Source organism: Streptomyces melanogenes (genome assembly GCF_014649795.1).
Lineage (GTDB): Bacteria > Actinomycetota > Actinomycetes > Streptomycetales > Streptomycetaceae > Streptomyces > Streptomyces noboritoensis.
Window position 1 is genome coordinate 737,912 of sequence record NZ_BMTS01000001.1, and the last position, 55,845, is coordinate 793,756.

The 55,845-nt window shown below is 71.1% G+C and carries 56 protein-coding genes (1 of these 56 running past the window's edge); 35 read left to right on the forward strand and 21 right to left on the reverse strand.

Translation table 11 applies throughout. The annotated features are described in order from the left end of the window. Nucleotides 1–17: 17 nt before the first annotated feature. Nucleotides 18–845: a dienelactone hydrolase family protein gene (locus IE252_RS03375; RefSeq protein ID WP_190087692.1), complete on the forward strand. Its 828-nt coding sequence runs from the start codon at nt 18–20 to the stop codon at nt 843–845. Between the two features lie 22 nt (nt 846–867). On the opposite strand, the gene IE252_RS03380 is transcribed toward IE252_RS03375, so the two are convergent. The 4 genes from IE252_RS03380 to IE252_RS03395 all read right to left on the reverse strand — a co-directional run bounded on the left by IE252_RS03380 (nt 868) and on the right by IE252_RS03395 (nt 2,784). Further along, entirely contained in the window at nt 868–1,200 is a 333-nt protein-coding gene (locus tag IE252_RS03380; protein WP_190087693.1) for a hypothetical protein, read from the reverse strand. Further along, nucleotides 1,197–1,811, reverse strand: a complete 615-nt coding sequence (locus IE252_RS03385; protein ID WP_190087694.1) for a SigE family RNA polymerase sigma factor — start codon at nt 1,809–1,811, stop codon at nt 1,197–1,199. Before IE252_RS03385 ends, IE252_RS03380 begins: the two co-directional genes overlap by 4 nt. A 71-nt stretch (nt 1,812–1,882) precedes the next feature. Continuing rightward, on the reverse strand, nt 1,883–2,185 hold the full coding sequence (locus IE252_RS03390; RefSeq protein ID WP_190087695.1) for a hypothetical protein: 303 nt from the start codon (nt 2,183–2,185) through the stop codon (nt 1,883–1,885). A 110-nt stretch (nt 2,186–2,295) separates the two neighbouring features. Continuing rightward, nucleotides 2,296–2,784: a winged helix DNA-binding protein gene (locus IE252_RS03395; protein WP_190087696.1), complete on the reverse strand. Its 489-nt coding sequence runs from the start codon at nt 2,782–2,784 to the stop codon at nt 2,296–2,298. 490 nt (nt 2,785–3,274) lie between these two features. Here IE252_RS03395 and IE252_RS03400 point away from each other — a divergent pair, with 490 nt between their 5' ends. From IE252_RS03400 to IE252_RS03410, 3 genes are all read left to right on the forward strand, one after another. Further along, on the forward strand, nt 3,275–4,351 hold the full coding sequence (locus tag IE252_RS03400; protein ID WP_190087697.1) for a DUF11 domain-containing protein: 1,077 nt from the start codon (nt 3,275–3,277) through the stop codon (nt 4,349–4,351). After that, entirely contained in the window at nt 4,348–6,456 is a 2,109-nt protein-coding gene (locus tag IE252_RS03405; RefSeq protein ID WP_190087698.1) for a DUF11 domain-containing protein, read from the forward strand. Before IE252_RS03400 ends, IE252_RS03405 begins: the two co-directional genes overlap by 4 nt. Before the next feature lie 81 nt (nt 6,457–6,537). Beyond that, a complete protein-coding gene (locus IE252_RS03410; RefSeq protein ID WP_190087699.1) occupies nt 6,538–8,589 on the forward strand; it encodes a DUF11 domain-containing protein in 2,052 nt (683 codons plus the stop codon). Nucleotides 8,590–8,667: 78 nt separating this feature from the next. On the opposite strand, the gene IE252_RS03415 is transcribed toward IE252_RS03410, so the two are convergent. Next, nucleotides 8,668–10,230 carry a S8 family peptidase gene (locus IE252_RS03415; RefSeq protein ID WP_190087700.1) on the reverse strand — a complete coding sequence of 521 codons (1,563 nt, stop codon included), beginning with the start codon at nt 10,228–10,230 and terminating at the stop codon, nt 8,668–8,670. Between the two features lie 375 nt (nt 10,231–10,605). Here IE252_RS03415 and IE252_RS03420 point away from each other — a divergent pair, with 375 nt between their 5' ends. From IE252_RS03420 to IE252_RS03430, 3 genes are all read left to right on the forward strand, one after another. Further along, nucleotides 10,606–10,989, forward strand: coding sequence for a hypothetical protein (locus IE252_RS03420; protein ID WP_190087701.1), 384 nt, complete (start codon nt 10,606–10,608; stop codon nt 10,987–10,989). Nucleotides 10,990–11,307: 318 nt separating this feature from the next. Then, the gene (locus IE252_RS03425) at nt 11,308–12,051 is read left to right on the forward strand and encodes an SOS response-associated peptidase (protein WP_190087702.1); all 744 of its coding nucleotides are present in this window, start codon (nt 11,308–11,310) and stop codon (nt 12,049–12,051) included. A gap of 245 nt (nt 12,052–12,296) precedes the next feature. Then, nucleotides 12,297–13,856 (forward strand): alpha/beta hydrolase, encoded by a 1,560-nt coding sequence (locus IE252_RS03430; protein ID WP_190087703.1) that lies wholly within the window; start codon nt 12,297–12,299, stop codon nt 13,854–13,856. 25 nt (nt 13,857–13,881) lie between these two features. Here IE252_RS03430 and IE252_RS03435 read toward each other — a convergent pair whose 3' ends face one another. Next, on the reverse strand, nt 13,882–14,679 hold the full coding sequence (locus tag IE252_RS03435; protein WP_190087704.1) for an alpha/beta fold hydrolase: 798 nt from the start codon (nt 14,677–14,679) through the stop codon (nt 13,882–13,884). 160 nt (nt 14,680–14,839) lie between these two features. Between IE252_RS03435 and IE252_RS43895 the strand changes: the two genes are divergently transcribed. The 4 genes from IE252_RS43895 (at nt 14,840) to IE252_RS03455 (ending at nt 17,001) form a co-directional block, all read left to right on the forward strand. Further along, on the forward strand, nt 14,840–15,460 hold the full coding sequence (locus IE252_RS43895; RefSeq protein ID WP_190087705.1) for a LysR family transcriptional regulator: 621 nt from the start codon (nt 14,840–14,842) through the stop codon (nt 15,458–15,460). Further along, on the forward strand, nt 15,385–15,723 hold the full coding sequence (locus IE252_RS43900; RefSeq protein ID WP_268248384.1) for a type 2 periplasmic-binding domain-containing protein: 339 nt from the start codon (nt 15,385–15,387) through the stop codon (nt 15,721–15,723). Before IE252_RS43895 ends, IE252_RS43900 begins: the two co-directional genes overlap by 76 nt. A 74-nt stretch (nt 15,724–15,797) precedes the next feature. Next, nucleotides 15,798–16,367: an EF-Tu/IF-2/RF-3 family GTPase gene (locus tag IE252_RS03450; protein ID WP_190087707.1), complete on the forward strand. Its 570-nt coding sequence runs from the start codon at nt 15,798–15,800 to the stop codon at nt 16,365–16,367. Nucleotides 16,368–16,683: 316 nt separating this feature from the next. Then, nucleotides 16,684–17,001, forward strand: coding sequence for a hypothetical protein (locus IE252_RS03455; protein ID WP_190087708.1), 318 nt, complete (start codon nt 16,684–16,686; stop codon nt 16,999–17,001). 46 nt (nt 17,002–17,047) lie between these two features. On the opposite strand, the gene IE252_RS03460 is transcribed toward IE252_RS03455, so the two are convergent. Next, on the reverse strand, nt 17,048–18,079 hold the full coding sequence (locus IE252_RS03460) for a medium chain dehydrogenase/reductase family protein (protein ID WP_190087709.1): 1,032 nt from the start codon (nt 18,077–18,079) through the stop codon (nt 17,048–17,050). A 145-nt stretch (nt 18,080–18,224) separates the two neighbouring features. Here IE252_RS03460 and IE252_RS03465 point away from each other — a divergent pair, with 145 nt between their 5' ends. After that, nucleotides 18,225–18,875 (forward strand): TetR/AcrR family transcriptional regulator, encoded by a 651-nt coding sequence (locus IE252_RS03465; protein ID WP_190087710.1) that lies wholly within the window; start codon nt 18,225–18,227, stop codon nt 18,873–18,875. Nucleotides 18,876–18,882: 7 nt separating this feature from the next. Here IE252_RS03465 and IE252_RS03470 read toward each other — a convergent pair whose 3' ends face one another. Further along, complete coding sequence (locus IE252_RS03470; RefSeq protein WP_190087711.1) at nt 18,883–19,920, reverse strand: saccharopine dehydrogenase family protein; 1,038 nt, start codon at nt 19,918–19,920, stop codon at nt 18,883–18,885. A gap of 123 nt (nt 19,921–20,043) precedes the next feature. Here IE252_RS03470 and IE252_RS03475 point away from each other — a divergent pair, with 123 nt between their 5' ends. Continuing rightward, nucleotides 20,044–21,105, forward strand: coding sequence for a helix-turn-helix domain-containing protein (locus tag IE252_RS03475; RefSeq protein WP_190087712.1), 1,062 nt, complete (start codon nt 20,044–20,046; stop codon nt 21,103–21,105). Here the strand turns inward: IE252_RS03475 and IE252_RS03480 are convergent. Further along, a complete protein-coding gene (locus IE252_RS03480) occupies nt 20,999–21,982 on the reverse strand; it encodes a LuxR family transcriptional regulator (RefSeq protein ID WP_190087713.1) in 984 nt (327 codons plus the stop codon). The genes IE252_RS03475 and IE252_RS03480 overlap by 107 nt on opposite strands. 168 nt (nt 21,983–22,150) lie before the next feature. Between IE252_RS03480 and IE252_RS03485 the strand changes: the two genes are divergently transcribed. Next, nucleotides 22,151–23,560, forward strand: a complete 1,410-nt coding sequence (locus tag IE252_RS03485; protein ID WP_190087714.1) for an aminopeptidase P family protein — start codon at nt 22,151–22,153, stop codon at nt 23,558–23,560. A gap of 61 nt (nt 23,561–23,621) precedes the next feature. Here IE252_RS03485 and thpR read toward each other — a convergent pair whose 3' ends face one another. After that, on the reverse strand, nt 23,622–24,209 hold the full coding sequence (gene thpR / locus IE252_RS03490; RefSeq protein WP_190087715.1) for an RNA 2',3'-cyclic phosphodiesterase: 588 nt from the start codon (nt 24,207–24,209) through the stop codon (nt 23,622–23,624). Between the two features lie 161 nt (nt 24,210–24,370). On the opposite strand from thpR, the gene IE252_RS03495 reads away from it, so the two are divergent. The 4 genes from IE252_RS03495 (at nt 24,371) to IE252_RS03510 (ending at nt 29,652) form a co-directional block, all read left to right on the forward strand. Next, entirely contained in the window at nt 24,371–24,802 is a 432-nt protein-coding gene (locus tag IE252_RS03495) for a hypothetical protein (protein WP_190087716.1), read from the forward strand. Nucleotides 24,803–25,001: 199 nt separating this feature from the next. Further along, complete coding sequence (locus tag IE252_RS03500) at nt 25,002–25,709, forward strand: M24 family metallopeptidase (protein WP_190087717.1); 708 nt, start codon at nt 25,002–25,004, stop codon at nt 25,707–25,709. Nucleotides 25,710–26,023: 314 nt separating this feature from the next. Then, nucleotides 26,024–26,848: an FAD binding domain-containing protein gene (locus tag IE252_RS03505; RefSeq protein ID WP_190087718.1), complete on the forward strand. Its 825-nt coding sequence runs from the start codon at nt 26,024–26,026 to the stop codon at nt 26,846–26,848. After that, a complete protein-coding gene (locus IE252_RS03510) occupies nt 26,845–29,652 on the forward strand; it encodes a molybdopterin-dependent oxidoreductase (RefSeq protein ID WP_190087719.1) in 2,808 nt (935 codons plus the stop codon). Before IE252_RS03505 ends, IE252_RS03510 begins: the two co-directional genes overlap by 4 nt. Before the next feature lie 7 nt (nt 29,653–29,659). On the opposite strand, the gene IE252_RS03515 is transcribed toward IE252_RS03510, so the two are convergent. Beyond that, on the reverse strand, nt 29,660–30,454 hold the full coding sequence (locus IE252_RS03515; RefSeq protein ID WP_190087857.1) for a VOC family protein: 795 nt from the start codon (nt 30,452–30,454) through the stop codon (nt 29,660–29,662). Nucleotides 30,455–30,651: 197 nt separating this feature from the next. On the opposite strand from IE252_RS03515, the gene IE252_RS03520 reads away from it, so the two are divergent. Continuing rightward, nucleotides 30,652–31,029: a universal stress protein gene (locus IE252_RS03520; protein ID WP_190087720.1), complete on the forward strand. Its 378-nt coding sequence runs from the start codon at nt 30,652–30,654 to the stop codon at nt 31,027–31,029. Between the two features lie 323 nt (nt 31,030–31,352). Here the strand turns inward: IE252_RS03520 and IE252_RS03525 are convergent, their stop codons facing one another. Further along, nucleotides 31,353–31,724 (reverse strand): winged helix-turn-helix transcriptional regulator, encoded by a 372-nt coding sequence (locus IE252_RS03525; RefSeq protein ID WP_268248385.1) that lies wholly within the window; start codon nt 31,722–31,724, stop codon nt 31,353–31,355. A gap of 185 nt (nt 31,725–31,909) precedes the next feature. Between IE252_RS03525 and IE252_RS03530 the strand changes: the two genes are divergently transcribed. Then, nucleotides 31,910–32,431: a carboxymuconolactone decarboxylase family protein gene (locus IE252_RS03530; RefSeq protein ID WP_229847918.1), complete on the forward strand. Its 522-nt coding sequence runs from the start codon at nt 31,910–31,912 to the stop codon at nt 32,429–32,431. Here IE252_RS03530 and IE252_RS03535 read toward each other — a convergent pair. Next, nucleotides 32,426–33,874 carry an MFS transporter gene (locus IE252_RS03535; protein ID WP_190087722.1) on the reverse strand — a complete coding sequence of 483 codons (1,449 nt, stop codon included), beginning with the start codon at nt 33,872–33,874 and terminating at the stop codon, nt 32,426–32,428. The two genes, IE252_RS03530 and IE252_RS03535, sit on opposite strands and share 6 nt — an antisense overlap. Before the next feature lie 57 nt (nt 33,875–33,931). Here IE252_RS03535 and IE252_RS03540 point away from each other — a divergent pair, with 57 nt between their 5' ends. After that, the gene (locus tag IE252_RS03540; protein WP_190087723.1) at nt 33,932–34,600 is read left to right on the forward strand and encodes a TetR/AcrR family transcriptional regulator; all 669 of its coding nucleotides are present in this window, start codon (nt 33,932–33,934) and stop codon (nt 34,598–34,600) included. 23 nt (nt 34,601–34,623) lie between these two features. Here the strand turns inward: IE252_RS03540 and IE252_RS03545 are convergent, their stop codons facing one another. Next, entirely contained in the window at nt 34,624–34,989 is a 366-nt protein-coding gene (locus IE252_RS03545; RefSeq protein WP_190087724.1) for a nuclear transport factor 2 family protein, read from the reverse strand. A 200-nt stretch (nt 34,990–35,189) separates the two neighbouring features. Between IE252_RS03545 and IE252_RS03550 the strand changes: the two genes are divergently transcribed. Together IE252_RS03550 and IE252_RS03555 are read left to right on the forward strand one after the other, a co-directional pair. Continuing rightward, nucleotides 35,190–35,744 (forward strand): LemA family protein, encoded by a 555-nt coding sequence (locus IE252_RS03550; protein ID WP_229847920.1) that lies wholly within the window; start codon nt 35,190–35,192, stop codon nt 35,742–35,744. After that, the gene (locus IE252_RS03555; RefSeq protein WP_190087726.1) at nt 35,741–37,258 is read left to right on the forward strand and encodes a DUF2207 family protein; all 1,518 of its coding nucleotides are present in this window, start codon (nt 35,741–35,743) and stop codon (nt 37,256–37,258) included. Before IE252_RS03550 ends, IE252_RS03555 begins: the two co-directional genes overlap by 4 nt. Nucleotides 37,259–37,307: 49 nt before the next feature. On the opposite strand, the gene proP is transcribed toward IE252_RS03555, so the two are convergent. After that, on the reverse strand, nt 37,308–38,825 hold the full coding sequence (gene proP / locus IE252_RS03560; protein ID WP_190087727.1) for a glycine betaine/L-proline transporter ProP: 1,518 nt from the start codon (nt 38,823–38,825) through the stop codon (nt 37,308–37,310). Between the two features lie 216 nt (nt 38,826–39,041). Continuing rightward, a complete protein-coding gene (locus IE252_RS03565) occupies nt 39,042–39,461 on the reverse strand; it encodes a DUF4190 domain-containing protein (protein ID WP_229847922.1) in 420 nt (139 codons plus the stop codon). Between the two features lie 137 nt (nt 39,462–39,598). On the opposite strand from IE252_RS03565, the gene IE252_RS03570 reads away from it, so the two are divergent. The 6 genes from IE252_RS03570 (at nt 39,599) to IE252_RS03595 (ending at nt 46,333) form a co-directional block, all read left to right on the forward strand. After that, nucleotides 39,599–40,876, forward strand: a complete 1,278-nt coding sequence (locus IE252_RS03570; RefSeq protein ID WP_190087728.1) for a sensor histidine kinase — start codon at nt 39,599–39,601, stop codon at nt 40,874–40,876. Further along, the gene (locus IE252_RS03575) at nt 40,873–41,598 is read left to right on the forward strand and encodes a response regulator transcription factor (RefSeq protein ID WP_229847924.1); all 726 of its coding nucleotides are present in this window, start codon (nt 40,873–40,875) and stop codon (nt 41,596–41,598) included. The genes IE252_RS03570 and IE252_RS03575 overlap by 4 nt, the downstream gene beginning before the upstream one ends. Before the next feature lie 71 nt (nt 41,599–41,669). Next, entirely contained in the window at nt 41,670–43,844 is a 2,175-nt protein-coding gene (locus IE252_RS03580) for a TerD family protein (RefSeq protein WP_190087729.1), read from the forward strand. A 357-nt stretch (nt 43,845–44,201) separates the two neighbouring features. Beyond that, nucleotides 44,202–44,519: a hypothetical protein gene (locus tag IE252_RS03585; protein ID WP_190087730.1), complete on the forward strand. Its 318-nt coding sequence runs from the start codon at nt 44,202–44,204 to the stop codon at nt 44,517–44,519. Between the two features lie 253 nt (nt 44,520–44,772). Next, nucleotides 44,773–45,186, forward strand: coding sequence for a YciI family protein (locus IE252_RS03590; RefSeq protein WP_190087731.1), 414 nt, complete (start codon nt 44,773–44,775; stop codon nt 45,184–45,186). Nucleotide 45,187: 1 nt separating this feature from the next. Further along, entirely contained in the window at nt 45,188–46,333 is a 1,146-nt protein-coding gene (locus IE252_RS03595) for an RNA polymerase sigma factor (protein ID WP_190087732.1), read from the forward strand. Between the two features lie 77 nt (nt 46,334–46,410). Here the strand turns inward: IE252_RS03595 and IE252_RS03600 are convergent, their stop codons facing one another. Next, nucleotides 46,411–47,391, reverse strand: a complete 981-nt coding sequence (locus IE252_RS03600; RefSeq protein WP_190087733.1) for an NADPH:quinone reductase — start codon at nt 47,389–47,391, stop codon at nt 46,411–46,413. A 109-nt stretch (nt 47,392–47,500) separates the two neighbouring features. Between IE252_RS03600 and IE252_RS03605 the strand changes: the two genes are divergently transcribed. Then, nucleotides 47,501–48,124, forward strand: a complete 624-nt coding sequence (locus IE252_RS03605; protein WP_229847927.1) for a DUF4291 domain-containing protein — start codon at nt 47,501–47,503, stop codon at nt 48,122–48,124. 31 nt (nt 48,125–48,155) lie between these two features. Here IE252_RS03605 and IE252_RS03610 read toward each other — a convergent pair whose 3' ends face one another. Beyond that, nucleotides 48,156–48,878 carry a DinB family protein gene (locus IE252_RS03610; RefSeq protein ID WP_190087735.1) on the reverse strand — a complete coding sequence of 241 codons (723 nt, stop codon included), beginning with the start codon at nt 48,876–48,878 and terminating at the stop codon, nt 48,156–48,158. A gap of 251 nt (nt 48,879–49,129) precedes the next feature. Here IE252_RS03610 and IE252_RS03615 point away from each other — a divergent pair, with 251 nt between their 5' ends. Both IE252_RS03615 and IE252_RS03620 read left to right on the forward strand, forming a co-directional pair. Next, nucleotides 49,130–49,774 carry a LysE family translocator gene (locus IE252_RS03615; protein ID WP_190087736.1) on the forward strand — a complete coding sequence of 215 codons (645 nt, stop codon included), beginning with the start codon at nt 49,130–49,132 and terminating at the stop codon, nt 49,772–49,774. 150 nt (nt 49,775–49,924) lie between these two features. Continuing rightward, nucleotides 49,925–50,830, forward strand: coding sequence for a LysR family transcriptional regulator (locus tag IE252_RS03620; RefSeq protein ID WP_190087737.1), 906 nt, complete (start codon nt 49,925–49,927; stop codon nt 50,828–50,830). A 9-nt stretch (nt 50,831–50,839) separates the two neighbouring features. Here IE252_RS03620 and IE252_RS03625 read toward each other — a convergent pair whose 3' ends face one another. Continuing rightward, on the reverse strand, nt 50,840–51,655 hold the full coding sequence (locus IE252_RS03625) for an alpha/beta fold hydrolase (RefSeq protein ID WP_190087738.1): 816 nt from the start codon (nt 51,653–51,655) through the stop codon (nt 50,840–50,842). A gap of 129 nt (nt 51,656–51,784) precedes the next feature. Further along, nucleotides 51,785–52,048, reverse strand: a complete 264-nt coding sequence (locus tag IE252_RS03630; RefSeq protein WP_190087739.1) for a GlsB/YeaQ/YmgE family stress response membrane protein — start codon at nt 52,046–52,048, stop codon at nt 51,785–51,787. Between the two features lie 154 nt (nt 52,049–52,202). Here IE252_RS03630 and IE252_RS03635 point away from each other — a divergent pair, with 154 nt between their 5' ends. Next, entirely contained in the window at nt 52,203–52,634 is a 432-nt protein-coding gene (locus IE252_RS03635) for a GNAT family N-acetyltransferase (protein WP_190087740.1), read from the forward strand. A 21-nt stretch (nt 52,635–52,655) separates the two neighbouring features. Here the strand turns inward: IE252_RS03635 and IE252_RS03640 are convergent, their stop codons facing one another. Further along, nucleotides 52,656–53,888, reverse strand: a complete 1,233-nt coding sequence (locus IE252_RS03640; RefSeq protein ID WP_190087741.1) for a glycosyltransferase — start codon at nt 53,886–53,888, stop codon at nt 52,656–52,658. A 278-nt stretch (nt 53,889–54,166) separates the two neighbouring features. On the opposite strand from IE252_RS03640, the gene IE252_RS03645 reads away from it, so the two are divergent. Both IE252_RS03645 and IE252_RS03650 read left to right on the forward strand, forming a co-directional pair. After that, nucleotides 54,167–55,033 (forward strand): AraC family transcriptional regulator, encoded by an 867-nt coding sequence (locus IE252_RS03645; protein WP_190087742.1) that lies wholly within the window; start codon nt 54,167–54,169, stop codon nt 55,031–55,033. Between the two features lie 205 nt (nt 55,034–55,238). Further along, a protein-coding gene (locus IE252_RS03650; RefSeq protein WP_190087743.1) for an Orn/Lys/Arg family decarboxylase crosses the window boundary here: on the forward strand, nt 55,239–55,845 show its 5' portion. The gene runs 1,793 nt beyond the window's last position; only the first 607 of its 2,400 coding nucleotides appear in the window; its start codon is at nt 55,239–55,241; the stop codon falls past the right edge of the window.

Below are 55,845 nucleotides of genomic sequence, written 5' to 3' on the forward strand. Positions count from 1 at the left end.
GACGACACGCTGACACCATGAGTGCTGCCAACGGACGTCGTGACGACGCAATCACGGATTTCTCCCACCGCCTCGTGGACGTCGACGGGACGGTCAAGAAGGTGTACGTCGCGGGCAACGGGCCCGCCGTCGTGCTGATGCCGGAGATGCCCGGCATCAGCCCCGACGTCCTGCGGCTGGCACGGTGGGTGCGGGACGCGGGCTTCACCGTCCACGTCCCGTCGCTGTTCGGGACCGACGGCGCCTACCCCACGGCCGAGGAAGGCCGCGAGGTGGTCCGCCGGGCGTGCGTCAGCGCCGAGTTCCGCGCGTTCGCCGGGGGCGGCACCAGCCCCGTCACCGCGTGGCTGCGCGGGCTCGCGCGCCGGGCCCACGCCGAGTGCGGAGGCCCGGGCGTCGGCGCGATCGGGCTGTGCTTCACCGGCAACTTCGCCCTCACCATGGCGCTCGAACCCGCCGTCATCGCGCCCGTGGTCAACCACCCGTCCCTGCCGCTGGACGATCCCGCCGGACTCGAACTCGGCGACGAGGACGCGCGCGCCGTCCGCGACCGCATCGCACGCGACGGGCTGAAGGTGCTCGCGTACCGCTTCGACGACGACCGCTGGTGCACCGGCCAGCGCTTCGCCGCCTACCGCAGACTCCTCGGCGACGCCTTCGACGGCCGTGTCCTCACGGGCAGTCGTGCCAACACCGACCCGCCGCCGTTCTTCGCCGACGTGGTCGGATCCCCGCACAGCGTGGTCACCGCCCACCTCGTGGACGAGGAGGGACACCCCACCGTGCGGGCCAGGGACGAGATCCTCGCTTTCCTGACCGACCGACTGGGCCGACACACCTCCTGAGGGCCGAAGACACCGTCGTACGTCACGGCTCGGTGATCACCCGGGGGTCCGCGCCGGACGGGTCCACCGGGTCCGTAGGTGTGGACGGTTCAGTGATGCCCGGGGTACCGGCGGGCGGCGCCTGGGCGGGGGCCGGGCCGCCGGGCAGCACCAGCAGGCACACGGTCACCGCGGCGGCGGCAACCCCGAGAGCCGCGAAGGCGACCCTGCGCACGCGGCGTACGCCCCAACTACGCCCCTGCGGGGGTGCCTCGTGGCTCAGGTCGCGGTGGGTGACGAGCGCGGCGCGGGCGGCCAGCGCGGCGCGCACCCGGTCCTCGGTCGCGGACCGGCCGTCTTCGGCAAGCGGCTTCATCGGGCCGCCTCCAGCTTCTTCTCCAGGACGTCCAGCGCGCGGCTCGCGGTGGACTTGACCGTGCCCCGCGACAGACCGAGGGTGTGGGCGATTTGCGCCTCGGTCAGCTCCGACCAGTACCGCAGCACCAGCACCTCACGCTGACGCTGTGTCAACTGCGCGATTGCGTCGAGGACTTGACGATGCTCCTCGGCCAGCAGCAGCCCCTCGTCGACGGGCGGCCCGTACCCCTGGTGGGGCGGGGTGTAGCCGCGGGCGGTGCGGCGTCTGCGCAGCACGGAACGGGCCGCGTTGAGCACGGCGGTGTGCAGATAGGACGCGGGGTCCTTGAGTCCGTCCAGCGACGTGCCGTATCTGCGGCACACGGCGGCGAAGGCGTCCTGGACGACGTCCTCGGCGGTGTGCAGATCGTCCACCAGGAAGAGCGCGAGCCGCACCATGTCGAGCCGCCGCGCCCGGTACAGCTCGGTGAGCGTGGGCGGCGGCTCGTCCTCGTACGGTGTGCCGACCGACCGCAGACCGCGCCGGCGTACGGGCACGTCCTCGGTCCGGGACATCCGGGCGAGCAGCCGGGACCACCAGGGCAGCGCTGCGGGTATGGCGTACTGCATGAGCCTCGATCCGTTACGGAGGAGCGGGCCGGCCTGGGAAAAGGCCGGCCCGCTTCGTGGTGCCGTCGCTGCTACTTCTGGGCTCCGCTGCCCGGCTTGATGACCCGGGGAGCGTTCTCGGCCGGGGCGGACCCGGTGCCGGGCTTGGCGGCCGACTTGTCCGCCGTGGTGACCTTCGGCGTACCGGTGGACTTCGAGGCGGCGGGCTGCGACGCGGCCTGCGGGGCGGCGTCCCCGGTCGTGGTGACCTTCGGCGTGCCGGAGTCGGCGACGGCCTGCGCGGCGAAGCCGCCGCCGAGCAGCAGTGCGACACCGGTGACGGCACCCAGGACCCGGGGGCTGGGACGGAGGTTCCGCTTGGCGTGCGAGGACATGGCAATCTCCCGAGGAAGTGGTGAACACGGTCTGGTGCATCAGCTGAAGGGCGCCTTCACCCCACCAGACGTGCGACACCGCCCGGGGTTGCGACCACATCCGAGAAACTTCAGTGCTGCCCGTCCGTCGACGCACCGCGGTACTCGGGAAGGTCGCCGTCGCCGCCGAGGTTGGCGACGATACGGCGCAGGGCGTCGATCGTCGCCGCGTAGGCGGCATCGTCGATGCCCACCCGCATCCGCGCGTGCACCTCGGCGTTGCGGTCGCGGGCGCGCAGCCGCCCCGCCTCGCCCTCCTCGGTCAACGTCAGGGTGGCGTCGGTCTCCGCGATCCAGCCACGGGAGGCGAGGTCGGCGTAGACGGCGTCGAAATCGGTGTCCTGGTCGTCGTAGGGCGTCAGCTTCTCGGTGAGGGTGGCCCGGGTCCAGTGCCCCGGTGCCCCGGCTATGTGGTTGAGGCTCCACCAGTGCGGCTGGGTGAGGTCCTCCTCGGCCAGGGCGGTACGCAGACCGCCGATGACCAGGTCCGCGGCCTCTCTGCTCCAGAAGCCGATGGGCTGGGCGGCGAGCTTGTGCTGCGGGTATTCCTTGATCGTCATGCTGTTGACCGTAGAACCTCAAGGTGGCTTGAGGTCAAACGATCTCCATGTACGTCCGATCGCACAGGCACAGGTCGCGAAGGTCGCGCGTAGAGGCACCCCTCACTCATTCGCATGCGCTGATCCATACATAGCCGGATAAACCAGATAAAAAGATCTTGTTCCCATGCGGGGACGGTGCTGGTTCGCAGCGCGCAAGGCGAAGGGCAGTTCCCGGATGAGACGCTTCCTCAGACGTCGTGCACGAGCCAGGCGTTGGCCGTGCCGGGCGGTGACCCTCCCGCTGGGTTGCGCCGTGGCCGTCAGCACGGCCCTGCTCGGGCAGCCGCCTGCGGCCGCGTCGGCCCGCCCGTCACCCGCCGCCCCGCCGCCTTCTGCCACCCCATCAGCTTCTGTCACCCCGTCACCTTCCGCTCCGGCTCCATCGACGGCTCCACCGGCGGCCACCACCCCGCCTTCGGCGACCACCTCGGCATCGGCGACCCCTTCGGTGTCCGCCTTCCCGTCCGCCCCGGCATCCAGACCCGCGCCGTCCTCGCCCGCGGGCGCACGCGGCGCCGGTGCCCAGGCCGATCTGGAGGCCCGGTCCTCCATCGTGGGCGGGGACGAGGACGGGCCCGAGGCGCGGTCCGCCGCCGGAGTCGAGCGGGAGCCGGACGGCGTGTACGACTACGTCATCACCGCCGTCAACCACGGCCCCTCGCAGGCCGTCTCCGTGACCGTCACGGACGAGCTGCCCGCCTCGCTCGTCTTCGTCTCGTCCCGCGACGGCTGCACGGCGAGCGGCCGCACCGTCCGCTGCGGACCGCTGCCCCGGCTCGCCGTCGGCGAGTCCCACTCCTGGGTGGTGACCGTGCGGCTGGCGGACGACTACGAGGGCGACGGCCAGGACATCGTGAACTCCGCGTCCGTCTCGTCCCCGACCTCCGACCCGCACCCGGAGAACAACACGACCTCGGTGACGGGCCTGCCCGTGCACCCGGACTGGGGGCGTGCGGACCTGGCCCTGGCCAAGACGGCGGTCCTGGCCAAGGGGCAGCGCTGGGTCAGGCCCGGCGAGACGTTCGCCTACCGGATCACGGTGGACAACCGGGGTCCCGGTGCCGCCCGCCAGGTGCGGGTGAGCGATCCACTTCCGGGCGAGCTGAGCTTCGTCGAGTCGGCGGACGGATGCGCCCCGGACGGGGACGGCGGACGGACGGTCGTCTGCCCCGCCCTGGACCGGCTGGAGCCGGGCGCGTCGGTCTCGTACGAGATCACCGTGAAGGTCGCCAAGTCGCTGCCCCGGCACCTGCGGCAGATCGACAACATCGCGTCGGTCACCTCCGCGACCAGGGACCCCGACGAGAGCAACAACCAGAACGCCGAGAACACCACCGGCCCCGACGGCGGCCCGCTCCACGTCAAGCCGTGGCCGGATCCCGATCACACGGACGGCGAGCTGCCCGACACCGGCAGCGACATGCCGGACGGGCTTGGCTGGCTGGCCGGTTCGGCGGTCGCCGCCGGAGCCGTCCTGGTGGCAGCGGCACGCCGCCGCGTGACGTGCCGGGGACGGAAGCGGTGACGGCCCGGCGATATGCCCTCGTACCCCGCCGGGCCCGGCGCACGGGTACCGTCCTGCTGGCCCTGGCGGTCGTCCTGGGCCTGGGGGCCCTGTTCCAGCCCGCGACGGCCGTCGACCACGCCCGGGCTCCCAGGGCCCTGAGCTTCCCCGTCCATGAGGCCTTCGACAACGGCAACGACCTGGGCACCGCCACGGGAAGCGCCGCCTACCAGAGCGGCTGGCTGCGGCTGACGTCCGCCTCCAACAACCAGGCCGGATCCTGGCAGATGAAGGACTCGTTCCCCACCAGTCTCGGGATCGTCGCGGAATTCACCTACGCCACCTACGGCGGCAAGACGTTCGACGGCAAACGCGGCGACGGGATGGCGTTCTTCCTCGCCGACGGCAGCGCCGCCTCCGGGACGGGCGCGGGCGGCGGGGCCCTGGGCTACGCCTGTGCCGGCTTGTCCGTGCGCTGCACGTCCAACGGTGTGCCCGGCGGCTTCCTGGGGATCGGCCTGGACGAGTTCGGCAACTTCTCGGCCAACTCCACCGGAGCCAGCGGCCCGGGCACCCAGGCCAACAAGATCGTGCTGCGCGGCGGGGGCAACGGCACCACCGGCTACCGCTTCGGCACCTCGGCCGACGGCCCCGGCTCCACCGTGGAGACCGGCAGCCGGACCTCCTACCGCACCGTGCGGATCTCCGTGCAGCCCACCAACGGCAAGCTGCTGGTGTCGGTGTGGTCGGACTCCGGCCCGGGCACCGCGTCGACCAAGATCATCAGCGACTTCGACGTCTCCACCATCACCAACCAGCCGTCGCTCCCGTCCACCCTGCGGGTGGGCTTCTCCGGCGGTACGGGCGGCGCGACCAACATCCACGAGGTCGGCGACCTGACCATCAACGTGCCGGCCAACCTCACCGTCGCCAAGTCGGGCAGACCCGCCACGGTCGCGGCGGGGACGGGCCCGGTCACGTACACCGTCAAGGTCACCAACAGCGACGCCAACGACGTGACGGGAGCGATCGTCAAGGACCCGGTGCCCGGCCTCACCCAGGTGACCTGGAGGTGCACGGCCAGCACCGGCAGCGCCTGCGGCAGAGCCTCCGGCAGCGGCGACCTCGACACCACGGCGGACCTCCAGCGCAACGGCACCGTCACGTACACCATCACCGGCACCGCTCCCGCCCAGCCGACCACACTGCGCAACACGGCGACGGTGACCGCCCCGGACAACCGCACCGACACCGACACCAGCGACAACTCCGCCACGGCAGAGACCACCGTGACCGCACGTGCCGACGCGGAGGTGACCAAGGAAGGCATCGGAACGGGCCCGGTGCGCCCCGGTGAGGAGTTCGACTACCGGATCACCGCGCGCGACAACGGGCCGTCCGACACGCGCAACGTGAAGGCCACCGACACCCTGCCCGTCGGGCTGACCTTCGTCTCGTCCCCCGACGGCTGCACCGCCGTGGGGTTCTCCGTGACCTGTCCCACCGCCACCACGCTGAAGGCGGGCTCCGCCGTGTCCTGGACCATCCGGGTCAAACTCGGCGCCGCCTACCAGGGTGACGGCAGCGACCTGGGCAACGTCGCGAAGATCACCCACGATGTCACCGACCCGGACACCGCCAACAACACGAGCGACGCGGCGTTTCCGCCGGGCGGGATCACCCCTCCGGCGGCCGACCTGGTGACGGTGAAGAAGACGGCGACCACCGCCCGGGTGGCGCCGGGCGAGACCTACGCGTACACCGTGACGGTCACCAACCGCGGCCCGTCCGTGGCCCGCGCGGTCCGGATCCAGGACCCCCTGCCGACCCCCTTGACGTTCCTCTCCTCCGCCCACGCCTGCGCGGCGACCGACCGCACGGTCACCTGCGGGCCCGTCGCCGTGCTCACCCCCGGTTCCTCCGTGTCCTGGACGTTCACCGTCCGTCTGGACGCCGCCTACAGCGGCGACGGCACCGACGTGCACAACACCGCGACGGCCAGTGCCGACACGGCCGACCCCGACACAACCAACAACAGCGGCACCGCGGCCGTTCCGGGCGGCCGGCTCAAGCCGCCGACCGCCGACCTGGAATTCGCCAAGAAGGCCGACAGCACCCCTGCCTGACGCGGCCACCACCCGCCCGGCACCCCCACGCGTCCGTACAGCGGTGTACGGCAACCGGAGCACGAACGGAATCGATGCGAGATGAGAACGACACGACGTCGTCGGCGCCCCTGGGCGGGAGCGGCGTTCGCCGCACTGCTCTGCGCGCTGCCGCAGTGGGCCGGGCAGAGCCCGGCCGCCGCGGCCGACACTCCGCCCGGCGGCCTGATCACGTACACCCTCACGGCGAAGAACAACGGGCCGTCCGTGGCCCGCAATGCCACGGCGACCGACACCCTGCCCGACGGTATTTCCTTCGTTTCCTCGGCGGACGGCTGCTCGGCCGTCGGACAGACCGTCACCTGCGGCCCCGAGGGGCAGCTGGGCGTGGGGCAGACCAAGAAGTGGACCTTCCTCGCCCGGCTCAGTGCCTCGTACGAGGGTGACGGCTCGGACCTGGGCAACGCCGCGGTCGGCAAGTCGGACTCCACCGACCCCGACCCGGACAACAACAAGCCCAAGCCGGTGAAGCCACCGGGCCCCTTCACCCCGCAGTCCGACATCTCCGTGGTCAAGACGGCACTGGGCAGCGGACCGACGATTCCTGGTCAGGAGTACGAGTACGAGATCGACGCCTCCAACGCCGGACCGTCGGACGCCCGCAACGTCACGGCCACCGACACTCTCCCGGAGGGCATCACCTTCGTGTCGTCGGGCGACCCCTGCACGGCGTCCGGGCAGAAGGTGACCTGCGGTCCGCAGGCCAAGCTGGTCCCCGAGGCGACGGCCAAGTGGACGTTCAAGGTGAAGCTCAGCGCCGCCTACCAGGGTGACGGCGCGGACCTGCACAACACCGCCACCGCCACCTCGGACTCCAAGGATCCCGACACCACCAACAACACCAGCACCGCGGTCCTGCCGCCCGGCGGGGTCACCACACCGCAGGCCGACCTGTGGGCGGCGAAGCAGCCCGCGACCACCACCCCCATCGCACCGGGCGAGACCTTCGAGTACGCGGTCACCGTCCACAACGACGGCCCCTCGCGCGCCCTGAACGCAAAGGCGACCGACACCCTGCCCGCGCGGCTGACGTTCGTCGACTCGGCCGACGCCTGCACCGCCACCGGCCAGACCGTCAGCTGCGGTCCGCAGGCCGTCCTGGAGCCGGGCGCGTCCAGGACCTGGAAGTTCCGCGTCAGGCTCGACTCCGAGTACACCGGCGACGGCAGTGACATCCGCAACACCGCCACCGTCTCGTCCGACACCAAGGACCCCGTGTCGACCAACAACACCAGCTCCCCGGCCGGTCTGCCCGGCAGCACGGTCAACAGGCCCACGGCCGACCTGGCGGTGACCAAGACCGCCGTGGGGGACACCCCGCCCGCCCCCGGCACCACCTTCGACTACAAGATCACGGTGAAGAACAACGGCCCGTCGGCCGACGCGTACAACGTGAAACTCACCGACGACCTCCCCGAGGGCCTGTCGTACGTGTCGTCCTCCCCGGCGGGTTGCACGGTCGCCGGGCACGCGGTCTCGTGCAAGCGCACAGATCCGCTCAAGGTGGGCGAGAGCGTCGACTACGTACTCACCGTGAAGGTCGACCCCGCCTACCACGGGGACGGCAGCGACCTGAAGAACACTGCCAGGGTCACCGCCGACAACATCGACCCGAGCAGCGAGAACGACAGCGACACCGCCTCGCCCCCGGGTGGCACGGTCGCCGCGCCCTCCGCCGACCTGGCGATCGTCAAGAAGCCGGTCACGGACACGCCCGTTGCCCCCGGCGAGAGCTTCGAGTACTCGGTGACCGTCACCAACAAGGGCCCCTCCCAGGCGGAACAGGTCCAGGTCACCGACACTCTCCCCACCGCCCTGAGCTTCGTCTCCTCCGACGACACCTGCGCCTCGGGCCGAGCCGTCACCTGCGGCCCGCTGGCCGTACTGGCGCCCGGTGCGTCGGTGACCTGGGTGTTCAAGGTGAAGCTCGCCGCCACGTACACCGGTGACGGCTCCGACATCCACAACACGGCCACGGTGTCGTCGGCGACCAAGGACCCAGTCACCGGCAACAACTCCAGCACCACGGGCCCGCCCGGCAACAAGGTCAACAAGCCGACGGCCGACCTGGAGGTGTCGAAGCAGACACCCTGACCGGACATGGTGTACGGGGGCGGGCCGCACGACGGCCCGCCCCCGTACCGGTGGAGCGGGGGTGTCGATGACTCGCGTTCAGAAGCGCAGCGCCCACGAGTCGACGTAGCCGGTGTTCCCGGCGCGGGCGTCGAACACCCGCAGCCTCCACACCCCGTTGGCGGTCTCCGAGGAGGCGTCGATCGCGTAGACCACGGTGAAGTCCGTGACGATCCAGCCCTCCCATTCGTCCTTGATGGGATATGCGGTGCCGTCCGGGGCGATCACGTCGATCCGCAGGTCACCGGAGTCGGGGTGCTTGATGTCGATCTCGACGTCGAGGTCCGCCGGGGCGCGGCCGGACACGCCGCTCACGGTGACGGGGGAGTCGACGGTCGCCAGGTCGTCCAAAGGGTAGTCCGTGGTGTTCGCGAAGCGGCTGCCGGGCGGCCGTTGCGGTGAACTGCCCACGTACAGAAGCCGGTTGGGCGATCCGGTGCCCGGGTCGATGACGGATCCGGTCGTCGTCGAGGCGGTGAGTGCCGCGCCGACCTGGGCCGGGGTGGCCGTGCGGTGGTCGGCGAGGTAGAGCGCGGCCGCACCGGTGACGTGCGGTGTGGCCATCGAGGTGCCGGACATGGTCGTGTACCAGTCGTCGGACCAGTACGCGGCCGAGGTGATGGAGTCGCCCGGAGCGAACAGGTCCACCAGCGGCCCGTAGTTGGAGTACTCGGCGCGGTGGTCGTAGTCGCCGACCGCCCCGACCGTCAGCGCGGTCTGGACGCGGGCGGGGGAGTGGCCCGACGCGTCGATCGCCTGGTTGCCCGCGGCGACGGCGTACGTGATGCCGGAGGCGACGGAGTTGCGGACGGCGGCGTCCAGGACGTCGTCGGGGTCACCGCCCAGGCTCATGTTCGCCACGGCCGGTTTCACCGCGTTGCGGGTCACCCAGTCGATGCCCGCCACCACCTGCTCGGTGGTGCCCTCGCCCGTGTAGTCGAGCACCCGCACCGCGACGACCTTCGCCTTCTTCGCCACCCCGGAAGTGGTGCCCGCGACCGTACCGGCGACGTGCGTGCCGTGGCCGTGGTCGTCCTGCGCGGTCATGTCGTCATCGATGGCGTCATAGCCGTAGGAGGCGCGGCCGCCGAAGTCCTCATGGGTGATGTTGACACCGGTGTCGATGACGTACGCGGTCACCCCCTGCCCGGCCGAATCCGGGTAGGTGTAGCCCCCGGTCATCGGCAGCCGGCGCTGGTCGATACGGGCCAGGCCCCAGGAGGGAGGATTCGGCTGGGTGGCGTCGAGCCGGAGCGTCCGGTTCTGCGCCACCTCGGCGACCGCCGGGTCGGCGGCGAGGCGGCGGGCCTGACGCGCCGACAGATGGGCCGAGAAGCCGTTGAGTGCGGCGTCGTAGGTGCGGCGGACCTCGCCCCCGTACCGCTCGACGACGGCCCGGCCGCTCGCCGTACGCGAGGCGGCGCGGGCGGGGTTGAGGACGACGAGGTAGCTTCCGGCGACGGACCCCGGAGCACCGGCGTACTGAACGACGCCTTCCGGTGGTCCTGCGGCCGATGCCTGTGTGGTGCCGCCGAGCGTGAGCGCCGCGGCGAGCGCGATCACGGCGCCGCAGCGCCGTCTTAAGCGCGGTGTGATGGCCATCCGGCCAGGGTGACCGGTGCGGGTTGCGCGGACAAGGGTGGGCGGCAGTACTTGGGGGCCTTGGTGTGAATGAGGGGTGAGTGCAGTGGCGTGGGCCGCCGCTGGTGCTTCAGCCCCGCGCGGAGTGGGGTAAGGTTGCTCTCAAGCCGGTCGGCGGAACTTCCGCAACACGGCCGTGCGTTGGTGGTCCAAGGAAAGACATCCCGCTTCCTGCGGGGAGATGCAGGTGCAAGGCCTGCCCAGCGCTCCGATCCGATCCCCACTCCGCTTCCTGCGGGGTGGGGATCGCGCGTTTCGGCCGAACCGACTGCCAAGCGCGCCCAGTTTGCCCCCCGCTGTCGCGGCATGCCGGGCGTACGCAGATGGCGCCGCCGCATGGAACCGACGGAAATTCCGGGCAACCAGCCTCCCCTCCCGTATGTCTGTGCTCATATGCGAGCGCGTACCGAAGAACACCGTGACGTCGACTTCGCCGTTGCCTCCGTCGCGGCGCTGTTGGACCTGCTGCTCATCGGCTTCTTCCTCATGGTGGGATGTGACGGGATCTGGACGGCTGACTGGATGGGCTCTCCCGGCCCCGTGGACTCGACCGGCGCTTCGTATCAGGGGGACGTTGTGCGCTTCGCCGGGTGGGCATGTGCGGCAACGACTCTGTTCGGGTTGGTGTCGCGGTGCTGGGTCACCGCTGCGACCCAGCTCGTTCTGCTCGGCGGCGGCGCCCTGTTCCTCGCTTCACTGCCGACGTATTGGAACCCTTGACGCGCTGGAGTGGGGCACCGGTCCGGTGCTGAAGGATCAGGGGCTTCCCAGCAGGCGCGGCGGGTCGCCGCGGCCGCATGCCGCCGCAGTGACGTCGGTGACGCCGGGGACTGATCTACCTCCCCGCCGGATCACGCGTGGTCGGCAACTGCCACACGTACTCGAACGAGGCATGAATCATCTTGAAACCGTGTGCCCCCGAGCGGAAGAGGATCATCGGCAAGCCCACCGGGGCCTTGGGGGCGAGGAGGTTGGGGGAGTAGTAGCAGACGTGCGGGAAGATGTTTCCCCCGGTGCCACCGGTGGCACAGTGGTTCCATGTGTGGCCGTTACGTATCCACCCGTAGCCCCGAGGACCTGGTCCAGCTCTTCCAGGTCACCGACTGGCGTGCCGAGGAGGTGCTGGCGCCGAGCTGGAACGTCGCGCCGACCGACGAGGTGTGGGCCGTTCTGGAGCGCGCCGCGCGTGGGCACGACGGTGGCGCGCCGCGTGGCAGGCAGTTGCGGCCGCTGCGCTGGGGGCTGGTGCCGTCGTGGGCTGAGGACGTGAAGGTGGGGGCCCGGATGATCAATGCTCGGGTGGAGACCGTGCACGAGAAGCCCGCCTTCCGCCGTGCCTTCCTCAAGCACCGCTGCCTGCTGCCCGCCGACGGCTTCTACGAGTGGGAGCAGGTCAAGGACCACGGCACCGGCAAGGTCCGCAAGCAGCCGTACTTCATCCATCCCGAGGACGACCGGGTGATGGCGCTGGCGGGGCTGTACGCGTACTGGCGCGACCGGTCGGTCAAGCAGGACGACGATCCCGCCGCCTGGCTGGTGACCTGCACGATCATCACCACCGAAGCCACGGACGCGGCCGGCCGGGTGCACCCGCGCATGCCCCTGGCGCTCACCGAGGACCACTACGACGCCTGGCTCGACCCCCACCACCAGGACCCCGACGAGCTGCGCGCCCTGCTGACCCAGCCCGCGGGCGGCCACCTGGACGCCCGGCCGGTCGTCCCGGCCGTGAACAACGTACGCAACAACGGCCCCGAACTCCTGGAGGAGTCCGCGCCGTAGGCCGCTCCGGTGTGGGGGCCGTTGGTAGGGGTGGCCCCATCGATGCTCGGGGGACAGCCGTAGTGAGTGAGGTGGCTGTTCCGCCTAGCGTCTGACGGTATGAGACATATGCGGAACAGGGTGACGAGATCCCCTTTTGGTGGGCGTCAACGAACCGTGGCCGAGTGGGTGTTGGTGGCGCCAGTCGTCTCGGCGTCCATCACGCGCACTCCCAGCCTCAACCCCCTGCACCCCAAGGAGACTTCGTGACCCACCCCAGCCCCGCCCTTCGCCGTGCCTCGGCCGTGGGCCTCGCCCTCGCCGCCTGTCTCGGTACCACCGTCACCGCCTCGGCGGCCGCGCCCACCGCGTCGAAGTCCGGGGCCTCGCTCGACCGTTACTACGATCAGCGTCTGGGCTGGGGCAGCTGCGCCAAGGGCCCGGACGACACCATGGGCCGCGATCTCGACAAGGCCGGTGTGCAGTGCGCGGACGTCACCGTGCCGCTCGACTACACCGACCCTCGCGGCCGTACGATCACCGTCGCGATATCCCGGCTCAAGGCCACCGACACCCGCCACCGCATCGGCTCGATCCTGCTCAACAACGGTGGGCCGGGCGGCACCGCCCTGGAGTCACCGCCGGAGTTCCACGCGTGGATGAAGAAGGCCGGCCCGCGTTACGACATCGTCGGCTTCGACCCGCGTTTCGTCGGCCGCAGCACCCCGCTGGACTGCGGCTGGCCCGTCGGCACCAACCTCTTCTCGGCCGGTCTCGGCCGGGCGAGTTTCGAGCGCCAGGTCGCCCTCCAGAAGGACCTGGCCGCCAAGTGCCGTACCAGCAACGCCTCCGTACTGCCGCACGTCAGCACCCGTAACACGGCACGCGACATGGACGTCATCCGTGGCACGCTCGGTGAGAAGAAGATCTCCTACTTCGGTTACTCGTACGGCACCTACCTGGGCACCGTCTACACCCAGATGTTCCCCGGCCGCACCGACCGCATGGTCCTGGACGGCGCCATCGATCCGCGCGAGTTCGGTCCCCGGCTGCTCCAGCAGGCCGTCGGGGAGAACGAGAAAGCGCTGGCCGACTGGGCCATCTGGGCGGCCGCCCGCAACGACACCTACGGCCTCGGCCGCACCGGCGCCCAGGTCCTGGCCACCATCGACCGTGTCATCAAGACCTCCGCGCGCGGCCCGCTGACCGTCGGTACGGCCCCCGACACCTTCCAACTCGACGACACCCAGATCCCGTTCATCCTGCTGGCCGGGGTCGACAGCGACACCGACACGTCCCGGGCGTCCCTCGCCGAGCAGGTGTCCGTGCTGAACAAGGCCGCGGCCGGGCAGCCGACCCGGCTGTCGCCGGTCTTCGCCGCGACCCTGCGGCTCGCGATGACCGGCGAGCAGTCGCACCACGGCAGTGTGCAGTCGGCGATCATCTGCGGGGACAAGGCGGCCCCGCGCGACCCCGAGGTCTACTGGCGGGACATCGAGCGCACCCGTGCCGCATACCCGCGCTTCGGCGCGCTGGCCAACAACATCGGCCCGTGCGCCTTCTGGGACCAACCCCGTGAGAAGCCCACTCAGGTGAAGCACGACGCCGAGCTGCTGATCGTGTCCGCCACCGGCGACCCGCGCACCTCGCACAAGGGCGCCGTCGCCCTGCACGGCCTGCTGCCGAGCTCCAAGCTGATCACCGTCAAGGGCGCCAACCGGCACGCGGTCTACGGTCTGTACGGCAACGCCTGCGTCGACAACAAGGTCAACCACTACCTGGCCACGGGCAGGCTGCCCGCGGATGACCAGACCTGCGCCAAGTAGGCCGGTCAGCGGTGATCGGGGCAGGTCAGGACCGGTGGAGCGCATCGGTCGCGAGGGAGTCCAGTGCCACGCGGATGAGTGAGTTGACCGCGGCGGGCTGCTCCTGGTGGGCCATGTGCCCAGCCTGCTCGATGGTATGGAAGGTTCCGTACGGGGTCAGCGCGGCCAGCGTACGGGACACCTCCAGCGGTATCTCCGTGTCGTGACGGCCGTGCAGATAGGCCACCGGCACGGGTATCCCGGTCACCGCCTCGCGCGGGTCGTGGGACATGGCCTCGGTGAACAACTCGTCGATGAAGTGGCCCGATGCGAGGATCTGACGCACTGTCCGCCGTACGAGCTCGACCGGTGCGGCAGGACCGAACCACTTCGGGACCCAGTCGGCCACGGTTGCCGCGCGGTCGGTGGCGAGGGAGGAGATCAGGGAGCGCAGGGCACCGGCCATGCCCTGGCTCGGCCAGTACCCGGGCCCACTGATCGACACCACCCCGGCCACGTGCCGCGGTGCGCGAAGCGCGGTTTCCAGGGCGAAGGTGGCTCCGAGCGAACTGCCCACCAACAACGGCTTTTCCAGGCCGAGGTGCGAGATGAGGGCGAGTATGTCCTCCACGTTGGTCCGGGTGGTGTTGCCGGTGGGCGGGTGCTCCGAGCGTCCGCACCCCCGGCAGTCCACCGTGACCACGCGGTGGTCGGGGGCCAGGTCGGCGACCTGCGCGTCCCACACCCGGCCGCTGGTGCCCCAGCCGTGCAGGAACAGGACCGGCGTCCCGGCTCCGGCGTCCGTGTGGAAGAGCTTGACCCCGTTGACGGTCACGTACGGCATGAGCGGCATTCCTCTCTACGGCTCGCCACGCGGGATGCGAGGCGTCGCGCGGGCGACTTCATGACGCCAGTTCACCGCGCCCCGAGCAGACGACCAAGGTCCGGTTCGCTCGTACACTCATCAAGGATCGTGATGAATTCGGAGTGGCCGGAGGTAGGCGGTGGAACTGCGTCAGCTGCGGTACTTCGTGGCCGTCGTCGAGGAACTGCACTTCGGCCGGGCCGCGGAGCGACTGCACATCGTCCAGCCCACCGTCAGTCAGCAAGTCCGGCGACTGGAACGCGAACTCCGACTGGACCTCTTCGACCGCACCACACGCCAGGTCAACCTCACCGCCGCGGGCGCCGCGTTCCTGCCCCACGCCCGCGCCGTCCTGGCAGCCGAACGTGCGGGCCTCGACGCCATGGCCGACCACCGCGCCGAGCAGAACGCCGTCCTGCGCATTGGTACGAGTGTCGGCCTCGGGACCCGCCTCGAACACGTCCTGGCCGCGCTGGCGGAGAGCGCCCCCGCACTGACCGTCACACTGACGAGCTCCCCGACGGCCACCCGCCTGCGCGCTGTACGGGACGGTGAGCTGGACGCGGCCTTCGTACGCGGGGCGAGCCGCAGCCCGGGGCTCGATCTCCTCCCAGTCTGGAAGGACCCCCCCTGGTCGTGGCGCTTCCCGCGGCCCACCCCCTGGCCGCCGACACTGCCGTCCACATGGCCGACCTCGCCACCCTGCCCTTGCGGGTCGTCCCTGGCGAGACCAACCCCCACCTGGTGGACCTGGTGGTGACGGCATGCAACCACGCCGGGTTCGAGCCCGTCCTGGGCCCCGCCTTCACCACCGACCAGGACACCCTCGCCGCGATCGCCACGGGCCCACCCAGCTGGACGGTCTTCTACGCCGCCCAGGCCGCCCACCTCCCCGCCGGGCGCACGGTCTTCCGCCCCTTCGCCCCACCCGCCCCGATGGCCGAAACCTTCCTCGCAGTCCACCCCACCACACCCGCACACCGCCTGGCTCCTCCCCTGGCCGCCTGCCACGTCCAGGCATGACGGTTCGACTGCCGCGCAGTCGGCCGCGTACCCGGTGATCTCACGAAATCAAGGTCTTGAAAGGGTTGTCCTCTATGGAGATGGAGACGCCGTTCCTGCTGTGGGTCGAAGACATCTTTCGCATGCGGCAGGGGAGGGTGGTCATGCTGACAGGCCGCGTCGAGCGCGGGAGAGTGCGCAAAGGAGACGAGGTGGAGACCGTCGGCTCCGGCAGCGGCGTGACGGCCCGTGTCGCGGACATCGAGCAGAGCCGTGTACGTATCGACGAGGCGACTGAGGGTATGAACGTCGGCGTGCTGCTGCGCGGGATCGCGGCGGACGCGGTGGCGCGCGGGCAGGTGCTCGCGACGCCGGGTTCGATCAGCGCTCACGCCGCCTTCATCGCGGACATCGCGCTGTTGTCCGAGGAACAGGGCGGCGCGGAGGTGGTCCCCGGAGACCGTCTTCGCTTCTATACCGGAAGCGTCGCGGTGTTGGGTACCGTCACACCGCTCCACGGCGTCGATATGGTGCGGACCCTGCACCGGGCCGAGGTCAGGGTCGTACTCGAAGAGCCCGTAGCCCTGGAGGAAGGCTGGTCCTTCGCCTTTCGCCACCACAACCGTGCCGCCGGTTCCGGCACCGTGACGCGACTGGTGTGCTGAGCACCCGCGGCGCCGGGGGGCCGGGTCACCCCGAAGCCGCCCGTCCAGAGACCGGAATCCCCGCACGGCAGCGCCAACGCGCGTGAGAGGACAGGCGCTGATCATCGGCCTTGGGTCCAGGGGGAGTTATGAGCAGCGGTCAGGAAGTCACGAGCGGTGGGCACGGCGGTCCGGTCGCCCCGTGGCCGCTGGACCGCTTCTGAGCCCGGCGGGGCGGCCACCCGAGTGGGGGAGCCGGGTGGTTGGTATCCCCTTCGCGGGGCATTCCAAGGGGATGCCCCCGACACCCGTGGGGGCCCGCACACCGGGAGTCTCCATGACCGACTACGTCATCACCGTGCCGGGCACGTTCGTGCACGGGATCACCGACGCCCAGCGTTCCTCGGTGGAGCGGAAGCTGCGTCCGCAGGACCCGGCGAACACCGACTTCGGGGAGAGCGAGGAGCTGAGCCTGTTGACCGTCCAGGACGTCAACACGTTCTCCGTCCGCCTCGAAGTGGAGGCCGCGAGCCGCAGCGAGGCCGAGGCGAACGCGGTACGGCTGGTCTCCGCCGCCCTGCGCGACAGCGGATTCAGCGAGGAGGACGCCCCCTTGGGGCCTGCCGCGGTCACGGGGATCGACCGCGAGTTCTGAACGCGGCACGGTCCGGCCAGGGGGACGCTGGAGTCAGCCGTGCGGGTCAAGGAGTCAGGACCACCTTGCCCGTCGCGGTGCCCGACTCCGCCAGGCGCAGCGCCTCGGCGGCCCGGGTGAGCGGGAGTTGTGCGGAGATACGGGCGCTCACCTCGCCCCGGGAGACGGCGGCGAACACCTCGGTGAGGTCGGCCCGCAGGCGGGCGCGGAAGCGGTCCTTGCCGAGGGCGCGGCCGGCCCAGATGTTGTAGAAGTACGCGTGGCGGCCGTTGGGCAGGGCGTTCCAGAGCGAGGTGCGGGCGAGGATCTTCAGGACCGGCCACTGCTTGGAGCCGGTGTCGTCGCGGGTGGAGGCGCTGCCGTACGAGACGAGCGTGCCGCCGGGGGCGAGCAGGCGCCAGGAGTCGATCACGCTGCGGCCGCCGACGTGGTCGAAGACCGCGTCCACTCCGCCGGGCGCCAGCTCCCGGACCCGGGCGGCCACGTTGCCCGCGCGGTAGTCGACCGGGGTCACGTCGAGCTCGCGCAGGGCGTCGTGGTGCCGGGGCGACGCCGTGCCGATCACCTCGGCCCCGGCCGCCCGTGCCAACTGGACCAGCACCGAGCCCACCCCGCCGCCCGCGCCGTGCACCAGGACGGTCTGCCCGGCGCGCACCCGCGCCCGGCGGTGCAGCATCTGCCAGGCCGTGATGCCGTTGACCACCACGGTCTCCGCCTCCGCCGCCGTCAGGCCGTCCGGAACGGGTACGGCGTCGTCGGCGTCGACGACCACGTGGCTCGCCCAGCCGCCCACCTTCACCAGCGCGGCCACCCGCTGCCCGACCAGACCGGGGTCGACGCCCTCGCCGGTGCCCTGTACGCGCCCCACCAGGTCGTAGCCCGGCACGAACGGGAAGGGCGGCTGGTCGTAGTACCGCCCGCGGCGCATCTGCTGCTCGGCGAAGGAGACCCCGCTCGCCTCCATGGCGATCAGGATCTGGCCCCGGCCGGGCTCCGGTACGGCTCCGTGGCGGACCGTGAGGCCCTCCGGAGCCACGATGCCCGGCAGGACGACCTCGGTCAGGCGCTCGCTGGTCATGGCGATCCCTCTCTTCTGTAGCTGCTCGGTTGAAGCTGTCGCGTTCGTTAGAAGTTATAACTGGCAGCTTTTGTGAGAGTCAAGAGGGAAAGTGATAACCTCTAACTAGAGGTTGATGCTGTAGTCGTGAAGCCTGGAGGCGGGCATGGCCGAGTCGGACGCGAAGACTCCCCGGGAGCGCTACCGCGCCCAGGTGCGGGAGGAGATCAAGAAGCACGCCTGGGAGCAGATCGCCGACGCCGGGGCCTCCGCCCTGTCCCTCAACGCCATCGCCAAGCAGATCGGCGTGAGCGGGCCCGCGCTCTACCGGTACTTCGCCAACCGCGACGAGCTGATCACCGAGCTCGTCCGGGACGCCTACCGCAGCCTCGCCGACACCTTCCGGGCCCGCGCCGAGGCCGGTGCCGACCTCGCCGAACTCGCGCACGCCCTGCGCGAGTGGGCCCTGGCCGACCCCCAGCGGTACTTCCTGGTCTACGGCACCCCCGTGCCCGGATACCGGGCCCCCGAGGACACCACCAGGATCGCCTCCGAGATGATGGCCGTCCTCCTCGACGCCTGCGCCGCCGTCGCGCCGGACGCCTCCCCGGCGGCCCCGCTCGACGACCACCTCGCCGAGCACCGAGCCTGGGCGCGCGACCACCAGGCCCCGCCCTCGGCGCTCAGCCGCGCCCTCCTCTTCTGGACCCGCCTCCACGGCGTACTGTCCCTCGAACTCGCGGGCCACTTCACCGGCATGGGATTCGACCCCGCGGAGCTCTACGCCGCCGAGATTCGAGCACTCGCGAACCCGTGACGGTTCCTCACATGCGCGGCCGCTCGCTCAGCTCGACGGAGATGTGCGGCGACAGCGTCCGCAGGAAGTCGGCCGCGTCGAAGAGCGCCCCGGCGGAAGCGACACCGAGCGTCCGCGTCCGCCCGGCGAGGATGCGGTGGACCGCTTCCACCGCGAGCGGTGCGCTGACGGCGTAGATGTCCCGGCCCCTCGCCACGGCACGCCGCTCGCGGCCGTCGGAGCGCACGACGACGTCGACGAGGAAGGTCTGTGCGGACCGGCCCCGCTCGTCGACGGCGGCGGGCGCCGGGGAGTCCGGGGTGAGCACGTCCTTGATCGCGTCGACCGTCATATACGTGCTGAGCTCGGCGACGGGCAGATGGGTGGGTGCGGTGACGACGTCGGCCGTCAGGAACTCCCCGTAGACGGTCCTGGAGCCCAGCGGGTCGGGAAAGACCCAGTCCAGCGTGGGTGCGCTGTCGTCGCGGTACTCCATCCGCCCGTCGGCGAAGCGCAGGCGCCGACCGCCGCGCCGCGCCCGGGAGACCGCGCCCGACGCCCGGGTCGCCGGCGTCGGGTGCCAGCTGTCCAGCGCGTACGCGATGTGCGCCTCGTCGGCCTTCTCCCAGTCCCCCAGCGCGGCGGTGGCCAGCAGGTCGCCGAGCCCGCCGAAGAAGGCCATCGCCGGGAGCACCACCGCCCCGGTGGCGCGGGCACGGTCCGCGAAGTGCGCGAATGTGTCGAGGGTTGCCTCGACTTCGCCCGCCACGTCCACGTACGGGATACCGGCGCGCAGCGCCGCCTCGACCAGCGGCGCGGCCGTCGTCGCGAAGGGCCCCGCGCAGTTGATCACGGCCGCCGCACCCGCCAGTGCCCGGTCGAGCGCGGCAGGATCGTCGACCGGCGCCGGACGTACATCGGACCCGTCCATGGCCACCGCCTTGAGCTTGTCGGCGTCGCGGCCGGACAGGACCGGCACGAAACCGCGCTCCAGCAGCTCCGCCACCACGAACCGGCCGGTGTGCCCGTACGCGCCGTACACCGCCACCATCTGCCCCGCCACCATTGGTTTCTCCCCACTTCGTGTGTTCGTGTCCCGCGTCCCGGGCTGATCACCTGCGATCATCTTGGCTCGCCCGGACACCCCGCCGTGAGTGTCTGGAACGACATGACCCGTACACTTCCGGACATGACCACTGTCGCGCTGGCCGTCACCGACGGGATGTTGCACTTCGAACTCTCCGTGGCGTACGAGGTCTTCGGCTCCAAGCCGGACAGCGTGGACGTCCCCTGGTACGACCTCGAAGTCTGCGGAGGTGGGGCCGTGCGGTTGGGCCGGTTCGTGCTGGAGCCCGACCACGGCCTGGACCGGTTGAGCGGGGCCGACACGGTGATCGTCCCGGGTTGGGTCGACCCGGACGTGGAGCCGCCCGCCGACCTGGTCGACGCGGTGCGCGCGGCCCACGAGGCGGGCGCGCGGGTGGCGTCGCTGTGCACGGGTGCGTTCGTGCTGGCCGCGGCCGGGCTCCTGGACGGGCGGCGCGCGACCACGCACTGGGCGCACACCGACGACCTGGCCGCGCGCTGGCCCCGCGCGGACGTCGATCCGGACGTGCTCTACGTGGACAACGGCAGCGTGCTCACCTCGGCGGGCAAGGCCGCGGCGCTGGACCTGTGCCTGCATCTGGTCCGCCTCGACCACGGCTCGTCGGTGGCCAACGCGGTCGCCCGCCGCCTGGTCGTACCGCCGCACCGGTCCGGCGGCCAGGCCCAGTTCGTCACCACCGCGGTGCCCGCCCGGGACGACCATCCGCTCACGGCGCTGCTGCCCTGGGTGCTGGAACGGCTGGACCGGCCGCTGACGGTGGAGGACCTGGCGCGCCGCGCGCGGATGAGCTCGCGCAACCTGAGCCGCCACTTCCACGCGGCGACCGGCACCACACCCTTGCAATGGCTGCTGACCCAGCGGATCCGCCGCGCCCAGGAGCTGCTGGAGAAGACCGACGACAGCGTCACCTCCATCGCGACGGCGACCGGCATGGGCACCGCCACCACACTGCGGCGGCACTTCAACCGCACGGTGGGTGTGCCGCCGGACGCCTACCGCCGTACGTTCCGCTTGAGGTCCGGCCCCGACGGGGGTGTCACAGCCAACCGTGTCGCTGTGCCTGTAGAGCCAGTTGGAAGCGGTTCGCCGCGCCCAGTTGAGCCATCAGGATCTGCAGTCGGCGGAACAGCGTACGCCGGCTGAGCCCCAGCTCGCGGGCGATGACGTCGTCGCTCGCACCGCCCGCGAGCAGCCACAGCAGACGGCGGTCGGCGGGCGGCACGCCGCCGGGGAGTGCGGTGCTGCCGTGGAACGGCAGGGCGTTCTGCCAGGACTGCTCGAACAGCGCGATGAGCGCGGAGAGCAGACCGCAGGGCTGCACGACCAGCATGGTGTTGTGCACGTCGGCCTCTTTGATCGACAACGACACCAGCGCGTACGCCTCGTCGATGATCACGAGTTTGACCGGCACCGACGGCAGCACCCTGGCCTGCTCACCGGCGTTGACGCACGGCTCGATCGCCTCCTTGAGATGACCCGGGTACTCCAGCGACTCCCGCGAGTACACGACGCGCTGGGTCACACCGCGGGCGAGCGTGGCCAGCGCGTCGTCCGTGGCGCCGGGCAGGGTCAGGTAGGGAGGCGACTCCAGCTGCCGGATCTGCTCGCGGGCGCTCGCCCAGGCCTGCCGGATCCGGGGGCCGACCGCGTCGCCGGTGACGACCTCGACGAGGTTGTCGTTGTACGCGGCGAGCCGCTGGCGCCGGAACGACTCGAACGCGCCCCCGACGGCGATCCGCGACTCCTCGACCTCCGCCGCCCGGTGCCGGGCCAGGATCTCCAGACCTGCGGCCGGCGGGACCGGGGCCACCACGTCCCCGCCCTCCTCGGCGGCACTGGCCAGACCGGCGTCCACCAGCGCGCCGTACGCCGCGGTGAGCTCGGCGCCCTCCAACCCTGCCGCGGCCGCGATCGCGCTCAGCGGGGCGGGGGCGAGGTCGAGCAGCGCCAGATAGACCCGGCCCGCCGCGTGATCGATGCCCAGAAGCCGCAGGGCCTCACCGAGTTTCGCGTTCGTCATGTGCCGCATTATCGACGGCCCGGGCCGGACGTGATGGCCGATCTGTGCCAGTGGCACTGCTCGGCACCCGGCGCGCGCGGTGCGGGGTAGCGTCCGCCGAGGAAACGCACCCAGCGGTTCCAGCTGGACGTTCCCTCCAGAAGCCCCCTCCAGAGGAAGGTGTACGCCGTGGCGAAAGGCCGGAAGAACGGTCTCTACTCAGGGATCTCCGAGGAACTGTCCGCGCTGATGCGGACGGGGTGGGCGGACACCGAGCGGCACGACCTGCGCCCCGACGAGCAGGCCCCGTACGCCGCCGCCCGCCGCGCCGCGCTCTCCGCGCGCTTCCCGGGCGAACGCCTCGTGATCCCGTCGGGCAACCTCAAGACCCGCTCCAACGACGACAGTTACCCCTTCCGGGCGTACACGGGCTACGTCCACATGACCGGGGACCAGGCCCGGGACGGCGCGCTCGTCCTGGAACCCCGGGCGGACGGCGGCCACGACGCCTACTGCTACCAGCTGCCGCGCGACAGCAGGGACGACAACGAGTTCTGGACCGGCGCCCACGCCGAGCTGTGGATGGGCCGGCGCCGCTCGCTCGCCGAGTCCGCGGTCGTCCTCGGACTGCCCTGCCGCGACGTCCGTACGGCGGCCGAGGATCTCGCCTCCTCCGGCGCGCCGACCCGGATCGTCCGCGGCATCGACCCGTCGCTCGAAGGCGCGGTCGCCACCGAGGAGGAGCGCGACGCCGAACTGGAAGAGGCGCTGAGCGACCTCCGCCTGGTCAAGGACGAGTGGGAGGTGGCCGAGCTCCGCAAGGCCGTGGACTCCACCGTGCGCGGCTTCACCGACGTGATCGGCGAGCTCTCCCGGGCGATCGCCTCGTCCGAGCGGTGGATCGAGGGCACGTTCTTCCGCCGCGCGCGCCTGGAGGGCAACGCCGTCGGCTACGGCACGATCTGCGCTGCGGGCGAGCACGCCACGATCATGCACTGGACGGACAACGACGGCCCGGTCCGCCGCGGTGACCTCCTCCTGCTCGACGCCGGCGTGGAGACGCACACCCTCTACACCGCCGACGTCACCCGCACGCTCCCCAGCAGCGGCACCTTCACGCCGCTCCAGCGCAAGGTGTACGACGCGGTGTACGAGGCCCAGGAGGCCGGGATCGCCGCCGTCAAGCCGGGCGCCGCGTACCGCGACTTCCACGAGGCGTCCCAGCGCCACCTGGCGGCCCGGCTCGTGGAGTGGGGCTTCATCGAGGGCCCGGCGGAGCGTGCGTACGAGCTCGGCCTCCAGCGCCGCTTCACCATGGCGGGCACGGGTCACATGCTCGGCCTCGACGTCCACGACTGCGCGCAGGCGCGCAACGAGGAGTACGTCGACGGGGTCCTCGAAGCGGGCATGGTGCTCACCGTCGAGCCCGGCCTGTACTTCCAGCCGGACGACCTCACCGTGCCCGAGGAGTGGCGCGGTATCGGCGTCCGGATCGAGGACGACCTGGTCGTCACGGCCGACGGCCACGAGAACCTGTCGGCGGGCCTGCCGCGCTCGGCGGACGAGGTCGAGGAGTGGATGGCCCGCCTGGGGGGCTGAGCCTCCGCCCCCCGAGGCCGGTACCCCGAGAGGGTGCCGGCCTCGGGGGAAGCGCCGTACTTCAGGAAGGCTCCGCGCCGAAGCGCCAGGCCTCGATGTCGCGGTAGTGGATCGGTCCCGGCCCGCGGCCGATGTTGCTGGCGACCAGATGCAGGCGCTCGGCCGACCACGGGCGGCCGGTGAACGCGGCGAGCCCGGCGGCGGCCTCCACCACGATGGAGGTGTCGTCACGGCGGGACCGGGCCAGCGTCAGATGGGGCCGCAGGGGCCGGTCCTCGAAGGCGACACCGCACGCCCTGACCACGTCACGTACCTCCTTGGTGAGCAGGTGCAACCCTTCGAGGTTCCCCTCGACCCCGCTCCACAGCACCCGCTCGTCGAAGTGCCCGCCGCCGCGCAGTGCCAGTCGCAGGGGCTGGTTCACCGCCGCGAGATCCGCGAGCGGCGCCTGGAGGAGCGGGACGGTCGCCACCGGAAGCTCACCGAGGAACGCCAGGGTGATGTGCCAGTCCTCGATACGGTTCCACCGCAGCCGGGGGTACGCGGCATAGGCGGGCCGCAGCTCCCGCGCCAGCTCTTCCTTGGCGTCGTCGGGCGGGGCGAGCGCTATGAACACGCGGACGGTCGAGGGCTGAATCTGTTCCTTCACGCATGCTTTCGTACACCATCGAGTGCGGGAACGAGGAGCGGGCACCCTCGCGGCGGCGGCAAGACCGTCCCAAGTCGTCCCACCTCGTCCCAACCCGTTGTCGGACAGCCGGCGTGCTTTCTACTCTCCCGGGACCACTCCAACGTCACGAGGAGAATTCCATGCGCAGATCACGCACGGTTCCCGGCGCACGCAGGGGCAAGGTCCGCATCGGCGCGGCCGGTGCGATCGCTGCCGCCGCACTCGCCACCACGTTCCTCGCGGCACCCAGCGCGAGCGCGGCCGGCGCCAACTGGAGCGGCTGGTCGGGAAGCTGCTTCGGGTGGACGACCTGGGACGCCAACCACGTCACCGGACACACCTGGGACCACTCGTACGACACCTGCAAGATCACGATCTATCAGTGGGACAGCGCCCGCCCCAACCAGGGTTCCTCCAACTCCGGCTATATAGCGGCCCCCGACCGGGGAGCCGACACGGCCACCTACTGGCACGGGTTCGCCTCCTCCGGCGGCCGCCTGGAGGACAACGTCTGTGTCCAGGACCTCTCCACGGGCGCCGCCCCGGCATGCAGCGGCTGGGTCTACAACTAGCCGCCGCGACCACGGGGATTCTCCGGGGGCTGCCGGGCCCGGGCCCGGCAGCCCCCGGAGCGATCGGGGCCGGGGGTATCCCCCTGCCCGGGGCCGCTGACTCCGCAGATGTACACGAGAACGGTCGGTTAGGGTGGCAGATGCGTCATCTGCCCGTCTCGTGCGGGCTGCAACTCAAAGGAAAGATGGGGGAGTCGGCGTGACGGATGCATCAGCGGGGGCGGAGGAGGCCCGGCGCGAGGCGGGCCTGGTCGCGGCGCAGGAGAAGGCGATCGCCCTGTTCGCCGAGGTGGAGGCGCGCGGACTGGTCGCGCCCGGTGTCGGGGAGCGGGAGGCGAGCGACCGCATCCGGGACCTGGCGAACGACATGTTCGGCACCACCAAGCACTGGCACAAGCGGATCGTCCGCTCGGGGCCCAACTCCCTGCTCCCGTACCGGGAGAACCCGCCGGACCGGATCATCGGCGAGGACGACGTCGCCTTCGCCGACTTCGGCCCGATCTTCGAGGAGTACGAGGCGGACTTCGGCCGCACCTACGTCTTCGGCGACGACCCGGACAAGCACCGGCTCCTCGCGGACCTGCCGCGCGTCTTCGACGCCGGACGCGCCGCGTTCGCCGCGGACCCCGACATCACGGGCAAGCAGTTGCACGCCGAGGTCGAGCGCCTGGCCGCCGAGGCGGGCTGGACCCTCGGCATCTGGCACGCGGGCCACCTCGTGGGGGAGTTCCCGCACGAGACCAACGACGGGGCGAAGACCGAGTCCTACATCACCCCCGACAACGACAACCCGCTGCGCCGCACCGACCGCAGGGGCCGGGTCTGCCACTGGATCCTGGAGCTGCACTTCGTCGACGAGCGCCGCGGGTTCGGCGGTTTCTACGAGCAGTTGCTCGACCTGGCGTGACGGCTGCCGCAGCCGGGTGATTCCCGCCACCCCGGACGAGGGCGCGATCGAGGCCCTCGATCCGGGGTGGGCTGCGTGGTGCATGCGCCGACCCCTCGTACGGTCGCCGACTCCTCCACCCGGTATCTCGCATCTACGAGGTGGATGCGGGACCCGTCATCGTAAATGCGAGGAACCTGACCCAGCCCCTCCCTTGGTTGATTCACCAGGACCTGACCCGTCCGGCCGGGTGTTTTCCGTGTTGCGCACCAGTCGTTTTCAGCCGCCGCCCCGGCTTCACTGGCGGGGAAGCAGCGGCCGAAGACGGGGGAGACATGGATCTGCATACGGTTCTCGACGTGCGTGACGCCCGACGTCACGAGCCCTGGCGGCCGGGCGACGCCTGGCTCGGCGGCGGAACGTACCTCTTCTCCGAACCCCAGCCGCAGCTGCGGCGGTTGGTGGATCTGAGCCGGATGGGCTGGGAGCCGATCCGGACACTGCCCGACGGATCGGTGGAGATCGCGGCAACCTGCACCATCGCGCAGCTGTCGCGGTTCGGGCGCACGCTCGACGCGACGGCCGCGCCGCTCATCGAGCAGTGCTGCCGGGCCTTCCTCGCCTCCTTCAAAATCTGGAACATGGCCACGGTCGGCGGCAACCTCTGCAACGCCCTGCCCGCAGGCCCGATGATCTCCCTCACCGCCGCCCTCGACGGCGAGTGCCTGCTCCAGGCCCAGGACGGGTCGACGCGGCGGGTGAAGGCCGCCGCCTTCGTCATCGGCGCGGGCCGCAAGGATCTCGCCGTCGGCGAGCTGCTGCGGTCGGTGACCGTCCCGGCCCGCTCGCTGCGGTGCCGTACCGCCTTCCGACAGGCCTCGCTCTACGGCCTCGGCCGCTCCGGCGCACTCGTCATCGGGGCGCTGGATCCGCTCGACGGTTCGCTGGCGGTGACGATCACGGCCGCGACCGTACGGCCGTTCCGCCTCTGGTTCGCCCTGCCGCCGGGCCGGGCCGAGCTGCGCGCGGCGATCCTCTCGGCCGTGGGCGAGTCCGACTGGTTCGACGACATCCACGGACTGCCCGAGTGGCGGCGGCACATGGCCTGCCACCTCGCCGAGCAGATCCGTCACGAACTCACCCGGGACGGTGTGCGATGAGCTTCCGCATCCAGATCAACGACCAGCCCTTCGACGCCGATCCCCGCGCCGGTCAGTGTCTGCGCACGTATCTGCGCGAGCGCGGCTGGTTCGGGGTGAAGAAGGGCTGCGACGCCGGGGACTGCGGCGCCTGCACGGTCCATGTCGACGGCGAGCCGGTGCACAGCTGTCTGTATCCGGCCGTACGGGCGGAGGGCCGGTCGGTCACCACGGTGGAGGGGCTGGCCGCGAAGGACGGTGAACTCCACCCCGTACAGCAGAAGTTCCTCGACGCCCAGGGCTTCCAGTGCGGGTTCTGCACGGCGGGTTTCCTGATGACCACGGCCGCCCTCGAACAGGAGAAGGGCACCGCCCACGACGACGGCAAACTGGACGACCTGCCCCGCGCCTTCAAGGGCAACATCTGCCGCTGCACGGGATACCGCGCCATCGAGGACGCCGTCCGGGGTGTGCAACACACCGAACGCCCCTGCGCGGGACAGGCGGTGGGCAAGAGCCTCGGCGCCCCTGCGGGCCCGCAGGTCGTGACGGGCACGGCCCGCTACACCTTCGACGTCGAGGTCCCCGGCCTGCTCCACATGAAGCTGCTGCGCTCCCCGCACCCGCACGCCCGCATCCTCGCCATCGACACCTCCGCCGCCCTGCGCGTGCCGGGCGTCCACGCCGTCCTCACCCACGAGGACGCCCCCGCCACGCTGTACTCCAGCGCCCGCCACGAACACCCCACCGAGGACCCCGACGACACCCGCGTCCTCGACGACACCGTCCGCTACATCGGCCAGCGCGTCGCCGCCGTGGTCGCGGACAGCGAGCAGGCGGCCGAGGAGGGCTGCCGCCGGATCGAGGTGACGTACGAGCAACTCCCTTACGTCACCGACCCCGAGGAGGCCATGCGCCCCGGTGCGCCCGTCATCCACGCGGGCAAGGGACCCGAGGTGCGGATCGCCCGGGTCGAGAACAACGTGGCCGGTGAGGTGCACGGCGAGATCGGTTGCGTCGAGGACGGGTTCGCCGAAGCGGCGGTGGTGTACGAGGAGACGTACCGCACCCAGCGCGTCCAGCACGCCAGCCTCGAAACCCACGGCTGCGTCGCCTACTTCGAGCCGAAGGAGGACGGCGACGGGGAGCGGCTCACGGTCCGGTCCAGCACTCAGACCCCCTTCCTCACCCGCCGCGCGCTGTGCGCCCTCTACGGCCTTCCCGAGGGCGAGGTCCGGGTCGTCGCGGGCCGGGTCGGCGGCGGCTTCGGCGGCAAGCAGGAGATGCTGACCGAGGACATCGTCGTCCTCGCCGCGCTCAAACTGCGCCGCCCGGTCAAACTCGAATACACCCGCGCCGAGCAGTTCTACGGTGCCACCACCCGCCATCCGTTCACCATCCGCATCAAGCTGGGCGCCCGCGCCGACGGCACCCTGACCGCGATCCAGATGCGTGTCGTCTCCAACACCGGCGCGTACGGAAACCACGGCCCCGCCGTCATGTTCCACAGCGTCGGCGAGTCCTTCGCCGTCTACCGGGCCCCGCACAAGAAGGTCGACGCCTACTCCGTCTACACCAACGCCGTCCCCGCGGGCGCCTTCCGGGGCTACGGCCTGGGCCAGGTCACCTTCGCCGTCGAGTCCGCGATGGACGAGCTGGCCCGCCGCCTGGACATGGACCCGCTCGCCCTCCGGGAGAAGAACATCATCGGTCCCGGCGACCACATGGCCAGCCCGATCGGCGAGGAGGAGGACCTGCACATCGCCTCGTACGGCCTCGCCCAGTGTCTGTCGATCGTCCGTCAGGCCATCGCCGAGGACCGGAGCGCCGACGACGTACCGGAGGGCTGGCTGACCGGCCAGGGCACGGCGATGGCGATGATCGCGACCGGCCCGCCCGGCGGCCACTACGCGGACGCGACCGTCAGCCTCCTCTCTGATGGGACGTACGACATCGCGGTGGGCACGGCGGAGTTCGGCAACGGCACCACCACCGTCCACAAGCAGATCACCGCGGGAGCCCTCAACACCACCGTGGACCGGATCGCCATCCGCCAGTCCGACACCGACGTCGTACGCCACGACACCGGCGCCTTCGGTTCGGCCGGTACGGTCGTCGCGGGCAAGGCGGTGCTGCTCGCCGCCGGTGCCCTGGCCGAGCGGCTGCGGACCTTCGCGGCCCGGTACACCGGAGTGGCCCGCCATCGGTGCACGCTCGGCGCGGAGGCGCTCGACTGCGCCGGCCGGACCGTCACCCTCAAGGAGCTCCACGAGGCGGCCCACGCCCAGGGGGCGCGGGACGAGCTCAGGGCGGACGGCCACTGGGGCGGCAGCCCGCGGTCGGTGGCCTTCAACGCCCAGTGGTTCCGGATCGCCGTCGACCCGGTCACGGGCGAGATGAGGATCCTGCGCAGCGTCCATGCCGCCGACGCGGGCAAGGTCATGAACCCGCTCCAGTGCCGCGGCCAGGTCGAGGGCGGCGTCGCCCAGGCGCTGGGCGCCACGCTCTTCGAGACGGTACGGCTCGACGAGCGCGGCGCGGTGACCACCGCGGCCTTCCGGCGCTATCGCCTTCCGCAGTACGCCGACGTGCCGCGCACCGAGGTCCACTTCGTGGAGACGACCGACGCGATCGGCCCGCTCGGCGCCAAGTCGATGAGCGAGAGCCCCTTCAACCCGGTGGCCCCCGCCTTCGCCAACGCACTGCGCGACGCGACGGGGATCCGGTTCACCGAGATGCCGGTGACCCGCGATCGTGTGTGGCTGGCGATGGACCAGCGGCGCGCCGGGCCGACCCGGCCCGGCGCGTCGGAGCGGGCGGGCTAGTGCGGCATCAGGGCTGGGCCGGTGCGAGGGCCTTGATGACGGCGAAGACACCGCCCTGGGGGTCGGACAGGACGGACATCCGGCCGGCCGGCATGTCGAACGGCGGGGCGATGACCTTGCCCCCGGCCTTCCCGGCCGCTGCCGCGATCGCGTCCACGTCGTCCGTGTGGAAGTACGTGAGCCAGTGCGGCGGGGTGCCGGCCGGGTGCTGGTCCAGGCCCATCATCCCGCCGACCTCACGGCCGTCGACGCGGATGGTGGTGTAGCCCTCGGCGCCGGGGAGGTCGGTGGGGCCGGTGGTGAGGGGCAGGACGCGGGAGTAGAACTCGGCCGCCGCCTCGGTGTCGTTGGTGGCGAGCTCGTTCCAGGTGAGCGCGCCGTGCTCGTTGACGATGCCCGCGCCGTCGAAGGTGCCGGGCTGCCAGAGGCCGACGACGGCGCCGGTCGGGTCGGTGACGATCGCCATCCGGCCCAGCTCCATGACGTCGACCGGGCCCATCATGACGCCGCCGCCCGCGTCGGTGACGGCCTTGAGGGTGCCGTCGACGTTGTCGGTGGACAAGTAGGTGGTCCACACGGTCGGCGGCATCGGGTCGGGGACCGTGCCGTCCGGGTTCATCGCCTTCATGATCCCGGCGACGGGCTTGCCCTTGAGCTGGCAGACCGAGTACCCGCCGGTCTCAGGCGGCCCGATCTCCCCCTGCCAGCCGAACAGGCCGCAGTAGAAGTCGAGGGCGGCCTGCTGGTCGGGGACCATCAGATCGACCCAGCAGGGGGTGCCGGGCTTGTACGGACCGTTCATGTCGGGCATGGATGCCTCCGGTGAATACCGTGGGGGAAGGACGGGCTGTCCTTTACCCGCCTCATGGATCCGGAACCGGGCCGAACGGGTGAACGTGGTGCGCGGCGCCGGTCACGGTGTGTGCCACCCCGCCGCTGGCCGCAGAGCCGGGTGTGTAACACCCTGGACGTGGGGGAGTCGCGCGAAAGGAAAGCGCCATGGATACCAGCAGCGGCGATCGCCGTGTCGTGGTGGGTGTCGACGGCTCCGAGGCGTCGTACGAGGCACTGCGGTGGGCGGTACGGCACGCCCGCCTCATTCGGGCGTCGGTGGAGGCGGTGGCAGCGTACGACGTGCCCGGGGCGGCGGGGTGGTCGGCTCCGGCGGTGGACGCGGACCTCGACGAGGAGCAGGCGAGGAAGGATCTCGGCGATGAACTCCGAAGCGTGCTCGGCCAGGCCCCGGACGTACCGCTGACCAGCCACGTTGTGCGGGGCAACGCGGCAGAGGTGCTGACCGACACTTCGGTCGGCGCGGAGCTGCTGGTGGTGGGCAACCGGGGCAGGGGAGGGTTCGCCCGCCTCCTGCTCGGCTAGGTCAGCCTGCAGTGCGCCCAGCACGCCTCGTGCCCGGTGGTCATCATCCGCGAGGGCGCCCTGGGCGGGAGCGCCCACGAGGCTTGAGGGGTGTGGGCGCGGGTGTGGCTGTCGCGCGGTGGTTGCCTCTCCGCCTACCTGCCCGTTTCGACCGCGTCCCGAGGAGCGCCATGCCGCGGGCGAACTCGGGCTCCCGAAGACCCCCGAGGGCCTGGCGCGTCTCGTCGCGGCTGAGGGCCTGCCGAGGCTGGCGGCTGCCCTGGTACGCGTGGAACTCTCCGGCGGGGCGGCCGACGCGCTGCGGGCGGCGGGTTGGGAGCTGCTCAGGGCGTCTGCTCCGCTTCCGGGCCGTCGGGCGGTGTGCGGTCGAGTTCGGCCGCCCAGCGCTCGGACCAGCGGTGCAGCCCGCGAAGTTCATGGGAGGCGTCCCTGCCGAGGGCTGTGAGGCGGTAGCCGCCGTCTAGGTCGCGCTCGATCAGGCGGGTTTCCTGGAGCTCGGTGAGGCGTTGGTGCAGCACGCTGGACGACATGCCGTCGCACCGCTGCTGCAGCGGCCGGAATCCCAGGGCCTGGTCCCGGAGCTCCCACAGGATGCGCAAGGTCCAGCGCCGGCCGAACAGGTCGAGGGCCGCCATGAGGGGGCGTCCCGTGGCGGACCCGCGTACGGGACGCCGGGGTGCTGGTGCGGCGGTCATCGAGCCTGCCCCTCGTCTTCTGCCCGGGCCTTCTTCCGCCCGGTATGGCGCTTCGGTTTCAGAAACAGTACCTTCTCTCCAGGTGCTTCTAAAAAAGAAGCGGTCGAGTGGGAGGCTCCATGACTGCCCGGATCTCACCTGTCACTGCCCCGTACCCCGCTGACGTCACGTCAGTGCTGCGCCGCATGATGCCCACGGGGGAGGAGCCGATCGCCCTCTTCCGGACCTATGCGCGCAACCCGCAACTGACGGAGGCGCTGCACGCCTGGGGCTCGTACCAGCTCAGCCGCCGACTCAGTCTCGGCCTGCGCGACCGGGAGATCGTCATCGACCGCACCTGTGCGTTGTGCGGCTGCGAGTACGAGTGGAGCGTGCACGTGCAACGCTTCGCGCCCCGCGCCGAGTTGACCGAAGCGCAGATCCGCTCGCTTACGTACGGAACCAGCTCGGACGCGTGCTGGGACACCGAACGCGACCGGCTGCTCATCGAGGCGGTCGACGCGCTGCACGCCCGCCATGACATCGTCGACGCACTGTGGGGCCGACTGGCCGGCGAGTTCACCGCCGAACAGCTTCTGGACCTGCTGATGCTGTGCGGCTGGTACCACGCCATCAGTTTCACGGCCCGGGCCACCAGGCTGCCGCTGGAGCCCGGCGCGCCACGGTTCTCCGCGTTCGCCGCACCGGACGGCGACACGTCGTCATGACGGTGTTCCTTCGAGTTGGTTGTCTGCGGGGGTTACGGGGCGTGGGGCAGGTGTTTCGGCTCTGCGGCGGGGAAGTATGCCGATCGCCACGGCCGCCGCGAGTACGAAGAGGGCGGCGGCGACGGTCAGGCCCAGGGCGTAGCCGGAGTTGAGTGCGGCGGGGTCGGTGGCCGTGCCGGTGTGGTGTGCGGCCAGGGTGGTGAGGGCGGCCACGCCGATGCAGCCGCCGAGTTGGCGGGAGCTGTTCATGAGGCCCGAGGCCATGCCGGCTTCGTGCGGGGCGACGCCGGTGGTCGCGGCGGCGACGATCGGGGCGATGACCAGTCCGATGCCGACGCCGGTGATGATGCAGGGGCCGAGCACGTCGGTGAGGAAACCGCCGTGGGGACTGATGCGGGCGAACCAGGCCAGACCCGCGGCCGCCAGCAGGGCGCCGGACACCAGGGATGCGCGAGGGGTGCGTGCCGAGGTGACGCGGGTCGCGACGACGGTGCCCGCGATCAGGCTCACGGAGAAGGGCAGGAACGCGGCGCCGGTCGCCGCCGCACCCATGCCCAACACCTGCTGCATGTACAGCGACACGAAGTAGAACGCCGCGAACTGCCCGGCCGTGGAGAAGAACGCCAGCACGTTGGCGCCCGCGACCCAGCGGCTGCGCAGCAGGCCGAGGCGCAACAGGGGCGCGGTTGCCCTGGATTCGACGAGGACGAAGGCGGCCAGGAGCGCGGCCGCAGTGGCGAGCGTTACCCAGGTGGATGCGGAGCCCCACCCGTGGGTGTCGGTGCGGACGACACCGAGCACGAGCAACCCGATTCCACCGGTCGCCAGGACGGTGCCGAGCACGTCGAGCCGCTCGCGCCGGGCGGGGCGTGCGTCGGCGGGTACGCCCGCGATAACCAGTGGCAGAGCAACCGCCACGATGGGCAGGTTGATCAGCATCACCCAGCGCCAACCCGCGTACTCGGTCAGCAGCCCACCCGCCAGTACACCCAGTGCTCCGCCCGCCGCGTTCACGGCACTCCACACTCCCAACGCGCGCACCCGCCGTGGACCCTCGGTGAACGTGGTGGTGAGCATCGCCAGTGCGGCCGGGGCGGCTGCGGCGGCCCCCAGGCCCTGACCGGCGCGGGCGGCGATCAGTTCCCAGGGTGCCTGGGCCAGGCCGCCCGCCAGCGAGCACAGCCCGAAGACCGCCAACCCCAGCACGAACAGCCGACGTCGGCCGTACAAGTCGGCCGCGCGGCCCCCGAGTAGCAGGAATCCGCCGAGCGTGAGGGCGTATACGTGCACCACCCACGGCAGTTGGAGCGGCGCGAACCCCAGCGCGGTGCGGATCGTGGGCAGGGCGACGTTGACCACCGAAAGGTCCAGGGCGACGGCGAACTGGGCGACGGCCACGGCCGCCAGCACCACTCCGGGACGCCCGCGTAAGTTTTTGTACATGTAAGAAAACTAGCCCCAGAGGATCGCCGCTGTCGAGAGCTGGGGGATGATGAGGGCATGCCGCAACCGCCCGCACCGCGCAAAGCCACCGGCCGACCTCCCCGTATCTCCCGCGAGGAGGTCATCGGGACGGCCCGCCGGATCGTGGACGCGGACGGCGTCGACCGGCTGACGATGCGTCGGCTGGCCTCGGAGATCGGCAGTACGCCGATGGCGCTCTACCACCACGTACGCAACAAGGAAGAGCTGCTCGTCCTGCTGCTGGACGACTACGCCACGCGGACGCTGCGCCGACCCGAACTGCCCGACCGGCCGCGCGAACGGATCGTCGTCGCAGCAGCCGCGATCCACGAGGCGCTCGCCACCTGCCCCTGGATCGTGGAGGTGCTGACCGCCGACGACCTGATGTCCGAATCCGCCCTGTGGTTCGTCGAGCAGATCGTCGACGGGCTGGTCGCCTGCGGTCTGTCGCCCGAGCGAGCCGTGCACGGGTACCGCGCGATCTGGTACTACACCGCCGGAGAGATCGTGATCCGGACGACGGCGGCCCGGCGGCGCGCGGAGGACGACCGGACGACCTACCGGGAGCGGGTCTTCGCCGATCTCGACCCGGACGAGCTGCCCCGCTTGGCACAGGTCGCGGACCACTGGGCCCCGCTGACCGCCGAGGACACCTACCTGGAGGGACTCCGCGCCTTGGTGGACGGCCTCGTCGCCACCCGCTGAGGAGGTGTGCCGGTTGTGCGGGCTCAGCCCGTCGGGGTGCCCTGATGGAAGTACATGCGCCAACCCGCGTCCGTCAGGCGCCACACGGAGCTCCGCCACACCCGGCGGCCCTGGTGTTCGGAGAAATACGTCAGGTGCACGATGCCCGGGGCGAGGACGACGCCGGACATCTCGGTGACGTTGACGGGAGACTCCGGGGACACCGTGCCGTCACCGGTCGCCGTGAGGATCGACGCCACATCCCACCGGCGTCCGGATGCCCCGATCTCGGTGAACTCCGGATCGAGGAGTTCCAGGACACGCTCCGGGGAAGCGCGCACCTCAGGTTCGAGAAGCCGCAGCTCCCCCTTCACCGCCGCCCGCACCGCCTGCTCGCTCTCATCCGTCATGCGGGAACCCTACGGACACACCGTCCCAGGTCACAGCGAATTGTCCGCGTGCGGCGGCCCGGGCCCCGCCGCCCCGGGACGGTGCTCGAATTCCATGGCGGTGCACGGCGCCGTATGGCCATAAGATCTGCTGGCTCGGCCCGGGGCCGGGCCATGGGGTTCTGGATCTTTTCTTGGGGGGCGACACCGTGGGTGTCATCGTGGGTGGAATCAGCGCCGTGCTGATCGCCGTACTGGCGTGGTGGCTCGTCCGGACGTACAACCGGTTGGTCCGGCTGCGCAACCAGACGCAGGCGTCGTGGGCGCAGATCGACGTCCAACTGAAGCGGCGGCACGAGCTGATACCGAATCTGGTCGAGGGGGCGCGCGGGTATGCCGCGCACGAGCGTGCCACGCTCGAAGCGGTGGTGGCAGCGCGCGGGGTGGCCACGGGCGGCGGCCTCGGGATCGTGGACCAGGCGGCCGCCGAGGACGCGCTGACCGCGTCCCTGGGCCGGTTGCTCGCGCTGGGCGAGAACTATCCGCAGCTGAAGGCCGACCGGCACTTCGCCACGCTGCAGGAGGAGCTGACCACGGCGGAGGACAGGATCGCGTACGCGCGGCAGTTCTACAACAGCGCCGTGCAGAGCTATCACACCGCCCTGGAGAGCTTCCCGGGCAACCTGCTCGCCGGTCTGGGCGGGGCGCACGGGCGCAAGGAGTACTTCGAGGCCGGTGCCGTGGTTCAGGACGCGGTGCAGGTGAGATTCGCGTGACGTTCGAAGCCGAGCTCTACTGGAGCGGCGCCGGGCTGATCGCCCTGTGGCTCGCGGCGTTCGGGATCGCCCTCGCGGCCACGCGCAACGGCGCCGTGGAAGCCGCCCCCGCCACACAGGAATTCGGGCCCGAGCCCGAGTCGCCCGCCGTGGTCGCGCTGCTGGCCAACCGGTGGCGGTCCGTCGACCGCGCCGCCGCGGCCACCCTCCTCGACCTCGCGGCGCGCGGCCTCCTGGAGCTGCGCCAGCCCGCCGACGACCCGGCGCACAGCACCGTGCACCTCACCGGCAAGGACGCGGCGGACCTCACCCCGTACGAGCGGCGCGTCCTCGCCCGAGTCGCCGAGCGCGCGGGCGAGACAGGTGCCCCGATCGGGGCGATCGCCTTCCGCGGCGAGGAGCGTGCGAAGGCCTGGAACGGCGCGCTGCGCCAGGAGATCGTCGTCGAGGCACGGCGGCGCGGGCTGTCCCGGACCCGGTTCGCACCGCTGCTCGCCACGGCGTTGTTCATGACGCTCTTCGCCCCTGGCGCGCTGTTCGGCGTGGCCGCCGTCTCCGGCGGACACGGCATCCGCGGCGCCCTGGCGGTCGCGGTCCTCCCGGCACTCCCGCTGATGTGGCTGCTGGCCAGGTCGCTCGGTGAACGGGCCACCCCGCGCGGGCTCGAACGGGCCGGGCACTGGGCCGGAGTCCAAGCCTGGCTGCACGCCCACGAGGAGTTCGCCCCACTGCCACCGGCGGCCGTCACCGTCTGGGACCGCTACCTCGGATACGGCACCGCGCTCGGCGTCACCAGCCGGGCCGGGCGACTGCTTGGCTTCGACGCGGGCGACAAGCGCCGGGTCTGGTCCTCGTACGGCGGCACCTGGCGTCCCGTACGGATCCGCTATCCACGGCTGCGCCCCGGCTTCGGAGCCACCACGGCCCGACTGCTGCAGTTGGCGTGCGCGGCGGGCGTGGTGGCGGTGGGCCTGTACCTCTTCGCGGTCCTGCGGCAGCCCGACTGGGCGGTGACCACCGGCCCGGACGCGGACCACTCGCTGCGCCGCCCCGGGCTGCTGCTGAGCGCCGGCTGGGTGGGCATCGCCCTGCTGGGCGTCCTGGTGGCGGGCCGCTTCGGGCGCTGGACGCTGTTCGTGGCGTTCCTCGCGCTGATGCCCGGCAACTTCGGCAGCGCCCACGGCTGGCTCGGCCACGCCATGGACCGCTCCGGGCTGCTGGTGGGGGAGACGGTCGCGATCGTCTCCTTCGGCGCGCTGGCCGCGTACTACCTGACCCTCGCCGTCCTGGAGCGACGCGCTCCGCACACGGTCACCGGCGAGGTGCTGCGCATGGAGCCGCGCAGACGCGAGAGCGCACCGCGCTTCCTGGCGCTGGACACGGGCGACGCGGACCGCACCGTCGCCTGGGCCCTGCCGCCCGAGGCACCGGCCGTCGCCCCGGGCAGTGTGGTGCGCCTCGCGGTGTCACCGGCGACCCGGGCGGTGCGCTCGGCGGACGTGGTCACCGGCTGATCGAGGGGGCGCGGCATGGGCGACCGGGGGTTTCCGCTCCGCCGGGTGCTCAGTCGCGGCCGTCCCCGGGAGGGCGCTGGGCCCATGGATGGCGCAGCCGGATCCAGATGTCCCGCGCCTGGCGCCCGGCCGCCGCCCGGCTGTGGGCGACCAGGCGTTCCGCCTCGCCGTGTGTCTCGACCATCGGCCCGGACCCGCGCAGCGGCTTGCCCGCTGTCTCGTGCAGGAAGAGCGTGGATACGAGACCGATGACCCCGGCCACCATCAGGTAGTACGCCGGGACCAGGTCGTTCCCCGTCACCTCCACGAGCGCCGAGGTGAACAGCGGCGTCGTACCGCCGAACAGCGAAACCGAGATGTTGAAGGCGATGGACAGCGCGCCGTAGCGCAACCGGGTGGGGAACAGCGCGGGCAGGGTGGAGGCGGCCGTGCCCGCGAAACACACCAGCAGCAGGCCCAGGACCGCGCAGCCCACCGCCGGAAGCAGGATGCCGCCCTCCCGGATCAGCAGGAACGCGGGCAGTGCGAGAGCGATGAGGGCGACACTGCCCGCCAGGAAGACCGGCCTGCGGCCCCAGCGGTCCGAGGTGTGGCCCACCGTCGTGATGGTGAGGACCACGAGCAGCATGGTGCCGAGCACCAGCAACTGCGCCGTGGTGTCGTTCTCGTCGAGGGTGACGGTCATGTACGTCGGAAGGTAGGACGTCACCATGTAGTTGGTGACGTTGTACAGCAGGACGAGGCCCATGCAGATGAGCACCGCGTGCCAGTGCTTGGTGAAGATCTCCTTGAGGGTTCCTCTGGCCGTCGGAGGCGCCTCCTCGGTCGAGGGCGCGTCGCCCCCGCCCTCCGCCGCCGTGTAGGCGGCCTCCTTCTTGAAGGCCGGGGTCTCCTCCAGTTTCAGCCGCATGTACAGGCCGATCAGACCGAGCGGCCCCGCGACGAAGAAGGGGATGCGCCACCCCCAGTCCTCCAGCCCCTTCGTGCCGAGCGTGACCGTGAGGATCGTGACCAGGCCGGACCCCAGGGCGTACCCGACGAAGGTGCCGAAGTCGAGCCAGCTGCCCAGGAATCCGCGGCGCCGGTCGGGCGCGTACTCGGCGATGTACGTGGTGGCTCCCGCGTACTCGCCGCCGGTCGAAAACCCCTGGACGAGCCGGCAGACCAGGAGCAGAAGGGGCGCGGCGAAGCCGACTGTCGCGTACGTGGGGAGGAACCCCACCGCGAAGGTGCTCGCCGCCATCATGATCATCGTCGCGGCGAGCACCTTCTGCCGCCCGATCCGGTCGCCGAGCGGGCCGAACACCAGCCCGCCGAGCGGCCGGACCAGGAAGGCCGCGGCGAAGGTCGCGAAGGTGGAGACGACCTGGACGCCCGGCGAGCTCGACGGGAAGAAGACCTTGCCCATGGTCCCGGCCAGATAGGCGTAGACACCGAAGTCGAACCACTCCATGGTGTTGCCGAGCGCGGCCGCCGTCACCGCGCGGCGCACCTGGGGCTGATCGGCGACCGTCACGTCCGCACTGCTCAGCGCCCGCTTGCGGCGGCGCAGCAGTGTACGGAGCATCCGGTCGGTCCGCGCGTGCCCACGGCGTGGCCCGGCCGGACGACGAGAAGGTCCAGGCATGGGGAGGGCCTCTCTGCCGGGGCGCGCCGCGACGCCGGTGACCACTCATTCTCGATCCCGCATGGCGTTCGGGCATGTCGGCGGGTGCCTATGGGTGACGTGTGCGGCGGGCGTCCGTCGACGGGGGTGATCGCCCGGCCGGTATGTCGTCGCCCGTCAGTTGCCGGTGAACTGCTGGCGGACGCACTGCTTGTACTCATGGAAGGTGTCGGGCTGGTAGCACCCCTGCGTCTTGTTGGCGTACCAGACCGTGACGACGGCGACCAGGACGGACACCACGATCGCGATGGCCGAGGTCACCACGGCGGTGATGGCCTTGCCGCGGCCGACGCCGGTCCTCTTCGCCGTCGCCAGGGCGGCGACGCCCAGGATCAGGCCGATGACGCCGAGCGGGCCGCCGATGAAGACGATCGACGTGCTCAGGGCGATGACGCCCAGCACCGTCGCGGGCTGGGCAAGGCCGTTCTTGCCGCTCGGCGGCCGCGTGCCACGGTGATGGGGGTCAAGGGAATCGACCGCCCAACTCGATGCCGTGTGATGCGGCGGTATCTCTATCTCTGTACGTTGCGTGCTCACTGCCGTCCTTCCGTCAACCGGGCAGGGCACGATCATGGGGTGCGGGGTGTCGGGTGCGCATCGCGTGAAGGCGGGAGAATCTGCTCCCCCGATCGGGGGAGGGCGACCGTGAGCTGCCCGGTCATACTGGGGCGATCATGATCAGGGGATTTCGGCCGCTGCTGCGCGGCTCCACGTATTCGGGCATGCTGTTCGCCTATTGCGGCGCGGTGGCGAGTCTTCCGCTGCTGCCTTTCGCGCTGGTGCCGACGCTGGTGTGGCCGTCCGCTCCCTATGGAGTGCAGGTGGTCCTCGTCCTCCTGGTCTGGGCCGTATTGATCGGAGCGGTCGGGCTGGCGCGCACGACGCGGCGGGCGCTGATCCCGTTGGCCCGTCGACTGCTGAGCGTGCCGTTGGCGGCCCCGGTGACCGCACGTCGGCGGACGAACGAGCCAGGCACCGCGCCGACGTCGACCTCGCCGTCCGCCGCCGACCGTTGGCGGACTCCTCTCTGGTCGCTGCTGCACGTGGCACTGGGGTGGACGGGTGCGCTGGTCAGCGGTGTGCTGCTGGTCGCGGGCCTGACACTCCCGGCGATGGGGTGGTTCCGCGCCGAAGCGGGGCTGAGTCTGTTCGGTTGGTCGGTGCGGGCCGAGCCGGGTTGGCGGAGCTGGGTGGTAGCAACCTGCTGTCTGCTGCTGGCGGCGTCGGTATGTGCGGTGGTGACGCATACCCTGCGGTGGTCGGCGCCCAGGCTGCTCGGGCCGTCGTCGGCCGAGCGGCTCGCGTTGGCGGCCGAGCGGGAGCTGCGGCTGGCCGAACGCAACCGGCTGGCCCACGAGCTGCACGACTCCATCGGACACACGTTGACGGCGACCACGATCCAGGCGGCGGTGGCGGGCGAGGTGCTCTGCGCCGACCCGGTGGCCGCGCGGGCGGCCCTGCGCAGCATCGAGGAGTCGACCCGTGCCGCGCTGGAGGATCTGGACTACGTCCTGGGCGTACTGCGCGAGCAGAAGGCGGAGACGGCGCCGACCCGGACCTTGGCCGACCTGCCCGAGCTGTTCGACCGGTTGCGGCATGCGGGCGCGGTGGTGGAGCCGCGGCTGTCGGGCGAGTTGGCGCAGGTACAGGGGACGCTCTCCCGGGCGGCGTACCGGATCCTGCAGGAGGGGCTGACGAACGCGTTGCGGCACGGGGCGGGCGGTCCGATAAAGGTGCGCGTGGCGGCCGAGCCGGACGGGCTTGAGCTGAGTGTGGTGAACCGGACCGGGGAGGGGACGGGCCCGGGCCCGCGTTCCTTCCCGACGTCCGGGCACGGCCTGTCCGGGCTGGCCGAGCGGGTGCGGTTGCTGCACGGTGAGTTCGAGGCCGGCCCGGACGGGTCGCGGCACTGGCGGTTGGCGGTCCGGCTGCCCGTACGGTTGTCCGCATGATCGACTCTGATGTGGGCGCAACCGTCACGACCAGCCGTGCGGCGGTTGACGGCACCGGCCCCGCCAACCCCGTCACCCTCCTCATCGCGGACGACGACGAGGTGACCCGCAGCGGTCTGCGCACCCTGCTCGCGGCACAGCCGGGGATCGCGGTGGTCGGGGAGGCCGCCGACGGCGTCGAGGCGGTCGATCAGGCGCTGCGGCTGCGCCCGGACGTGGTGTTGATGGACGTACGTATGCCGCGTCGCAACGGCATCGACGCCACCCGGCAGTTGCTGGCCGAGTCGGCGCCACCGCCGAAGGTCGTGGTGATCACCACGTTCGAGAACGACGACTACGTCACCGCCGCGCTCAGCGCGGGGGCCAGCGGGTTCGTGCTCAAGCGGCATCCGGTCCGGCAGATCGCGGAGGCGGTACGGGTGGTCGCGGCCGGGGAGGCGATCCTCTTTCCGGCCGCGTTGCGCCGGATGGTCGCCGCCCGCCCGCTGGGCTCCGCCGAGGCGTTGCCGCGGGCGGCGCTGACGGGGCGGGAGGAGGAGACACTGCGGCTGATGGCCACCGGCCTGTCCAACCCGGAGATCGCACAGTCGCTGACGGTGAGCCTGGAGACGGTGAAGACGCACGTCGGGAACGTGCTGACCAAACTCGGCGCGCAGAACCGGACCCACGCGGTGGTGATCGCGTACGAATCCGGCCTGGTGGTGCCGGGGTTCACCGGCTGAGGCGGTCGCGCGGCACGCGGCGTACGAAAACCCGAGTGCGTCGGTTCGTACGGCTCTGGGATCATTCCCGGATGGTCCACCGTTTCGAACCCCTGGTCATCCGGCACACCCACCGCCTTCCCGCCCCCTGCGGACCCGCAGGGCAAGGCGGTGTCGCGGCACGGCAGTTCGACGCCGCGCTGATGGCGGTGGGTTTCAAGCTGTCGGCGGACCTGCTGGGGCACCTGTCGGCGCTGGACGAGGGGACAGTCGTCGACACCGCCGTACGGACGCTGGACACGGTCCGCGCGATGGTCGGCGACCACGTCCAGCACAACGCCTACTTCATCGACTTCCCGGCCAACGTGCCGGACACGTTCGACTTCTGGGCGCGGTGCATCAACGAGGCGCTCGCCGACGACGCCTCGCGCGAAAGCACGCTCGCCCAGCTGAGCACGGGCGTGCTCGACCTGCTGACCCTCCCGTCCTACGGCACCTACCAGCACACGTACACCCAGATGCTCGCCGCGCACGACGAGCTGATCGCCGCGGCGGGTGACCGCCTGACCGTCCTGCACCTGGGCGGCACCCCGGACGACGAGGTCACCGCCCTGTACCTGGCCCTGGCCGGGAGCGTCACGCCACTGGGCGAGGAGGCGCTGCTCGACCTGGCCGCGCTCGCCGGGCACTGCGTGGACGGTCCGCAGCCCGAGGAGATCCCGGTCCGGGAGAACCGTGCCGTCGTCAACCGCGCCCGGCTGGAGGCCGGTGCGGGTCTGCTCCTGGACACGGTCACCGATGTGCTCCGGCTGGCCTGCGCGCTGTCGGACGGCGACGTGACCCTCGTGGAGCCGACCCGGTTCCGCTCGCCGTCCCGCCCGGTGCGGCGCGCCCTGCTCGCCGGGCTCGACGCGGTCGTGGCGGCGTCCCCGGCCAAGCTCGCCGATGTGGGTGCGCACCGCGAGGCGTTCAAGCGCCTGGGGGAGCGGCTGCACGCCCGCGAGTACGCGGAGCGCTGGCCGCACGCGGCCGATGTGTTCGCCGTCGCCCGTGGGGAGAAGGTGGCCCGGTCCTTCGACAGCCGCGCGGCGGAGCTGCTCGGCGCGGGCGACGTCACCGGTGCGGCGCGGTTGCTGGAGTCCGCCCCGGGCAAGCTGTTCCGCTCGCTGGACCACCTGCTGCGCGCGTGCGGCACCCAGGACGAGCGTGACGTGGTGGTCGCCGCCGCCGAGCGGGTCGCCCCGCAGGTGTCCGGCCGGGTCCTGCTGTCGGTGCGCGAGCACCTGCACAACCGCGCCCGTGAGGGCGGCGCACGCCGTGTCTTCGTCAACAGCCGCGGCCGTGCCTGGGTGAGCGACGACACCCGCCCGCCCGTGCCCGCGGCCGAGTGCGAGCGTCTGATCGCCGCCCTGGACGCCGAGATACGCGTGCGTCTGCCTGACCCGGGCCACCTGCTGATCGACCCCGATGTCCTCGACGTCGCACTCCCGCTCAGCGGCAAGGCGACGGCGGCGGGCCTCGGTGTGCTGCCGCGCGGCTCGCTCTCCCCGGTCGACGGCGAGCTGCTGCGGTTCTTCGTCCACTGGAAGCAGACGAGCCGCAGCACCGACTTCGACCTGTCGGCGCTGATGCTGGACGCGTCGTACGAGACCGTGGCCTGGCTGTCGTACACCACGCTCACCGAGCTCGAGGGCGAGCACTCCGGCGACATCACCGACGCGCCCGCCGGTGCCTCGGAGTTCATCAACCTGCGCCTGGGCGCCGTGCGCGGCACCTTCATCGTCCCGCAGGTCAACATCTTCTCGGGGGAGGGTTTCGAGGAGGTGGAGGAGTCGTTCTTCGGCTTCATGCTGCGTGAGACCGAGCAGGCGGGCCGCCCCTTCGAAGCGCGCACGGTCCGTATGAAGTCGGAGCTGCGCGGTACGGGCCGTGTCGCGCTGCCGCTGGTGTTCGTACGGGGCGAGGACGGCCGCTGGCACGCCAAGTGGCTGCACCTCTACCTGACGGGCACCCCGAACTCCAACCGGGTCGAGGGCAACCGGGTATCGGTCGCCACGCTGCTGCGCGGCATCGTCGAGCGCGACCACCTCACGGTCCGCTACCTCACCGACCTGATGGCCGACGGGGCGACGCCCACCACGCTGTGGGACGGTGTGTCGGTCCCGGACGGCCCGGTCACCTACGTCGGCCTGGAACGCCCGGAGGGACTGCACCCCGGCTCCCGCATCCTCACCCCGGAAAACCTGCGCGACCTGATCCCCGCCTGACTGCTACTGTTGGCCGTGCGAGGCCATGAACGGACTTCCTTCTCCACTCCACTGAAATAGTCCCTTCGCTTTCCTCGCCTTCGACTTCGCGCCGGGGTGCCCGATCGGGCACCCCGGCGTCGTCGTGTCCGGGGGCGGGGTGGCGGCTGTGTACCGCCAAAGTTGACCTCCCCACGGCGCTACCGCGCGCGGTCTACCGGAAGGTCAACCGTACGTTGGATGACTGCTCACGAGGTGCTTTGTAGCTTCGTTGACGACCGCGGCGCCCGAGTCGGGACCTGACCCCCGGCAGACAGGGCGTGGCACGGAAGCCGAAACGGGAGGAACCAAGTGCAATTGCGTGGAGCGGTGTTGTCGGTGGCGACGGCCTTGGCCGTCGCGGCCCCCGTGGCACCGGCGGTCGCGGCCGGCACGGCGAGCAGTGCGTCGTCCGGTCAGGCGAGCGTCCAGGCCCTGAAGTGTCATACGAACTGGGAGAACAGCACCTCGGCCAACGTGTGGTGCGACGGGCACGGTCCCGCCCGATACGGGGCCAGCATTCTGTGCAAGAAGGGATCCCTGCAGAAGCAGCTGAACTACGGCCCCGGCCCGTGGCAGGGCGACCGCCGTGGCATCAGCATGTACTGCCCCGACGGTGGCTTCAAGCGCGTGAAGCAGTGGGGCTGGCCCGGATAGTCGACTCGGGCAGGTGCCGTGAGGCGGGTGGGGCAGCGGCGATCGGTCCGTCGTCCCACCCGCGTGACCTCGTCAAGGCGTTCTGAGCGATCTTGAGCTCAGGTGGCCGACGGGCGTTAGGCCGGGGCTCGAATCAGGAGGGCCGAAAAAAGAGCCAAGAAATTCTGGCGGCGATGTCGAGAACCCGTGGCTGGCTCCGTCCCGGTAGTGAAGGCGACCACAATGGGTCGCACCAGTACCGAGGAGAGTCACCATGGCCAAGTACCTGCTGCTCAAGCACTACCGCGGCGCCCCGGCGGCGGTCAACGACGTTCCCATGGACCAGTGGACGCCCGAGGAGATCTCGGCCCACATCCAGTACATGCGGGACTTCGCGGCCCGGCTGGAGGGGACCGGCGAGTACGTCGACGGTCAGGCGCTCGCGCCCGAAGGGGCGTGGGTCCGCTACGACGGCGAGGGGCGCCCGCCCGTCACCGACGGTCCGTTCGCCGAGACCAAGGACCTCATCGCCGGGTGGATGGTGATTGACGTCGACACCTACGAGCGCGCCGTCGAGCTGGCCGGGGAGCTGTCGGCCGCCCCCGGGGCGGGCGGGAAGCCGATCCACGAGTGGCTGGAGGTGCGTCCCTTCCTGGCCGCGCAGCCCAACGTCACCGAGTGCCACTGAGGTGGACGAGGTTCTGCTGAGGAGCCTCACACCGAGCGTGCTCGGGATCCTCGTCCGCCGCGGAGCCGACTTCGCGGCGGCCGAGGACGCCGTGCAGGACGCGCTGGTCGAGGCGGTCCGCGTGTGGCCGGCCGACCCTCCGCGGGATGCGAAGGGCTGGCTGGTCACCGTGGCCTGGCGCCGGTTCCTCGACGCGACCCGGGCGGACACCGCCCGGCGCAGACGTGAGGACCTCGTCGACGAGGAACCGACGCCGGGGCCCACGCCCGCGGTGGACGACACGCTCCAGCTCTACTTCCTGTGCGCCCACCCGTCACTGACGCCGTCGTCCGCGGTCGCGCTCACCCTGCGCGCCGTGGGTGGGCTGACTACCCGTCAGATCGCCCAGGCCTATCTGGTGCCCGAGGCGACGATGGCGCAGCGGATCAGCCGGGCCAAGCGGACCGTATCCGGGGTGCGTTTCGACCAGCCCGGCGACGTCGCCACCGTGCTGCGCGTCCTCTACCTCGTCTTCAACGAGGGCTACTCCGGCGACGTCGACCTCGCCGCCGAGGCCATCCGGCTCACCCGGCAGCTCGCGGCCGCGATCGACCACCCCGAGGTGGCGGGGCTGCTCGCCCTCATGCTGCTCCACCACGCCCGGCGCGCCGCCCGCACCGCACCCGACGGCAGCCTGGTGCCGCTCGCCGAGCAGGACCGCGGCCGATGGGACACCAAGGCGATCGCCGAGGGCGTCGCGATCCTGCAGGCGGCCCTCGCCCGCGACCGCCTCGGCGAGTTCCAGGCCCAGGCCGCCATCGCCGCCCTCCACGCCGACGCGCGCACCGCCGAGGAGACCGACTGGGTGCAGATCGTCGAGTGGTACGACGAGCTCGCGCGCCTGACAGACAGCCCGGTCGTCCGGCTCAACCGCGCGGTAGCCGTCGGCGAGGCCGACGGACCGCGCGCGGGGCTGGCGGCGCTCTTGGCCCTGGACGAATCACTACCCCGCCACACCGCGGTGGCCGCGTACCTCCACGAGCGCGACGGCGACCTGGCGACGGCGGCACGCCTGTACGCTGAGGCGGCTCAAAAGGCCCCCAACCTCGCGGAACGCGACCACCTGACGCGCCAGGCGGCCCGGCTGAACGCCCGCCGGGGCCGCTGACGGGACCCCCGGGCCGTCACCCTGATCAGTACGGTCCTCGCCCACCGAGCCACGGTGAGTGCACTTGGGGTCCGCTGCTACTGGGGCACGGTGAGCAGCACGCGGCCACGGCCCCCGGTGTCCACGCGGTTGTGGGCCTTGGCGATGTCCGCCAGCGGGAAGCGCTCGCCGACCTCGACGGTGAGCGCGCCCACGGCGGCCGCCGCCGTCAGGTCACGGGCGGCTTGCCGCTTGGCCTCGACGGGGAAGTCGTCGCTGCCGAAGAGCCGCAGGGTCACGTTGTTGAACAGGAGCGGCCAGAAGGGGAGTTCGGTGCGGTCCGCGCGGGTGGCGTAGGCGGCGATGACGGCCTCGTTCGCGGCGACGGCGTTGTCGAGGTCGGCGTTGTCGGACAGGGCCACCTCGATGATCCGGTCGACGCCCCGGGGCGCGTGGGTGCGGATCGCCTCCGCCGGATCGTTGGTGTCCAGGGCGACGGCGTGGGAGACCACGGCCGGGGCGACGCGGTCGAGGTCGGCGGTGCGACGCACGGTGGCGATGACGGTGGCTCCGGCCCAGCGGGCCAGCTGGGCGGCCAGCGAGCCGACACCGCCCAGGACGCCGTGCACCAGAACGAGTTGCCCGTCGACCGGGCCGTCCGCGAAGACGGTGCGGTGGGCGGTGATCCCGGGAATGCCCAGGCTCGCGCCGAGTTCGTCGCCGAGGTGGTCGGGCAATGGGACGGCCTGGTGGTCGGGCACGACGGTGTACTGGGCGGCGGTGCCGAACGGGCGGTAGGACTGCGCCCCGTACACCCATACCCGCTGCCCGACGCGCCGGGCGTCGACCCCGTCGCCCACGGCGTCGACGACTCCCGCCGCGTCGCTGTGCGGGACAACTCTCGGGTACGGCATGGACGAACCGAGCCAGCCACGCCGCTTCTTGGTGTCACCGGGGTTGATGCCCGAGACGGCGACACGGACGCGGACCTCGCCGGGGCCCGGGGTGGGGTCGGGCAGTTCGCCGACGCGCAGGACGTCGGCGGCAGGGCCTTGTTCGTCGTACCAGGACGCAAGCATGGGATACCTCCGTGTGCGGCAGCGGGACGCCAGGTTCTTACCGGTTCGACGGTGTCACGCCACGGTAATTCGATGGCGCGCGCCGACCGGTGTGTCCACTCTGGTGATCGTGGAAGAACCCAAGTATCAGATCCGGGCCCAGTACACGGCCTCCACCATCACCGTCTACCAGGCGTACAGGCCGGAGATCGGCGTGCCTGCGGCGAGCGAGGGCCGGTTCCCGGACGTGTGGAAGCGGGACCGGATGACGTGGATCAAACCGTCGTTCCTGTGGATGATGTACCGCTGCGGCTGGGGCACCAAGGAGGGCCAGGAGACCGTCCTGGCCGTGGAGATCACCCGCGAGGGTTTCGAGTGGGCGCTGGAACACTCCTGTCTGTCCCACTACGAACGGGGCCTCCACCCCGATCGCGCCGCGTGGCAGCGCCAGTTGAAGCGGGCTCCCGCCCGAGTGCAGTGGGATCCCGAACGCGACCTGCACCTCCAGCCCCTGTCCCACCGGGCGCTCCAGCTCGGCCTGTCCGGCGAGGCCGCACATCGCTACGCCGACGAGTGGATCACCTCCATCACCGACGTCACCCCGATCGCCCGCCAGATCCACGCCCACGTACGGGACGGAGACCTGGACACCGCCCGGCGACTCCTGCCCGGCGAACGGCCCTATCCCGCCGACGAGGGGCTGCTCCGGGGCGGAGCCGATGCGTTGGACAGCGCCGCTGAGCAGACGGGTTGAGCCGGGTCCACCGCGCGGCTGAGGCGCGGGTCTACTTCCCGTCGGCGGTGAAGCGGGCCTGCCACAGGTCGCGGAGCAGCGCGATCTCGGCCATGTGGTGGATGAATTCGATGTTGGCGGACGCCAGCACGTTGACGTAGGGGTATTCGGAGTCGTTGCTGTACGGGTACTGGGAGAGGCCGACCGTGTCGAGCTGCTCCTCCGTCAGGGCTGCCACACTGTCGCGCCAGCGGTCGATCAGCGGCCAGAACCGCTCCAGTGCCACGCTTGCGGACGGGGTGAAGTCGACCAGCAGCTTCGGTTCCTGCCGTCGTTCACCGAATGTCCACTCATAGGCGCCCGCGAAGTGGAAGTGCAGGTGTGCCAGGCGCCACGCGATGGTCGTGATCGGTGTCTGGTCGGGCTCCGGCTCACCGGTGTGGGCGAGGACCTGCTCCACCCGCTCGACGCTCACGCTCCAGTCATCGGCGATCTTGGCAACGGTCATGCCGTCGGCGGCCTGCCGGGCGACCTCGGCGTACTCGTTGGCCGGGATGTCCGGGGCGCCCAGGTCGAGGACCCAATCGCCCGGCCCGAACGCCCGGGGAGTCACCGCGTCCTCCCGGCGCCGGACCGACCAGCTGCCGGGCGCCGGCTCCCACAGGTACTCCTCGTCGCCGAGCCCCGTCAGCCGTACCTGCGCCATCTCCCTGGCCCGGTCGAACTGGTCGATCAAGAGGCCCAGTCGATCGGTTCGTACGCCCTCGATCTCCATGCGGCACCCTTCGCGTTCGTGTTGCGCGACTCACTGCGGTCAGGCGGAAGGTAACGGCTCACCTGACGGGGCGCCACTGATTTCCTCACCGCCTAAGGGGTACGGCATGCCTCACGTACACGGCCCCCGCAGCGTAAAGAGACCGTACCTGTCCGGACCCGGTGATTTCGGTGGGTGGATGTGTCTAGAGGCGAGGGTCCGGCGTCTGTTTCTATGATCTCCGGCAGACAAGCGCAGGAGGTGGCGGATACATGGTGTCCACGGAGAGCATTCTCGCGTTCGCGGCGATGTCGCTGTTGGTGATCGTGATTCCGGGGCCGAGCGTACTGTTCGTGATCGGCAGGGCCCTTGCGCACGGCCGCCGCGTCGCGCTCGCGACCGTCCTGGGCAACCTGCTCGGTTCGTACCTCCTGGTGATCGCGGTGGCGTGGGGTCTCGGCGCGCTGGTGGAGAGCTCGGCGACGGTGTTCATGGGCGTGAAGCTGGCCGGGGCGGTGTATCTCGTCTACCTCGGCGTGCAGGCCTTCCGGCACCGCAAGGAGATGCGCGCGGCGACCATGGCCGCCCCGGCGGGTGAGCGGCGCGGCGATCTGCGCACCGTCCTGGACGGTATTTTCGTGGGTGTCACCAACCCCAAAGGCGTCGTCTTCTTCGCGGCGGTGCTGCCGCAGTTCGTGGACCACTCGGCGGGCCGCGTCCCCCTCCAGATGATGGTGCTGGGGCTGGTCCCGGTCGCCATCGGCATGATCACCGACACCCTGTGGGGCCTGGGCGCCTCGGCGGCCCGCTCCTGGTTCGCCCGCTCGGACCGCCGTCTGTCGATGGTCGGCGGAGCGGGCGGGATCGCGATGATCGGCCTGGGTGTGACCGTGGCGGCGACGGGCCGCGCCGACTAGCCTGCGGCCGCCGGGGGACCGGGCCGACGAAATCCGGCCACCCCGCACGGTGCCCCTACAGCGCGAAGCCTCCCCGGAGGGCTGACGGCGGATCAAGTTAAGATCCGCGATCAGGGCGATAATCAGGGGGTTATCGATCGGGGGGCGTTGATGGAACTGAGAGACATCGAGATCTTTCTGGTGCTGGCGGAGGAGCTGCATTTCGGCCGCACCGCAGCCCGGCTCCATGTCTCCCAGGCCCGGGTCAGTCAGGCCATCAAGAAGCAGGAGCGGCGGATCGGCGCGGCCCTGTTCGACCGCACCAGCCGCACGGTCGTGCTGACACCCGTGGGCCGGCGCCTGCGGGAGGAGTTGGGGCTGGCTTACGACCTCATCAACGAAAGCCTCGCCCGAGCCACTGTCGCGAGCACCGACCTGAGCGGCACCTTGAGCCTGGGTGTGATGGGTGCGCTGGGCCAGGAGTTGCGTCCGGTGATCGAGGCGTTCACGGCGGAGCACCCCGCGTGCGAGGTGGTCGTCAAGGAGTTCCACTTCAGCGACCCGTTCGCAGAGCTGCGCTCCGGGCGGACCGACCTCCAGCTCATGTGGCTGCCGGTGCGTGAGCCCGACCTGTCCGTGGGAGCCTGCGTGCTGACCGAGGGCCGGGTGCTCGCGGTCTCCGACGACTCCCCTTGGGCAGGGCGCGAGTCGGTGTCGATGGAGGACCTCGCGGACTGCGTCCTCTTCGACGCCGGCCCGGACGTGCCCGACTACTGGCTCGAAGCCATGCTGCCCGGCCACACCCCGCTCGGACGCCCGATCCCGCGCGGTGCCCGTGCCAGGTCCTTCCACGAGATCCTGACCCTCATCGCCGCCCAACAGGTCGTCAGCCCCTTGAACGAGCACGTGACCTGGCACTACACACCGCCCGGCATCACCTTCGTACCGCTCCACGACGCACCCACCACCGAGTGGTCTCTGGTGTGGCCCACTGCGCGCGAGAGCGCACGGGTGCGTGCCTTCGTCGGCACGGCCGAACGCCTGGGCCCACGGCCGGTCCGTCGGCGGGATTGCTGAGCGGAGCGCCTACCGGCTCTGGAGGAACCGGGTGAGGACGGCCACGTACTGCTGCGGATGGGTGGCGTGGGGCATGTGACCCGCGCCTTCGATGGTGTGGCGTTGCGCCTGCGGCAGTGCCTCGGCCAGTCGGTCGAGGACCGTCGTGAACCATGCCGGGCTCGTGGTGCCTCGGGTGAGGAGTACGGGTGCGGTGCAGCGGGAGAGCCCGTCGATGTCGAGCGTCGCCCATCCGGGGTCGGACTGCTCGTCCAGCCAGGTGGGCGCGTTGCGTACGAACGTGTCCTGTACGGGACCGGGCAGTTGGTCCCACATACCGGGGCCCAACGCGACTTCCTCCACGAACAACCGCGCGGCCCGCTGGTTCTCGCCCTGCCGGATAAGGGCGAGTGCGGCGTCGATCGAGGCCCCCGTCGGACGCAGCTCCTCCATGGCGTCCGGGTCGTCGGCCACGATCGTGAGCAGGGGCGGTTCGTGCACCGTGATGCTGCGGAACAGATCCGGACGGCGGGCGGCCAGACCGAGGGTGATGATGGCGCCGAAGGAATTGCCCGCCACGTGCGCCGGCGCGGGCCCGAGCTGTTCGATCAGCGCCTGGAGATCGTCCTCGTCCTGTCTTCGCCTGCCCTGACCTGCCACGACTTCGCTCCGGCTGTGGCCACGGCGGTCATAGCTGATCACCTGGAACGACGCACGGATGTCCGCTTCGATCGCGGGCTGCCACGAGGTGTGGTCGGTCCACGAGCCGTGGACGAAGACGAGGGGCTCGCCTTCCCCGACGACCTCGTAGTACAGGGCGACGCCTCCTGTACGAAGAAGCGGCATGGCGGGCTCCTCGGATGATTCCGTCCCATTTCAGGCTCAGGTGATAGCTGACTGTAGCCGGGATGATGGCCCGGTGCACGCTCTGTTACCTGAAGACGGAGGTGTCAGACTCGCCCTCGCCGACTCTCGTCAGCGGCGCGCCTTGAAACGGTCCAACGCGCCCACGCCCACGGCGGCCAGCGCGATCTGCAGGGCGAGTTCGATCCAGTCGACGCCCTTGGTGTCGGCGACGCCGAAGCCGGCCGCGATCGCCGTACCCACCAGGGCCGCGACGATGCCGACCAGGATGGTCCACAGGATTCCGATGTGCTGGCGCCCGGGGACGACGAGCCGCCCCAGAACACCGATGACGATACCGATCACGATCGCGCTGACGAGCCCCGAAATCTCCACGATGGCCTCCTTGCAGCCTGACCTTCTCGTTCAAGGTGTGCCCCGAGACGGCCTGCTCACGCTTCCATTGAGCGCACGCCCGGCGCAGTGGCCGGACCCAGCGCGCCTGCGGTCGGGCTGGAGTGGCCCTCGCACACCCTCTAACATGTAACGCATGACAGCTCTGAATGACCCTTACCGGATTCGAGCGGGAGTACCTTCCGTCGAGGTATTCCGCCGTCTGCGCACCGACGCGGGACTCTCCGACAAGGCCCCCGAGGCGGTCGCCCTCGCCCTGCCCAACACCTGGTACGGCGTGGTCCTTTACCACGAGGGCGAGCCCATCGGCATGGGGCGGATCATCGGCGACGGCGGCACCGCGTTCCAGATCGTCGACATATGTGTGCACCCCGCCCATCAGGGGCGAGGGCTCGGCAAGCGCATCATGGCCGCGCTCACCGAGGAGCTGGAACGCCGCGCACCCGCCACCGCCTACGTCTCACTGATCGCGGACGGCCCCGCCCGCTTCCTGTACGAGCAGTTCGGTTTCGCGGATACCGCTGAGCACGACTCGATCGGTATGTACCGCTGGATGAAGGCGAGTTGATGGCCACTGGGGCTGTCCGGCTCACGCGGACGAGGACGCGCCCTTCTGACTGACGACGTCGAGGAGCATCTTCGCGGCCACCGTCGCCCCGTCACCGTGGATCGCACCGGCCACGGACTTCGCTCGTACGTGTGTCTCCGGCGTCAGGGCCGTGGTGAGCGCTGCGGACAGGGACTCGACCGTGGGTGTCGAGCCGTCGTGAGCCGCGCCGATACCCAGCTCGGCCACGCGTGAAGCCCAGTACGGCTGGTCCGCGATCTGGGGGACGACCACCTGGGGCGTACTGGCCCGGGCCGCTGTCGTGGTGGTGCCCGCGCCGCCGTGGTGCACGACAGCGGCCACCCGGCCGAACAGGGCCTGCTGGTTGACCTCGTCGACGACGAAGCAGTCATCGGCGTCGTCGACCGGAGCCAGCCCGGCCCAGCCACGGGCGAGGAGGACGCGGCGCCCCAGTGTGCGGCTCGCCTCGATGGCTACCCGGGCGGCGTCCTTCGGGGCGTGCGCGGCCATGCTGCCGAAACCCACGTATACCGGCGGTTCACCCGCGTCCAAGAACGCCTCCAACTCCTGCGGGAGCGGACGGTCGTCGGGCAGGATCCACGCCCCGGTCTGCACGAGGTCCAGGTTGGTCATACCCTGCGACGGGCACAGCGTCGGGTCCGCCGCCAGCCACGGCTGGTCGGTGAAGACGTAGTCGCGGACGTTGTCCACCGGCGGCAGGCCGATCGCCGCCCGGTGGGTGGCCACCGCCCCGCCGTACAACGCGTTCACCCTCTGGGCGTCCTGCTCCCACAACACCCGCCTGTCCGTCTCGCCCTGTGGGGACGGCTTGCCCGGTCGCACTCCTGGAGAGAAGTACGGCGAGGGCAGTCCGGCGAGATGGAAGCACGCGTACACGTACTGAATACCCAGTTTCTCGGCCACGTCCCGTGCACCGGCCGGCATCAGGCCGGTTGCCAGCAGCGCGTCACACCCCTCGGCTGCCTTGCCGAGTGTGTCGAACCGTGCGGCGACCAGTTCCGGAGCGAGTTGGAACGCGTCCTTGGCCGTCGGTTTCGTGCCGGACACCACCGAGCGCACGGACGGACCCAGTGGCACCAGTGGCACGCCGACCCGTGCGAGCAGCGCCGCGAACTCCTCGTCCGGAGGCGCGCACACCCGCGCCTCCACGCCGATTTCCCGCAGCGCCAGCGCCAGCCCCGCCAGCGGTTCGACATCCCCGCGCGATCCCCACGTCGTCAACAACACCCGCATTTCGGGACTCCCATTTCCGCAGGTTCAGGCTCTCGGTCGCCGATTGTGCGGCATTGACGGGGCCTTGCCGCAAGCCCACCACTGCGCTATACGTTGAATAGGGCAAGGAGTGGGAACTCCTTGCCTTTGTTTTGGCCGCCGCTGTTTTGGCCGCCCGCGCCGCCCCTCTTCCCCCGATGGCCCTCCTCAGCCGTACCCGACCGAACCGGGCACAGGATGTCGGGTGAGGCAGGGTGGTTCCTTCCTAACGTCAGTGATCGAAAGGGAAGGAGGCCGGGGTGCTGGAGCGGCTGAACCAGGCCATGGAGCACATCGAGGACCATCTCGACCAGCGGATCGAGGCGGCCGACCTGGCGCGGATCGCGGTGACGTCGGAGTACCACTTGCGGCGGCTGTTCTCCGCGCTGGCGGGGATCCCTCTGTCGGAGTACATCCGGCGCAGGCGGCTCACCGTCGCGGGTGCCGAGGTGCTGGCCGGTGAGCGGACGCTGCTGGAGATCGCGGTGCGTTACGGCTACACCTCGGGGGAGGCGTTCGCCCGCGCGTTCCGCGCGATGCACGGCGTCGGTCCGGGAGAGGCCAGGCGTATCGGTGCGACTCTGCACTCCCAGCCACGGATGTCCTTCCGCCTCGTCGTCGAAGGGAGCAGCAGCATGCGGTACAGGGTCGTGGAGAAGGAGGAGTTTCGTGTGGTCGGCAGGACGGCGCGCGTCCCCCTCGTGCACGAGGGGGTGAACCCGGCCATCGCCGACTTCATCCGGGGCATCGGCAAGGAGACGCTGGAACGCGTCCAGAGCCTGTCCGACCAGGAGCCGGAGGGGATCGTCTCGGTGAGCGTGAACCTGGACGAAAGCCGGGCCGAGGGGACCGAACTCGACTACTACCACGGTGTGGTGACCGGCGCCCCCGTGCCCGAGGACATGGACGCCCTCACCGTCCCGGCCGGGGTCTGGGCCGTCTTCGAGAGCTCCGGGCCGTTCCCGCAGGCGCTCCAGTACATGTGGCGGGACGTGTTCACCCAGTGGTTCCCGTCCAACCCGTACCGGAGCAGGCCGGGGCCAGAGATCCTGCGGACCCGTCTGTCGCAGGACGCGACGCGGGCGGACGCGGAGTTGTGGATCCCGGTGGAGCGGACCGCGTTGTGAGGGTGGGTGCGCGCCGGCCCCGGCTGCCGCGCACCGTTGCCCGCCTGCGGATGCACGCCCGCTTACGCCTGCCCGCGTACGGCAAGTCAGCCCACTGCCCTCACATTCCTTCAGGCGGGTGGTTTACCGCTGCGCCGGTGGTCCGCACGGGGGAACGCGGCTGAGACTGGCCGCGGTGGCAGCAGCCGACCGGGGAGGGGACCACATGCGTGACAACGCTGTTCTGGTTGCGGTACCGGAGCACCCACGGGACGACAGTGCCGGTGTGGATCAGCTGAACAGGATCCGCGGGGCCATCGAGTCCCAGGGGTACGACGTGCGGTGGGTGGTGAGTGTCTCCGACGCCGAGGCGGTGCTGCGTACGGAGGCGAGCCTCGCCGCCGTCCTGGTGGCCTGGCACCTTCCGGGCGGCCACGACGCGAAGGACGAACCGGGTGGTGCGACGGTCCTGCGGGCGATCGGGCGCCGCTTCAAGGACCTGCCGGTGTTCCTCGTCATGAGGGACGACAGCCTGCGCGAACTGCCCCTGTGGGTGTCGCAGTCCGTGATCGGGTACGTGTGGCCGCTGGAGGACACTCCGGCCTTCATCGCGGGACGCATCACCTCCGCCGCCCGCACCTACCAGGAAGCGCTCCTGCCACCGTTCTTCAAGGCCCTGCGTCGCTTCGACGACGCGCACGAGTACTCATGGCACACCCCCGCGCACTCCGGTGGTGTCGCGTTCCTCAAGTCGCCGGTGGGCCGCGCCTTCCACGACTACTTCGGGGAGCGCCTGCTGCGCAGCGACCTCTCGATCTCGGTCGGCGAACTCG

Bases quoted from the DNA above. Each gene is read 5' to 3' on its own strand.
- IE252_RS03375 (WP_190087692.1), top strand. From the start codon at position 18: ATGAGTGCTGCCAACGGACGTCGTGACGACGCAATCACGGATTTCTCC.
- IE252_RS03380 (WP_190087693.1), bottom strand. From the start codon at position 1,200: ATGAAGCCGCTTGCCGAAGACGGCCGGTCCGCGACCGAGGACCGGGTG.
- IE252_RS03385 (WP_190087694.1), bottom strand. From the start codon at position 1,811: ATGCAGTACGCCATACCCGCAGCGCTGCCCTGGTGGTCCCGGCTGCTC.
- IE252_RS03390 (WP_190087695.1), bottom strand. From the start codon at position 2,185: ATGTCCTCGCACGCCAAGCGGAACCTCCGTCCCAGCCCCCGGGTCCTG.
- IE252_RS03395 (WP_190087696.1), bottom strand. From the start codon at position 2,784: ATGACGATCAAGGAATACCCGCAGCACAAGCTCGCCGCCCAGCCCATC.
- IE252_RS03410 (WP_190087699.1), top strand. From the start codon at position 6,538: ATGAGAACGACACGACGTCGTCGGCGCCCCTGGGCGGGAGCGGCGTTC.
- IE252_RS03415 (WP_190087700.1), bottom strand. From the start codon at position 10,230: ATGGCCATCACACCGCGCTTAAGACGGCGCTGCGGCGCCGTGATCGCG.
- IE252_RS03420 (WP_190087701.1), top strand. From the start codon at position 10,606: ATGGAACCGACGGAAATTCCGGGCAACCAGCCTCCCCTCCCGTATGTC.
- IE252_RS03425 (WP_190087702.1), top strand. From the start codon at position 11,308: ATGTGTGGCCGTTACGTATCCACCCGTAGCCCCGAGGACCTGGTCCAG.
- IE252_RS03435 (WP_190087704.1), bottom strand. From the start codon at position 14,679: ATGCCGTACGTGACCGTCAACGGGGTCAAGCTCTTCCACACGGACGCC.
- IE252_RS43900 (WP_268248384.1), top strand. From the start codon at position 15,385: ATGGCCGACCTCGCCACCCTGCCCTTGCGGGTCGTCCCTGGCGAGACC.
- IE252_RS03450 (WP_190087707.1), top strand. From the start codon at position 15,798: ATGGAGATGGAGACGCCGTTCCTGCTGTGGGTCGAAGACATCTTTCGC.
- IE252_RS03455 (WP_190087708.1), top strand. From the start codon at position 16,684: ATGACCGACTACGTCATCACCGTGCCGGGCACGTTCGTGCACGGGATC.
- IE252_RS03460 (WP_190087709.1), bottom strand. From the start codon at position 18,079: ATGACCAGCGAGCGCCTGACCGAGGTCGTCCTGCCGGGCATCGTGGCT.
- IE252_RS03465 (WP_190087710.1), top strand. From the start codon at position 18,225: ATGGCCGAGTCGGACGCGAAGACTCCCCGGGAGCGCTACCGCGCCCAG.
- IE252_RS03470 (WP_190087711.1), bottom strand. From the start codon at position 19,920: ATGGTGGCGGGGCAGATGGTGGCGGTGTACGGCGCGTACGGGCACACC.
- IE252_RS03475 (WP_190087712.1), top strand. From the start codon at position 20,044: ATGACCACTGTCGCGCTGGCCGTCACCGACGGGATGTTGCACTTCGAA.
- IE252_RS03480 (WP_190087713.1), bottom strand. From the start codon at position 21,982: ATGACGAACGCGAAACTCGGTGAGGCCCTGCGGCTTCTGGGCATCGAT.
- IE252_RS03495 (WP_190087716.1), top strand. From the start codon at position 24,371: ATGCGCAGATCACGCACGGTTCCCGGCGCACGCAGGGGCAAGGTCCGC.
- IE252_RS03505 (WP_190087718.1), top strand. From the start codon at position 26,024: ATGGATCTGCATACGGTTCTCGACGTGCGTGACGCCCGACGTCACGAG.
- IE252_RS03510 (WP_190087719.1), top strand. From the start codon at position 26,845: ATGAGCTTCCGCATCCAGATCAACGACCAGCCCTTCGACGCCGATCCC.
- IE252_RS03515 (WP_190087857.1), bottom strand. From the start codon at position 30,454: ATGAACGGTCCGTACAAGCCCGGCACCCCCTGCTGGGTCGATCTGATG.
- IE252_RS03520 (WP_190087720.1), top strand. From the start codon at position 30,652: ATGGATACCAGCAGCGGCGATCGCCGTGTCGTGGTGGGTGTCGACGGC.
- IE252_RS03525 (WP_268248385.1), bottom strand. From the start codon at position 31,724: ATGACCGCCGCACCAGCACCCCGGCGTCCCGTACGCGGGTCCGCCACG.
- IE252_RS03530 (WP_229847918.1), top strand. From the start codon at position 31,910: ATGATGCCCACGGGGGAGGAGCCGATCGCCCTCTTCCGGACCTATGCG.
- IE252_RS03535 (WP_190087722.1), bottom strand. From the start codon at position 33,874: ATGTACAAAAACTTACGCGGGCGTCCCGGAGTGGTGCTGGCGGCCGTG.
- IE252_RS03540 (WP_190087723.1), top strand. From the start codon at position 33,932: ATGCCGCAACCGCCCGCACCGCGCAAAGCCACCGGCCGACCTCCCCGT.
- IE252_RS03545 (WP_190087724.1), bottom strand. From the start codon at position 34,989: ATGACGGATGAGAGCGAGCAGGCGGTGCGGGCGGCGGTGAAGGGGGAG.
- proP (WP_190087727.1), bottom strand. From the start codon at position 38,825: ATGCTCCGTACACTGCTGCGCCGCCGCAAGCGGGCGCTGAGCAGTGCG.
- IE252_RS03570 (WP_190087728.1), top strand. From the start codon at position 39,599: ATGATCAGGGGATTTCGGCCGCTGCTGCGCGGCTCCACGTATTCGGGC.
- IE252_RS03575 (WP_229847924.1), top strand. From the start codon at position 40,873: ATGATCGACTCTGATGTGGGCGCAACCGTCACGACCAGCCGTGCGGCG.
- IE252_RS03580 (WP_190087729.1), top strand. From the start codon at position 41,670: ATGGTCCACCGTTTCGAACCCCTGGTCATCCGGCACACCCACCGCCTT.
- IE252_RS03590 (WP_190087731.1), top strand. From the start codon at position 44,773: ATGGCCAAGTACCTGCTGCTCAAGCACTACCGCGGCGCCCCGGCGGCG.
- IE252_RS03600 (WP_190087733.1), bottom strand. From the start codon at position 47,391: ATGCTTGCGTCCTGGTACGACGAACAAGGCCCTGCCGCCGACGTCCTG.
- IE252_RS03610 (WP_190087735.1), bottom strand. From the start codon at position 48,878: ATGGAGATCGAGGGCGTACGAACCGATCGACTGGGCCTCTTGATCGAC.
- IE252_RS03615 (WP_190087736.1), top strand. From the start codon at position 49,130: ATGGTGTCCACGGAGAGCATTCTCGCGTTCGCGGCGATGTCGCTGTTG.
- IE252_RS03620 (WP_190087737.1), top strand. From the start codon at position 49,925: ATGGAACTGAGAGACATCGAGATCTTTCTGGTGCTGGCGGAGGAGCTG.
- IE252_RS03625 (WP_190087738.1), bottom strand. From the start codon at position 51,655: ATGCCGCTTCTTCGTACAGGAGGCGTCGCCCTGTACTACGAGGTCGTC.
- IE252_RS03635 (WP_190087740.1), top strand. From the start codon at position 52,203: ATGACAGCTCTGAATGACCCTTACCGGATTCGAGCGGGAGTACCTTCC.
- IE252_RS03640 (WP_190087741.1), bottom strand. From the start codon at position 53,888: ATGCGGGTGTTGTTGACGACGTGGGGATCGCGCGGGGATGTCGAACCG.